The 55,787-nt window shown below is 69.2% G+C and carries 55 protein-coding genes and 2 pseudogenes (1 of these 57 running past the window's edge); 33 read left to right on the top strand and 24 right to left on the bottom strand.

From position 1 onward, the window contains the following. The 3 genes from HPO96_RS30400 to HPO96_RS30390 all read right to left on the bottom strand — a co-directional run. Nucleotides 1-383, bottom strand: the 5' portion of a protein-coding gene (locus HPO96_RS30400; protein ID WP_171677824.1) for a S8 family serine peptidase. It extends 2,941 nt beyond the left edge of the window; only the first 383 of its 3,324 coding nucleotides appear in the window; its start codon is at nucleotides 381-383; its stop codon lies beyond the left edge, outside the window. A gap of 203 nt (nucleotides 384-586) precedes the next feature. Further along, complete coding sequence (locus HPO96_RS30395) at nucleotides 587-3,889, bottom strand: S8 family serine peptidase (protein ID WP_171677823.1); 3,303 nt, start codon at nucleotides 3,887-3,889, stop codon at nucleotides 587-589. A 61-nt stretch (nucleotides 3,890-3,950) separates the two neighbouring features. Next, nucleotides 3,951-4,625, bottom strand: a complete 675-nt coding sequence (locus HPO96_RS30390; RefSeq protein WP_171677822.1) for a transporter substrate-binding domain-containing protein — start codon at nucleotides 4,623-4,625, stop codon at nucleotides 3,951-3,953. A gap of 105 nt (nucleotides 4,626-4,730) precedes the next feature. Between HPO96_RS30390 and HPO96_RS30385 the strand changes: the two genes are divergently transcribed. From HPO96_RS30385 to HPO96_RS30375, 3 genes are read left to right on the top strand one after another with little or no spacing between them, the layout of a single operon-like run. Continuing rightward, nucleotides 4,731-6,005 (top strand): glycoside hydrolase family 18 protein, encoded by a 1,275-nt coding sequence (locus HPO96_RS30385; protein ID WP_171677821.1) that lies wholly within the window; start codon nucleotides 4,731-4,733, stop codon nucleotides 6,003-6,005. After that, nucleotides 6,006-6,656: a phosphotransferase gene (locus HPO96_RS30380; protein ID WP_171677820.1), complete on the top strand. Its 651-nt coding sequence runs from the start codon at nucleotides 6,006-6,008 to the stop codon at nucleotides 6,654-6,656. Continuing rightward, entirely contained in the window at nucleotides 6,653-7,306 is a 654-nt protein-coding gene (locus tag HPO96_RS30375; protein ID WP_171677819.1) for a phosphotransferase, read from the top strand. Before HPO96_RS30380 ends, HPO96_RS30375 begins: the two co-directional genes overlap by 4 nt. Here HPO96_RS30375 and HPO96_RS30370 read toward each other — a convergent pair. Continuing rightward, entirely contained in the window at nucleotides 7,303-8,289 is a 987-nt protein-coding gene (locus HPO96_RS30370; RefSeq protein WP_171677818.1) for a pirin family protein, read from the bottom strand. The two genes, HPO96_RS30375 and HPO96_RS30370, sit on opposite strands and share 4 nt — an antisense overlap. 253 nt (nucleotides 8,290-8,542) lie before the next feature. On the opposite strand from HPO96_RS30370, the gene HPO96_RS30365 reads away from it, so the two are divergent. From HPO96_RS30365 to HPO96_RS30345, 5 genes are all read left to right on the top strand, one after another. Next, nucleotides 8,543-10,156 carry an ABC-F family ATP-binding cassette domain-containing protein gene (locus tag HPO96_RS30365; RefSeq protein WP_171677817.1) on the top strand — a complete coding sequence of 538 codons (1,614 nt, stop codon included), beginning with the start codon at nucleotides 8,543-8,545 and terminating at the stop codon, nucleotides 10,154-10,156. 113 nt (nucleotides 10,157-10,269) lie between these two features. Further along, on the top strand, nucleotides 10,270-11,130 hold the full coding sequence (locus HPO96_RS30360; protein ID WP_171677816.1) for a bifunctional methylenetetrahydrofolate dehydrogenase/methenyltetrahydrofolate cyclohydrolase: 861 nt from the start codon (nucleotides 10,270-10,272) through the stop codon (nucleotides 11,128-11,130). A 7-nt stretch (nucleotides 11,131-11,137) separates the two neighbouring features. Next, complete coding sequence (locus tag HPO96_RS30355; protein ID WP_171677815.1) at nucleotides 11,138-11,410, top strand: DUF3017 domain-containing protein; 273 nt, start codon at nucleotides 11,138-11,140, stop codon at nucleotides 11,408-11,410. Between the two features lie 56 nt (nucleotides 11,411-11,466). After that, entirely contained in the window at nucleotides 11,467-11,697 is a 231-nt protein-coding gene (locus HPO96_RS30350; RefSeq protein WP_171677814.1) for a type II toxin-antitoxin system RelE/ParE family toxin, read from the top strand. 17 nt (nucleotides 11,698-11,714) lie between these two features. Further along, the gene (locus HPO96_RS30345; protein ID WP_238355685.1) at nucleotides 11,715-12,038 is read left to right on the top strand and encodes a helix-turn-helix domain-containing protein; all 324 of its coding nucleotides are present in this window, start codon (nucleotides 11,715-11,717) and stop codon (nucleotides 12,036-12,038) included. A gap of 50 nt (nucleotides 12,039-12,088) precedes the next feature. On the opposite strand, the gene purH is transcribed toward HPO96_RS30345, so the two are convergent. The 3 genes from purH to HPO96_RS30330 are packed head-to-tail and all read right to left on the bottom strand — an operon-like array spanning nucleotide 12,089 to nucleotide 15,547. Then, nucleotides 12,089-13,648 carry a bifunctional phosphoribosylaminoimidazolecarboxamide formyltransferase/IMP cyclohydrolase gene (gene purH / locus HPO96_RS30340; protein WP_171677813.1) on the bottom strand — a complete coding sequence of 520 codons (1,560 nt, stop codon included), beginning with the start codon at nucleotides 13,646-13,648 and terminating at the stop codon, nucleotides 12,089-12,091. Further along, nucleotides 13,645-14,277: a phosphoribosylglycinamide formyltransferase gene (gene purN, locus HPO96_RS30335; RefSeq protein ID WP_171677812.1), complete on the bottom strand. Its 633-nt coding sequence runs from the start codon at nucleotides 14,275-14,277 to the stop codon at nucleotides 13,645-13,647. Before purN ends, purH begins: the two co-directional genes overlap by 4 nt. 10 nt (nucleotides 14,278-14,287) lie before the next feature. Further along, the gene (locus tag HPO96_RS30330; RefSeq protein ID WP_171677811.1) at nucleotides 14,288-15,547 is read right to left on the bottom strand and encodes a cell division protein PerM; all 1,260 of its coding nucleotides are present in this window, start codon (nucleotides 15,545-15,547) and stop codon (nucleotides 14,288-14,290) included. 177 nt (nucleotides 15,548-15,724) lie between these two features. Between HPO96_RS30330 and HPO96_RS30325 the strand changes: the two genes are divergently transcribed. Next, nucleotides 15,725-17,041: a hypothetical protein gene (locus HPO96_RS30325; protein WP_171677810.1), complete on the top strand. Its 1,317-nt coding sequence runs from the start codon at nucleotides 15,725-15,727 to the stop codon at nucleotides 17,039-17,041. Between the two features lie 48 nt (nucleotides 17,042-17,089). Here HPO96_RS30325 and sucD read toward each other — a convergent pair whose 3' ends face one another. Both sucD and sucC read right to left on the bottom strand, forming a co-directional pair. Beyond that, complete coding sequence (gene sucD, locus HPO96_RS30320) at nucleotides 17,090-17,980, bottom strand: succinate--CoA ligase subunit alpha (protein ID WP_171677809.1); 891 nt, start codon at nucleotides 17,978-17,980, stop codon at nucleotides 17,090-17,092. Between the two features lie 14 nt (nucleotides 17,981-17,994). Beyond that, on the bottom strand, nucleotides 17,995-19,170 hold the full coding sequence (gene sucC, locus HPO96_RS30315) for an ADP-forming succinate--CoA ligase subunit beta (RefSeq protein ID WP_171677808.1): 1,176 nt from the start codon (nucleotides 19,168-19,170) through the stop codon (nucleotides 17,995-17,997). A gap of 181 nt (nucleotides 19,171-19,351) precedes the next feature. Here sucC and HPO96_RS30310 point away from each other — a divergent pair. Beyond that, a pseudogene (locus tag HPO96_RS30310) lies at nucleotides 19,352-20,985 on the top strand (glycoside hydrolase family 13 protein). Here the strand turns inward: HPO96_RS30310 and HPO96_RS30305 are convergent. Next, entirely contained in the window at nucleotides 20,982-22,223 is a 1,242-nt protein-coding gene (locus tag HPO96_RS30305; protein ID WP_171677807.1) for a cytochrome P450, read from the bottom strand. The pseudogene HPO96_RS30310 and the gene HPO96_RS30305 sit on opposite strands and share 4 nt — an antisense overlap. A 57-nt stretch (nucleotides 22,224-22,280) precedes the next feature. Between HPO96_RS30305 and HPO96_RS30300 the strand changes: the two genes are divergently transcribed. Next, complete coding sequence (locus HPO96_RS30300) at nucleotides 22,281-22,865, top strand: TetR family transcriptional regulator (protein ID WP_171677806.1); 585 nt, start codon at nucleotides 22,281-22,283, stop codon at nucleotides 22,863-22,865. Then, a complete protein-coding gene (locus HPO96_RS30295; protein ID WP_171677805.1) occupies nucleotides 22,862-24,067 on the top strand; it encodes an MFS transporter in 1,206 nt (401 codons plus the stop codon). Before HPO96_RS30300 ends, HPO96_RS30295 begins: the two co-directional genes overlap by 4 nt. Here the strand turns inward: HPO96_RS30295 and HPO96_RS30290 are convergent. The 4 genes from HPO96_RS30290 to HPO96_RS30275 all read right to left on the bottom strand — a co-directional run bounded on the left by HPO96_RS30290 (nucleotide 24,060) and on the right by HPO96_RS30275 (nucleotide 27,979). After that, complete coding sequence (locus HPO96_RS30290; RefSeq protein ID WP_171677804.1) at nucleotides 24,060-24,917, bottom strand: carbohydrate ABC transporter permease; 858 nt, start codon at nucleotides 24,915-24,917, stop codon at nucleotides 24,060-24,062. The two genes, HPO96_RS30295 and HPO96_RS30290, sit on opposite strands and share 8 nt — an antisense overlap. Then, nucleotides 24,917-25,900, bottom strand: coding sequence for a carbohydrate ABC transporter permease (locus tag HPO96_RS30285; protein ID WP_337796871.1), 984 nt, complete (start codon nucleotides 25,898-25,900; stop codon nucleotides 24,917-24,919). The genes HPO96_RS30290 and HPO96_RS30285 overlap by 1 nt, the downstream gene beginning before the upstream one ends. 97 nt (nucleotides 25,901-25,997) lie before the next feature. Then, nucleotides 25,998-27,317 (bottom strand): ABC transporter substrate-binding protein, encoded by a 1,320-nt coding sequence (locus HPO96_RS30280; protein WP_171677803.1) that lies wholly within the window; start codon nucleotides 27,315-27,317, stop codon nucleotides 25,998-26,000. 242 nt (nucleotides 27,318-27,559) lie between these two features. Then, a complete protein-coding gene (locus HPO96_RS30275) occupies nucleotides 27,560-27,979 on the bottom strand; it encodes a coenzyme B12-dependent isobutyryl CoA mutase small subunit (protein ID WP_171677802.1) in 420 nt (139 codons plus the stop codon). Between the two features lie 134 nt (nucleotides 27,980-28,113). Here HPO96_RS30275 and HPO96_RS30270 point away from each other — a divergent pair, with 134 nt between their 5' ends. The 4 genes from HPO96_RS30270 to HPO96_RS30255 all read left to right on the top strand — a co-directional run bounded on the left by HPO96_RS30270 (nucleotide 28,114) and on the right by HPO96_RS30255 (nucleotide 31,940). Further along, nucleotides 28,114-28,965 carry an esterase/lipase family protein gene (locus tag HPO96_RS30270; RefSeq protein ID WP_171677801.1) on the top strand — a complete coding sequence of 284 codons (852 nt, stop codon included), beginning with the start codon at nucleotides 28,114-28,116 and terminating at the stop codon, nucleotides 28,963-28,965. Between the two features lie 365 nt (nucleotides 28,966-29,330). After that, nucleotides 29,331-30,086: a M23 family metallopeptidase gene (locus tag HPO96_RS30265; protein WP_171677800.1), complete on the top strand. Its 756-nt coding sequence runs from the start codon at nucleotides 29,331-29,333 to the stop codon at nucleotides 30,084-30,086. A 49-nt stretch (nucleotides 30,087-30,135) separates the two neighbouring features. Further along, complete coding sequence (locus tag HPO96_RS30260; RefSeq protein WP_171677799.1) at nucleotides 30,136-30,654, top strand: DUF6886 family protein; 519 nt, start codon at nucleotides 30,136-30,138, stop codon at nucleotides 30,652-30,654. After that, on the top strand, nucleotides 30,618-31,940 hold the full coding sequence (locus tag HPO96_RS30255; protein ID WP_202886624.1) for a lanthionine synthetase LanC family protein: 1,323 nt from the start codon (nucleotides 30,618-30,620) through the stop codon (nucleotides 31,938-31,940). Before HPO96_RS30260 ends, HPO96_RS30255 begins: the two co-directional genes overlap by 37 nt. On the opposite strand, the gene HPO96_RS30250 is transcribed toward HPO96_RS30255, so the two are convergent. Continuing rightward, entirely contained in the window at nucleotides 31,870-32,694 is an 825-nt protein-coding gene (locus HPO96_RS30250) for a PaaX family transcriptional regulator (protein ID WP_171677798.1), read from the bottom strand. The genes HPO96_RS30255 and HPO96_RS30250 overlap by 71 nt on opposite strands. A 29-nt stretch (nucleotides 32,695-32,723) precedes the next feature. Here HPO96_RS30250 and HPO96_RS30245 point away from each other — a divergent pair, with 29 nt between their 5' ends. Next, nucleotides 32,724-33,698: a serine aminopeptidase domain-containing protein gene (locus HPO96_RS30245; protein ID WP_171677797.1), complete on the top strand. Its 975-nt coding sequence runs from the start codon at nucleotides 32,724-32,726 to the stop codon at nucleotides 33,696-33,698. On the opposite strand, the gene HPO96_RS30240 is transcribed toward HPO96_RS30245, so the two are convergent. Continuing rightward, on the bottom strand, nucleotides 33,695-34,258 hold the full coding sequence (locus HPO96_RS30240) for a hypothetical protein (RefSeq protein WP_171677796.1): 564 nt from the start codon (nucleotides 34,256-34,258) through the stop codon (nucleotides 33,695-33,697). The genes HPO96_RS30245 and HPO96_RS30240 overlap by 4 nt on opposite strands. A 96-nt stretch (nucleotides 34,259-34,354) precedes the next feature. After that, complete coding sequence (gene pcrA, locus HPO96_RS30235; RefSeq protein ID WP_171677795.1) at nucleotides 34,355-36,673, bottom strand: DNA helicase PcrA; 2,319 nt, start codon at nucleotides 36,671-36,673, stop codon at nucleotides 34,355-34,357. A gap of 81 nt (nucleotides 36,674-36,754) precedes the next feature. Here pcrA and HPO96_RS30230 point away from each other — a divergent pair, with 81 nt between their 5' ends. Further along, on the top strand, nucleotides 36,755-37,621 hold the full coding sequence (locus HPO96_RS30230; RefSeq protein ID WP_238355684.1) for an alpha/beta hydrolase: 867 nt from the start codon (nucleotides 36,755-36,757) through the stop codon (nucleotides 37,619-37,621). Between the two features lie 3 nt (nucleotides 37,622-37,624). Beyond that, a complete protein-coding gene (locus HPO96_RS30225; protein ID WP_171677793.1) occupies nucleotides 37,625-38,239 on the top strand; it encodes a class I SAM-dependent methyltransferase in 615 nt (204 codons plus the stop codon). On the opposite strand, the gene HPO96_RS30220 is transcribed toward HPO96_RS30225, so the two are convergent. Then, nucleotides 38,220-38,597, bottom strand: coding sequence for a hypothetical protein (locus tag HPO96_RS30220; protein WP_171677792.1), 378 nt, complete (start codon nucleotides 38,595-38,597; stop codon nucleotides 38,220-38,222). The two genes, HPO96_RS30225 and HPO96_RS30220, sit on opposite strands and share 20 nt — an antisense overlap. Nucleotides 38,598-38,696: 99 nt before the next feature. Here HPO96_RS30220 and HPO96_RS30215 point away from each other — a divergent pair, with 99 nt between their 5' ends. Together HPO96_RS30215 and HPO96_RS30210 are read left to right on the top strand one after the other, a co-directional pair. Beyond that, nucleotides 38,697-39,293 carry a ClpP family protease gene (locus HPO96_RS30215; RefSeq protein ID WP_171677791.1) on the top strand — a complete coding sequence of 199 codons (597 nt, stop codon included), beginning with the start codon at nucleotides 38,697-38,699 and terminating at the stop codon, nucleotides 39,291-39,293. After that, nucleotides 39,290-39,898, top strand: a complete 609-nt coding sequence (locus HPO96_RS30210; protein ID WP_171677790.1) for a ClpP family protease — start codon at nucleotides 39,290-39,292, stop codon at nucleotides 39,896-39,898. The genes HPO96_RS30215 and HPO96_RS30210 overlap by 4 nt, the downstream gene beginning before the upstream one ends. Here HPO96_RS30210 and HPO96_RS30205 read toward each other — a convergent pair. Beyond that, on the bottom strand, nucleotides 39,895-40,980 hold the full coding sequence (locus tag HPO96_RS30205; RefSeq protein ID WP_171677789.1) for a serine hydrolase: 1,086 nt from the start codon (nucleotides 40,978-40,980) through the stop codon (nucleotides 39,895-39,897). The genes HPO96_RS30210 and HPO96_RS30205 overlap by 4 nt on opposite strands. 25 nt (nucleotides 40,981-41,005) lie before the next feature. Between HPO96_RS30205 and HPO96_RS30200 the strand changes: the two genes are divergently transcribed. Next, nucleotides 41,006-41,737 carry a PIG-L deacetylase family protein gene (locus tag HPO96_RS30200; protein WP_171677788.1) on the top strand — a complete coding sequence of 244 codons (732 nt, stop codon included), beginning with the start codon at nucleotides 41,006-41,008 and terminating at the stop codon, nucleotides 41,735-41,737. Beyond that, complete coding sequence (locus HPO96_RS30195; protein ID WP_238355683.1) at nucleotides 41,725-42,459, top strand: alpha/beta fold hydrolase; 735 nt, start codon at nucleotides 41,725-41,727, stop codon at nucleotides 42,457-42,459. Before HPO96_RS30200 ends, HPO96_RS30195 begins: the two co-directional genes overlap by 13 nt. Here the strand turns inward: HPO96_RS30195 and HPO96_RS30190 are convergent. Beyond that, entirely contained in the window at nucleotides 42,456-43,778 is a 1,323-nt protein-coding gene (locus HPO96_RS30190; RefSeq protein WP_171677787.1) for a C1 family peptidase, read from the bottom strand. The genes HPO96_RS30195 and HPO96_RS30190 overlap by 4 nt on opposite strands. A gap of 101 nt (nucleotides 43,779-43,879) precedes the next feature. Further along, the gene (gene rpmF / locus HPO96_RS30185; protein ID WP_171677786.1) at nucleotides 43,880-44,041 is read right to left on the bottom strand and encodes a 50S ribosomal protein L32; all 162 of its coding nucleotides are present in this window, start codon (nucleotides 44,039-44,041) and stop codon (nucleotides 43,880-43,882) included. Between the two features lie 49 nt (nucleotides 44,042-44,090). Here rpmF and rpsR point away from each other — a divergent pair, with 49 nt between their 5' ends. Next, on the top strand, nucleotides 44,091-44,333 hold the full coding sequence (rpsR, locus tag HPO96_RS30180; protein WP_171677785.1) for a 30S ribosomal protein S18: 243 nt from the start codon (nucleotides 44,091-44,093) through the stop codon (nucleotides 44,331-44,333). Nucleotide 44,334: 1 nt separating this feature from the next. On the opposite strand, the gene HPO96_RS30175 is transcribed toward rpsR, so the two are convergent. From HPO96_RS30175 to HPO96_RS30165, 3 genes are read right to left on the bottom strand one after another with little or no spacing between them, the layout of a single operon-like run. Then, complete coding sequence (locus tag HPO96_RS30175; RefSeq protein ID WP_171677784.1) at nucleotides 44,335-44,685, bottom strand: hypothetical protein; 351 nt, start codon at nucleotides 44,683-44,685, stop codon at nucleotides 44,335-44,337. Between the two features lie 29 nt (nucleotides 44,686-44,714). Next, nucleotides 44,715-45,356, bottom strand: a complete 642-nt coding sequence (locus tag HPO96_RS30170) for a response regulator (protein WP_171677783.1) — start codon at nucleotides 45,354-45,356, stop codon at nucleotides 44,715-44,717. Continuing rightward, nucleotides 45,353-47,044 (bottom strand): ATP-binding protein, encoded by a 1,692-nt coding sequence (locus HPO96_RS30165; RefSeq protein WP_238355682.1) that lies wholly within the window; start codon nucleotides 47,042-47,044, stop codon nucleotides 45,353-45,355. Before HPO96_RS30165 ends, HPO96_RS30170 begins: the two co-directional genes overlap by 4 nt. Before the next feature lie 183 nt (nucleotides 47,045-47,227). Between HPO96_RS30165 and HPO96_RS30160 the strand changes: the two genes are divergently transcribed. From HPO96_RS30160 to HPO96_RS30120, 9 genes and pseudogenes are all read left to right on the top strand, one after another. Then, complete coding sequence (locus HPO96_RS30160; RefSeq protein ID WP_171677782.1) at nucleotides 47,228-48,502, top strand: PspC domain-containing protein; 1,275 nt, start codon at nucleotides 47,228-47,230, stop codon at nucleotides 48,500-48,502. Beyond that, nucleotides 48,499-48,678 carry a hypothetical protein gene (locus HPO96_RS30155; RefSeq protein ID WP_171677781.1) on the top strand — a complete coding sequence of 60 codons (180 nt, stop codon included), beginning with the start codon at nucleotides 48,499-48,501 and terminating at the stop codon, nucleotides 48,676-48,678. The genes HPO96_RS30160 and HPO96_RS30155 overlap by 4 nt, the downstream gene beginning before the upstream one ends. A 110-nt stretch (nucleotides 48,679-48,788) precedes the next feature. Further along, entirely contained in the window at nucleotides 48,789-48,989 is a 201-nt protein-coding gene (locus HPO96_RS30150) for a cold shock domain-containing protein (protein WP_171677780.1), read from the top strand. A 343-nt stretch (nucleotides 48,990-49,332) separates the two neighbouring features. Then, on the top strand, nucleotides 49,333-50,484 hold the full coding sequence (locus HPO96_RS30145) for an L-histidine N(alpha)-methyltransferase (protein ID WP_171677779.1): 1,152 nt from the start codon (nucleotides 49,333-49,335) through the stop codon (nucleotides 50,482-50,484). Then, nucleotides 50,481-51,062 carry a hypothetical protein gene (locus HPO96_RS30140; protein ID WP_171677778.1) on the top strand — a complete coding sequence of 194 codons (582 nt, stop codon included), beginning with the start codon at nucleotides 50,481-50,483 and terminating at the stop codon, nucleotides 51,060-51,062. Before HPO96_RS30145 ends, HPO96_RS30140 begins: the two co-directional genes overlap by 4 nt. Before the next feature lie 127 nt (nucleotides 51,063-51,189). After that, complete coding sequence (locus HPO96_RS30135; protein WP_171677777.1) at nucleotides 51,190-53,205, top strand: hypothetical protein; 2,016 nt, start codon at nucleotides 51,190-51,192, stop codon at nucleotides 53,203-53,205. A gap of 87 nt (nucleotides 53,206-53,292) precedes the next feature. Then, a complete protein-coding gene (locus HPO96_RS30130; RefSeq protein ID WP_171677776.1) occupies nucleotides 53,293-54,549 on the top strand; it encodes an ABC transporter substrate-binding protein in 1,257 nt (418 codons plus the stop codon). 1 nt (nucleotide 54,550) lies between these two features. After that, a complete protein-coding gene (locus tag HPO96_RS30125) occupies nucleotides 54,551-55,483 on the top strand; it encodes a carbohydrate ABC transporter permease (protein WP_171677775.1) in 933 nt (310 codons plus the stop codon). Then, nucleotides 55,483-55,787 (top strand): annotated as a pseudogene (locus HPO96_RS30120) (hypothetical protein); the annotation flags it as partial. The gene HPO96_RS30125 and the pseudogene HPO96_RS30120, both read left to right, overlap by 1 nt.

Below are 55,787 nucleotides of genomic sequence, written 5' to 3'. Positions count from 1 at the left end.
GACTTGTCGTCGTACTTGGCCTTGATCAGGCCGGTGACGTCGAAGAGCCGCCGGTCCAGCCGGCCGCTCGCGAGCTGCCCGAAGACGTCGGACGGCACGACGTACAGATGGTCCTTGACCTTGTAGGTCTTGAATTTGACGTGTTCGCGCCCCTTACCAGGCTGCACGGTCGCACGGCCGTCGGCGCGCACGATGACGCGGTCGCCGGTGACGAGTGTGACGGTGGCCGGCTGCGCGGTCTTACCGACCTGCGCCTTGCCGGCCCGGGCAGGCCCGGGTTGGGCGGCTGTTGCCTGGGCCAGGCCGGATAGGCCGATCCCCAGGGCGGCGATCGAGGCGACGGCGGCAACGCCGATCCGCCTCGATCGTGGTGTTGATACCACGATGAGTCCCTCCCGTTTCGGTTGTCCTCACGACGAGCCCATCCGCCCTCCCTCACGGAACGGAGCCGATGGGCCACTACCGGTAGATGTCCGGTCTAGCCCATTCAGTTGCACGAACCGGAGGACATGGCAGGAAGCTGCAAAAACAGTGACCGCCCGTTCACCCTTGGTATACCGGGTGAACGGGCGGCCTGGACGACGGATTACCGCAGCGGATACGCCTCGTACGTCGTTTCTTCGGTGACGAACCCGGATTCGTCGACGATTTTCGTCTTCAGTGAAACGGCCGCGGCGCCCTTCGGGGTCACGAAAGTTGCCCGGTAGCCGCCCCGTCCGTCCGCGGTCACCGTTGCCTTCGACCACGTCTTTCCGGCATTGCCCGAAATCTGAGTCGACACACTCCGGATCTTCGGCAGCACCCCGTCCCGCTGCGCCTCCAGCGCGATCGGGAGCACCGTCACCGGCGTCCGCTCAGCCACATTGTCGACCCCGACCTTCGGCCGGTAACGGATCCCGACCGCCGGCAACAGCGCCTTACGATCGGTCGCCGCGGAGGTGAACGTCCACTTCCGATCCGTCCGGGTGCTGAACGACGACCAGGACTTCCGGGTCATCGTGCTCTCCAGCGTGTACGTCGCCCGCTCCGGCGGCAGCCCGTCGATGTACGCGTCGCCGTAGATCGACTCCGCGATCAGCTTGCCGTTGCGGAGCAGCCGGCTGCTGCTGGTGTCCCGATACGTCTCACCTTTGTTGCCGTTGGCATCCATCAGGGTGTGGTCCAAGAGGTTCAGCACGTCACGATCGCGGAAGGCCCAGACCGGCGCGGTCGTGAAGGCAGCGGCGTTCATCGGCTCCCGGTACGTCTTGCCCGCCTGGTACGGGCGATGCCTCGACCACAGTATGGTCGCCGCGAAACTCGGATCGGCGGGGTCGAGCTCCTCGAGTTGCCGCATCCACACGGCGCCTTGCCCGGCGACCAGCAGTCGTGCGGTCCGACCCTGGTCGAACTCCGGTTGCGCCCCGAAGGTCCACCTCATCCCAGGCGCCATTCCGAACGCGCCGACCCGGGTCTTGCGGTCACCGGCCTGGTGGATCGGGACCTCGATCGTGGCGAAGTCCTGTTCTCGCAGCGCCCGGTCGAAACCGGTCGGGAACCCCCCGGGGAAGGTATCGAAATGGTTGTGGACGTACGGCGGATTCCGGAAGTCGCCGGCTGGACCTGGCGGCACCCAGCCCGCCGCGAGGAACCCGGTCATCGCCCCGGGCTGCGCCGACGGCCCGACCTGACCGGTGTAGACGGCGTCGTAGCTGTGATACTGCGACATCACCGTCAGGCTGCTTTCGGCGCCAGGTGTCTCCTTACGTTCATAGCCGACGGTCGCCCGCTGGATCTTGGCCTCGGCGTGCGGGGCGGCAACCGTGACCTTCTTCGCCTTTCGGCTGTCGAAGGTCACCGTGCTGTCCCCGGTCAGGTCCAGTCGTGGCTGGACCATGGTGAAACTACGTCCGAGGGCCTCGGGGTCCTCCGGGTTCGGGATGAACTGCGTCGAGTAGAGCAGATACTCACCCTTCGGCAGCCGGAGCTGAACCGGACCGGGCTCGGGCCAGAACATGTCCGTCGATTCGCCGGTCTTGACGTTGTACGTCATCAAACTCTCGAAAGTGCCTTGTTTGCCGTCCGGGTCGACGACGTCAGTGGTGATCGTGTAGTGCTCAAGCTGCTTGTTCACCCCGAGTGCCGTGGTGATCGCGACGCCGTTGGCGGTGGCGGTCACCTGGCCGGCGTAGGCGCCGGTCGGGCCGTCGCTGTTGGTGTCGATCGTGACCTGCACGACCGCGGTTCCACCGGCGGGCACGGTGACGCTTCGGGTGCTGAGCTCGAGTGATCCGGCCGGTGCGGGCTTGCCGTCCGGCGCGGTCAGGGCGGCGTCGAGCTGCAGCGTGACCGGCTGCTTGCCGCTGTTGCGATAGGACAACGGCTTGGTGATCGGCTTGTCGTCGTCATGTGGGTACTCGACCAGGCCGAAGAACAGGCTGCCGGGCGAAGCGCCCACCTGCTGCTGCACGGCTTTCGCGACGTCGACGCGACCGGCGCCCTGGTCGAATCGGGTCTGCCCGGCGATGCTCTTGGCTGCGCCCATCAGCGCGCCCTTGAGCGCCTCGGCGTCCCAGTCGGGGTGTTGCTGGGCGAGGATGGCGGCAGCACCGGCGACGTGCGGGGTAGCCATCGAGGTGCCGCTGAGCTGCAGGTACCGATCGCCGACGGGGAAGCCGATTTTCGACTCGCTCGCCTTTGCGGCGACGATGCCGGCGCCGGGCGCGGTCACATCAGGTTTGAGACCGCCGTCGCCGAGTCGCGGGCCGCGCCCGGAGAAAGCCGAGAGCTGGTCCTGCCGGTTGACCGAGCCGACGGTGAGGGCGGAGTCTGCGCTGCCCGGCGTGTCGACCGTGCCGGCGTCCGGGCCCCAGTTGCCGGCAGCAATCACGAACAGCGTGCCGGTCTGTTCGGTGAGCCGGTTGACGGCCTCCTCGACCGGGTCGATCCCCGGCGTGTCGCGGCCGCCCAGGCTGAGGTTGACGACCTTCGCCTTCACCTCGGTCGCGGCCCACTCCATCCCGGCGATGATCGACGAGAGGGCGCAGTCGCCGTACTCGTCGCACACCTTGCCGTCGTAGAGCTTGGCCTCCGGCGCGACGCCCTTGTACTTGCCGGCCGAGGCCGCCGCCGTGCCGGCGATGGTCGAGGCGACGTGCGTGCCGTGGCCGTTGCGATCGCCGGCTCCGGTGCCGGTGAAGTCCTGCGCAGCGGCGACCTGCGTCGCCAGGTCGGGATGCTCGGTGTCGATTCCGCTGTCCAGGACGGCGACGGATACGCCCTTGCCGGTGTAGCCGGCTTGCCAGGCGGCGGGGGCGCCGATCTGGGGGACGGACTCGTCCAGCGAGACCTTGCGCTTGCCGTCGAGCCAGACCTTCTGGACGCCGGCGGCGGAGCGGGCCGTCGTCGTATCGGCCAGGAAGGCGGCCGCGTTCTTCTTGTCGACCTTGAGCGCGGCGCCGTTGACGACCGGCAACTGCCGGGTGACGGTTGCGCCCGCGGCGGCCGCGCGCGACTTGGCCTTGCCGTTGTAGGTGACGATGACCGGGATCGACGAGCTCTTCCGGTCGTCGTAACCGGCTTTGATCAGCGCGGCGACGTCGAACAGCTGCGGATCGAGCCGGCCGGCGGCGAGCTGCTTGGTCACGTCGGCCGGCAGCACCTCGACCCGGTCCTTGACGATCCGCGTCGTGAACCGGATCTGCTCGCGGCCGGGGCCGGGGTCGATCGCGACCCGGCCTTCGGTGAGCGTGACGCGGTCGCCGGTGAGCAGCGTGACCTGACCGCTGAGTTTGCCGGCGCGCGTCGGTGTCGGCGCCGGGGCGGCCTGGGCCGCGGCCGGTAGGCCAAAGGTCGCGATCGAGACGGCGGCGACGACGCCGAGCCATCTCGATCGTGGAGCGGATCCCACGATGGGTCCCCTTTCGGTTGTCCTCGACCGTGGAATGTCGCGAACCCCGAAGGAGGTTGCATCACCCTTCGAGCGACCTCGAAACGAACCCGGATTCGACCAGCTCCGCGACGGTCGCGCGCAGGAACGCGATCGTCTCCGGCTGCCGGTTCTGCGGCGTGCCGACGGCCTGCCGGATCTCCATGAACGGCTCCTCGATCAACCGGAACCCCGGCTGGGCCGCGACGAACTCCGTCACCGGCTCCCGGATCCCCGCACCCACCTCGAGCCCCTCGGCGCGGAACACATCGACGCCTTCCTCGCCCCGGACGACGGTCGCGTGCTGGACGGTCCGGCTGAGATGCAGGTCGTACGCCGAACCGGCTTTCACCCCGATCCGGACGCCGGGGGCGTCGACGTCCGCGACCGTGGTCAGCACCGACTCGGCGGGGACGACGTACACGCCCTCGATCACGACGTACGGCTCGGTGAACGCGACCTGGTCGGCCCGGGCCGGGTCGATCGCGAGGAAACACAAGTCGGCCGCGCCGGTGACGATGGCGTCGAAGGATTTGCGGGCGGCATCGAAACAGACGAGCTCGACCGGTACGCCGAGGCGCCGGCCGAGCTCGCGGGCGATGTCGACGGTGACCCCGCCCGGGGCGGCCGGCGTCCCGTGCGCGAGGACCGGGTTCCCCAGGTTGACGGCGGCTCGCAGGACGCCGGTGGGGGCCAGATCCGCGCGGACATTCGTCATGTCGCGACCTTACTCACCAGTGTTTTGAAAGGGACATTGTGTTAATCGTCGGAGCGCGCCTAGGGTGAGCCCAACTTGTCCCTGAACGCCCAATTGGGGAGTCAGATGAAGCGTCGAAAGATCAGCCTGTTGGTCGTCGCGACCGCGGTGCTGGCGGGAGGCACCGCCGTACCGGCTCAGGCGCACGGCAGTAGCAGTCAGCGCGTGGTGGGGTATTACACGCAGTGGAGCGGTTACGACCGGAACTTCCTGGTCAGTGACCTGGTCAAGAACGGATCGGCCGCCCGGCTGACCCATATCAACTACGCGTTCGGTTTCGTCGACGAAGCGGGCACCTGCTACAGCAGCGACCCGAACGCCGACTACCAGCGCGCGTTCACCGCCGAGCAGAGTGTCAGCGGAAAGGCCGACGCGCCCGACCAGGCCCTCAAGGGCAACCTGAACCAGCTCAAGCAGCTGAAGCAGAAGTACCCGAAGCTGCGGGTGAACATCTCGCTCGGCGGCTGGACGGGTTCGAAGTACTTCTCGAACGCCGCCCTGCCGGAGACCCGGGCCGCGCATGTGAAGTCCTGCCTCGACCTGTGGATCAAGGGCAACCTGCCCGGGCTGCCGGCCGGCGCCGCGAAGGGCGTCTTCGACGGTATCGACCTGGACTGGGAGTGGCCCGGCAGCGAGGGCAACCCCGGCAACGTGATCCGGCCCGAGGACAAGCAGAACTTCACCGGCCTGGTGCAGGAGTACCGCAAGCAGCTCGACCGGTTGTCGTGGCCGTTCAAGGGCCGCTACGACCTGACCGCGTTCCTCCCGGCGGCACCGGCTCAGGTCGACCGGGGTTTCGAGGTCAAGAAGGTCTTCAAGGAGCTGACGTTCGCCACCACCCAGGGTTACGACTACCACGGCGCCTGGGATCCGCAGACGAACCAGCAGTCCGCGATCGACGGCCCCGAGGGTGACCCGACGGCCGCCGAGTTCAGCTCGCAGGTGACGATCGACGCCTACCTGACCCGCGGCGCGCCGCGGAACAAGCTGGTGATGGGCGTGCCGTTCTACTCCCGCGGCTGGACCGGCGTCACGAACGCCAACAACGGCCTTTTCCAGAACGCCACCGGCCCCGCGCCGGCGACGTTCGAGGCCGGCTACGAGGACTACCGCATCCTCAAGGCCAAGCTGTCGACCTTCACCGTCCACCGCGACAACAAGGCCGGCTTCGCCTGGCTCTTCGACGGCACGACGTTCTGGACCTGGGACGACCCGACCGAGATGAAGCGCAAGGCCCAGTACATCTCGCAGCGCAACCTCGGCGGCGCGATGATCTGGTCCCTCGACGGTGACACCTCAAATGGGGAGCTCATCTCGGCGTTGCACCGTAACCTTCGCTGAGTGAACCTCCAGCTCCTGACCGACCGGTTCGGCGCCACCAGCGCCGAACCGGTCCACGTCGGCCACTCCGAGGCCACGGTCGTCCGCCTCGATCGGCGCGGTGAACGCCTGTACTACAAGACCGGCAAGGTGCTGAACGCCGAAGCGGAGCGGCTCGCCTGGCTCGGCGCGACCGGCTTCCCGTGCCCGCGCATCCTCGACCGCGGCGACAACTGGCTGCTCACCGCCGAACTGCCCGGGCAGGACGCCTCCCAGCCGTGGGCCGCGGCCGACCGCCCCGCCGTCCTGACCGCGATGGCCACCGGCCTGCGCGAGCTGCACGCCCTCGACGCGTGCCCTTTCGACTCCGCCTTCCCGGGTGCCCGCGACACGGTCACCCACGGAGACTTCTGCGCGCCGAACGTCTTCGTCGACCCCGAGACACTGCGATTCAGCGGCATACTCGATGTCGGCAACCTCGGGATGGGCGATCGGTACGTCGATCTCGCGCTGATGTACAAGAGTCTCTCGAACGGCCTGAATCCGCAGTACGGTCTGACCCCTGCGGCCCGTAGCTTCGTCGAGCAGTACGGCGGTGATCCGGACGATCCGCGGATCGCGGAGTTCATCGCCCTCGACGACTCCGACAGCTTCTGGGATCAAGCCCGATGAACCTGCTCACGCGCTTCGGCGCCTCCGCTGCCGAACCGATTCTGGCCGGATACTCCGGTGCGACTGTTGTTCGGCTCACCCGTGGCCGGGAAACCCTTTATTACAAGGCAGGCGAAGGGCCGCTGGCCGGCGCTGTGGACGACGAGGCGGATCGGCTGGAGTGGTTGTACAGCACCGGGTTTGGTTGTCCGCGGGTGCTGGATCGGGGTGCGGGGTGGGTGTTGATGTCGCAGCTGCGGGGGCGGGATGCCGCTGAGGAGTGGCCGGTCGCCGACCGTCCGCGGGTGTTACTCGCGCTGGCCGAAGGGCTGCGGCAGCTGGATGGTTTGAGCGACTGCCCGTTCGGCTCGCCGTTTCCGGGTGGCGGGACGGCGGTCACTCATGGGGACTACTGCGCGCCGAATGTCTTCATCGATCCGGAGACGCTGCGTTTCGCGGGCATTCTCGATGTCGGGCGACTTGGCGTCGGCGATCGCTATCTCGACCTGGCGCTGATGACGATGAGCCTGCGGGGGATGAACCCGCAGTACGGCGGGACGCCCGCCGCACGCGCGTTCGTCGACGCGTACGGCGGGGACAACGACGACCCGCGGATCCAGGGCTACATCGATCTCGATCAGTCCGGCGCGTTCGACCCGCGGAACGGTTAGTTGCTGCTGCGCAGTTCGGTGGGGGCGCCGTGGACGGCGGGGATGGTGCCGAGTTTGCCGGCCTGGAAGTCTTCGAAGGCCTGGACGACCTCGGCGCGGGTGTTCATCACGAACGGGCCGGCCATCGCGATCGGCTCGCGGATCGGGCGGCCGCCGATGACCAGGACATCCAGGTTCGGCTCGGCCTGGGGCTGTTGCTGGGCGGCCGCCGTCCGGATGGTGTCGCCGGGGCCGAAGACGGCCAGCTGGCCCTTGCGGAACGGACGACGCTCGGTGCCGACCGTGCCTTGACCGGCCAGCACGTAGACGAGCGCGTTGTAGTCGGGCTGCCAGGGCAGCACGAGCTCGGCGCCCGGGCTGACGGTCGCGTGCACCAGCGTGATCGGGCTGTACGTCGACCCCGGGCCGTCGTGTCCGTCGACCGATCCTGCGATGACGCGGATCAGCGCACCGCCGTCGTGTGTGGACAGCAAGGCGGAGTCACCACCGCGGATGTCCTGATAGCGCGGCGCCGCCCACTTCTGCGCCCGCGGCAGGTTGACCCAGAGCTGTACACCGTGGAACAGGCCGCCGCTGACGACCAGGTGCTCCGGCGGCGTCTCGATGTGCAGCAGACCGGAGCCGGCCGTCATCCATTGGGTGTCGCCGTTGGAGATGACACCGCCGCCGCCGTTGGAGTCCTGGTGCTCCATGATGCCGTCGAGCATGTAGGTGACGGTCTCGAAGCCGCGGTGCGGGTGCCAGGGCGTGCCCTTCGGCTCACCCGGCGCGTATTCGACCTCACCCATCTGGTCCATGTGGATGAACGGGTCCAGGTCCTTCAGGTCGACCCCGGCGAACGCCCGGCGGACGGGGAAGCCCTCACCCTCGTACCCGGTCGGCGCCGAGGTCACCGACTTGACCGCGCGCTCGCGGGCGACCGCCGGGTCCGGCTGGTGGATGCGGGGCAACACGGTGATGTCGCTGACGGTCACGGCGGGCATGGCGTTCTCCTCCTGGCTAAGTAGTTCAAGAATAAACTACCCACTTGAACCCCCGCAAGGGGCCGGTAATTCCCGGGACAGCTGCGCGCGGGTCCTGGTACGGTCGTACTTATGGGGCCATACCTCTTCTTCTCGTGACAGCACGGACTCCCGCGGCGCCCGCTCTGGGCCGGCCGCGGTTCTGACGTCCGCTGTCCACTCTTGACACCTCGAACTACGGAAGAACTCTGTCCGGGTTCGATTCGGAGGAAGTATGTCCAGCACCACCATCAACCTGCCCACGCGCGCCCATTTGAGTGCCACCGGGCTCCGGATCGCCCGTGGCGGGCATCCGGTTCTGCACGGGGTCGACCTGACCGTCTCGGCCGGTGACCGGCTCGGGCTGGTCGGCGAGAACGGGCGCGGCAAGACCACACTGCTGCAGATCCTGGCCGGCCGGCTGATCCCCGACGAGGGCGAAGTACGCCGTACGGGCGGGATCGGAATCGCCGACCAGGAGATGCCGATCGACGACGGCCGGACCGTCGGCGACCTGATCGACGTCGAACTGGCCGCGGTCCGGGCCGCGTTGGCGGCGTTCGACGCTGCGACGGAGGCGCTCGCGGCGGAGCGGCCCGGGGCGGACGACGAGTACGCCGCGGCGCTCACGGTGGCCGAGGCCTTGGATGCCTGGGACGCCGACCGCCGCGTCGACATCGCGTTGGCGGCGTTGAGCGCGGTCGACGATCGGAGCCGGGTGCTCTCGACGTTGTCGGTCGGGCAGCGGTACCGGATCCGGCTCGCCTGTCTGCTCGGGGCCGGGCACGATCTACTGCTGCTCGACGAGCCGACCAACCACTTGGATGCTGGTGGGCTGAGCTATCTGACCGCGCAGTTGCGGGCGCATCCGGGCGGCGTCGTACTGGTCAGCCATGACCGGGCGCTGCTGTCGGACGTCGCGACGTCGATCCTCGATCTGGACCCGACCAGCGATGGGCTTCCGCGCACGTACGGCGGTGGGTACGCCGGGTATCAGCAGGGTCGCGCCGCCGAAAGGGACCGCTGGGAGGACGAGTACCGCACGCAGGTCGCGGAGCGGCAGCGGCTGGCCGATGACCTGTCGACCGCACAGAACCGGTTGTCGACCGGCTGGCGCCCGGACAAGGGCACCGGCAAGCACACCCGGGCGACGCGGGCGCCGGCGCTGGTTCGGGCGGTGCATCGTCGCCAAGAGGATCTCGAGGCGCATGTCATCGCCGTCCCCCGGCCGCCGATGCGGTTCCGGGTGCCGGAGCTCGGGTCCCGGCCGGGGGCGACATTGATCCAGGCGACGGACGTCGCGCTCGTCGGGCGGCTCGAGCCGGTCGCGCCGGTGTTGCTGCAGTCGGGCGACCGGCTGCTCGTCACCGGGCCGAACGGCGCGGGGAAGTCGACGCTGCTGAGTGTCTTGAGCGGTCGGATCGCGCCGTCCGCGGGGATGGTTCAGCACGGGCCGAACGTGCGGATCGGGCTGCTCGGGCAGGAGTCGCCGGAGCCGTCGGGGCAGCGTGCGTACGAGGTGTACGACGCCGCCGTGGGCCGGCTGATCAGCACCGGGCAGGTGACGGACGCCGTCGCGCTGAGCGAGCTCGGGCTGGTCGGCTCCCGGGAGGCGTCCCGGCCGGTCGGCGAGCTGTCGATCGGTCAGCAGCGGCGGCTGGACCTCGCGATCCTGCTCGCGTCGCGGCCGCACGTCGTCCTGCTCGACGAGCCGACCAACCACCTCTCGATCGCGCTCGTCGACGAGCTCACCGCGGCCCTGCGGTCCACCCCGGCCGCAGTCGTCGTCGCCACCCACGACCGTCAACTGCTGCGGGACCTGGCTGCCTGGCCCAGCCTGCAACTCTGAGACGCAAACCGCCAGGCCATCACAATCGCCGCCGCCGCCCGCTCTCCCGCGGACGGCGGCGTTCGGCGAGCACTTGTGAAGCTGTGGCGGTCCGCATGGCAGACTCCTGCCTTGTGACCGCGCAGATTCTGGATGGCAAGGCGACGGCGGCGGCGATCAAGGACGAGCTGAAGGTCCGGGTCGCGAAGCTGGCGGAGCAGGGTGCAGTGCCCGGCCTGGGCACGATTCTGGTTGGCGACGACCCGGGCAGCCGGGCGTACGTCGCCGGGAAGCACCGCGACTGCGCGGCGGTCGGGATCGCCTCGATCCAGATCGAGCTGCCGGAGACCGCCACCCAGGAAGAGATCGCGGCCGAGGTCCAGAAGCTCAACGCGGACCCGGCCTGTACCGGGTTCATCGTCCAGCTGCCGCTGCCCAAGCATGTCGACACCAACACCATCCTCGGCCTGATCGACCCGGCCAAGGATGCCGACGGCCTACACCCGGTCAGCCTCGGCAAACTCGTCCTCGGCCAGGACGGCCCGCTGCCCTGCACCCCGAAGGGCTGCGTCGAGCTGCTCCGCCGGTACGACGTCCCGATCGCCGGCGCCCACGTGGTCGTCGTCGGCCGCGGCGTCACCGCGGGCCGCCCGATGGGCCTGCTGTTCACCCGCCGCTCCGAGAACGCGACCGTCACCCAGTGCCACACCGGCACCACCGACCTGACCGCCGTCGTCCGCACCGCCGACATCGTGATCGCCGCCGCCGGCTCGGCCGGCCTGATCACCGCCGACATGGTCAAGCCGGGCGCCGTCCTGCTCGACGTCGGCACCAGCCGCTCGGCCGAAGGCAAGATCGTCGGCGACGTCGCCCCCGAGGCCCGCGAAGCCGCCGCCTGGATCGCCCCGATGCCCGGCGGTATCGGCCCGATGACCCGGGCGATGCTGCTCACCAACGTCGTCGAGGCCGTCGAGGCCTCCACCTCGCGAGCGTGACGTGCTGATGGCAGGCGAGGCCCAGCGCCGCACCACCGAGTGGCCCCTGGCCCTCACGCTCCTGGTCGCCGCCACCGGCCTCGTCGTCCTCACCTTCTACAACTGGCGCAACGGCGTCCTCACCTTCGCCGCCGCCCCCGCCCTCGCCGCCCTCCTCCGCGCCACCCTCCCCGAACGCACCGCCGGCCTCCTCCACGTCCGCGGCCGCACCTTCGACATCCTCTTCCTCCTCGCCACCGCCACCGCCATAGCCACCCTCGCCCTCATCGTCCCCAACTGAAATTGACGCGATCAGTACTTTCGGGTTCTAGAACTTAGAGGTACTATGGTGTGGCGATGACGTACACGGTCGCGTACACCGAGGACTGCTTCAAGTGGCTGCACCAGCTGTCAGTGCCGGAACTCGACAGGGTGCTCTTCGCCTTCGACCCGGCGCGACAGGTTGTCCTGCTGATCGGCGGCGACAAGGCCGGGCGCTGGGAAGCCTGGTACGAAACGAACATCCCGATCGCCGATGAACTGTACGACGCGTGGCTGCTTGAACTGAACAACAGCCAGAACCGATGAACGGGCGGAGACGACGAATGACGAAGAAGTCCTATACGCACGACGAAGTCATGGCCGAGTTCTACAAGGCTCCGGAAGACATGGCTCGACTCGATGCCGCCCGGGACGAGGCGCTGGCGGAGGTCCGCGCCTATCAGCTCGCTGAGGTACGCAAGCAGCACGGCCTCACCCAGACCGATCTCGCCGAGCGGCTCCACGTGACGCAGAAAGCGGTCTCGAAGATCGAGCGCGGGGATCTGACCCGCTCCGAGCTGAGCACGGTTCGCAAGTACGTCGAGGCGCTCGGCGGAAAGCTGGAGATCGTCGCCGACTTCGGTGACCGGCGGCTCGTCCTCGGCTGATCGCAGCACGCGAACGCCCCAGGACCCAGTGGATCCTGGGGCGTTCGGGGTCAGTGGAAGAAGTGGCGGGTGTTGGTGAAGTACATGGTGATGCCGGCTTTGGTGGCGGCTTCGACGGCTTGGTCGTCGCGGATGGAGCCGCCGGGCTGGACGACGGCTTTGACGCCGGCTTCGAGGAGGACTTCGAGGCCGTCGGGGAAGGGGAAGAAGGCGTCGGAGGCGGCGACGGAGCCGGCGGCTCGGTCGCCGGCGCGGGAGACGGCCAGGCGGCAGGAGTCGACGCGGTTGACCTGGCCCATGCCGACGCCGACGGAGGCGCCGTCGGCGGCCAGGAGGATGGCGTTGGACTTGACGGCGCGGCAGGCCTTCCAGGCGAAGGCGAGGTCGGCGAGGACCTCGGGGGTGGCGGCTTCGCCGGCGGCCAGGGTCCAGTTGGCGGGGTCGTCGCCGGCGGCCTGGAAGCGGTCGGAGTGCTGGAGCAGGAGGCCGCCACTGACGGCGCGCATCTCGACCTGCTCGGCGGCCGAGACCGCGGGCGCGACCAGCAGCCGGATGTTCTTCTTGGCCTGCAGGATCTCGGCGGCGCCGTCCTCGAAGGCCGGAGCGACCAGCACCTCGGTGAAGATCTCGGCGACCTGCTTGGCGAGCTCGACGGTGACCGGGCGGTTGGTGGCGATCACACCGCCGTACGCCGAGACCGGGTCGCACTCATGGGCGCGGCGGTGGGCCTCGGCGATATCGGCGCCGACGGCGATCCCACACGGGTTGGCGTGTTTGATGATCGCGACCGCGGGCTCCGCGAAGTCGTATGCCGTCCGCCGCGCGGCGTCCGCGTCGACGTAGTTGTTGTACGACATCTCCTTGCCATGCAGCTGCTCCGCGGCGGCCAGGCCCTCGCGGCCGTTGGTGTACAGCGCGGCCGGCTGGTGCGGGTTCTCGCCGTACCGCAGGACGGCCTTCTTGTCCCAGGCGGCGCCGACCCAGGCCGGGAAGCCCGAGCCCTCGGAGCTGTCGGTGAGCACGCTGCCCATCCAGGACGCGACGGCGACGTCGTACTCGGCCGTGTGCACGAACGCGGCCGCGGCCAGCTGCTTGCGGTCCTCGAGCGAGAAGCCGCCCTCGTCCAGCACGCTGTAGATCAGGTCGTACTGCGCGGGGGACGTGACGATCGCGACGCTCGGGTGGTTCTTCGCGGCCGCGCGGACCATCGACGGCCCGCCGATGTCGATCTGCTCGACGCATTCGTCCGGGGTCGCGCCGGAGGCGACCGTCTCGGTGAACGGGTACAGGTTGCTGACGACCAGGTCGAACGGCTCGACCCGCATCTCCTTCAGCTGCTCGACGTGCTCCGGCTTGCGCAGGTCGGCGAGGATGCCGGCGTGGACCATCGGGTGCAGCGTCTTGACCCGCCCGTCCAGGCACTCCGGGAACCCGGTCAGCTCCTCGACCTTGGTCACCGGGACGCCGGAAGCGGCGATCCGGGCCGCGGTGGAGCCGGTCGACACCAGCTGGACGCCGGCGTCGGACAGCGCCTTCGCAAGCTCCTCCAGACCGGTCTTGTCGTAGACGCTGATCAGCGCCCGGCGGATCGGCCTGCGGTCGGTGCTCACTTCAGTCGAACCTTTCGTCCGGTGATGGTCCAGCCTTCGCGGACGAGCCGGCCGACCCACTCCACCAGCTGGCGGCGTTCGACCTCCTTGATCCGCTCGGTGAGGGTTTCCTCGGTGTCGTCGTCCTCGACCGGGACGACGACCTGCGCGATGATCGGGCCGGTGTCGACCCCGCCATCGACGAAGAACAAGGTGGCGCCGGCGACCTTGACGCCGTACGCGAGCGCGTCCCGCGGCCCGTGGATCCCGGGGAAGGCGGGCAGCAGCGCGTTGTGGGTGTTGATGTACCGGTCGCCGAAGGCGCCGAGGAAGTCGTCCCCGACCAGCTTCAGGAACCCGGCGGACACGACCAGGTCGGGCTGGTACTGCGCGACCGACGCGGTCAGCGCCTTGTCCCACTCGGCCCGCTCGGCGTGGTCCTTGACCTTGTGCACGAACGTCGGCACACCGGCCGCGGCAGCGCGCTCCAGGCCGACAGTCCCATCCCGGTCCGCGCCGACGGCGACCACCTGGGCGCCGTACGCCGGGTCCGCGCTCGCGTCGAGCAGGGCCTGCAGGTTCGACCCTGAGCCCGAGACGAGCACGACGAGCCGTGCAGGCTGAGGGGTGGGCGCAACGGGGTCTGTCACGCCGGGAAGCCTATCGCTCGGCTTCAGGCTCCGGTTCAGCCGGTCGGCGGGCAGCCGCCACCGCAGCGGTGATGGCGGCCCCGATAGCCATCCCAGCGGTCAGTACGCCGGCAGCGGGCAGAGCAGCCGGTACGCCGACCTCAGCCATCCGCCCGGGGCCCGCTGCACCGCCGGACAGAGCCATCAGCACGAAGAAGGCCACCCCGGCCACCAGAGCCGCGATTCCGCCGCGCAGCGCGAACGCATCCCAGCCCAGCGCGTCGGTGTGCTGTTCGGCGCGGCCTCGGCGTACGACGATCAGCCCGGCCACCGCACCGGCCCCGAGCGGGACAAGGGCGGTCAACACCAGGAGGTACGTCGGCGTCGCGCCATCCGCCGGGACTGCGGCCAGCAGCGGCAGCGCGGGCAGGTTGCCGACGTCCACGCCGGTCGGGGCGATCGTCGTACCGACTCCCAGCTGGAAGCCCGGACCGGCGAGGAACGCCACGACGTACAGAATCACGTTCGGGACGAGCATCAGGCAGATCGCGAACAGCACGACCGAGCCGATCACTCCGGCGCCCAGCAGCTCCAGCATGCCGGTCGCGCGGGAGAAGTGGATGGCGAGCAGTACGCCGTACAGGACCGAGGCGACGGCGAGCACTGTGAGTACGGCGGCCGCAGCGGCCGGTACGGCGTCCCGCAGCCCGCTCGGCGTCGCATCGGCCAGGTCGTGCGCCGCACCGGACTCGACCAGTACGCCGAGCGTCCCGGCGACCAGCGCGAGCGAGGCGGCGCCGAAGAACGCTGACAGCGGTGAGGCGTGCAGTGTGCCCTCAGAGGTGAGCAACGCCACGATCAGCGCGCCGAGGCCGTACGCGGCGGCGTACGTGCCGATGAGCGTCATCAGCTCCTGAGTCCGGTCGGCCGCGCTGGTCCGCGCCGCCGACTTGCCACCGCGGTACAGACACCAGGCGAAGAACAGCGTCAGACCGAGAGGCGCGACGGAGATACTCGCGCCGCCCAGCGTCACACCGGACTTGTGGGCGATCAGCCAAACGGACGCACCGGCTCGGACGGCGCCCGACGCACTGCCGAAGGTTGCGGCGAGCCAACCGATGACGGCGACCGCCGTACAGGTCAGGAGGCCAGTGAGCAGACAGGCGCCCGCCGAGAGCACCGCCGACAAGATGACAGGCCTGGTCGGAGCGGCGTCCGGGGCCTGAGCGGGGCCGGGCGTAGGGGCAGAATCGCCGCCTGGAGCGCCCGGGCGGCTGAGCGTGTCGGTCATCTGACTCCCATGGTCGCTCCCCTGCTGGACACCGCTGTGCCGGACACGCCGGATATGGAAGACTTCGGGCCGGTTGCTCACGCTCGGTCCACCTGCGCACGCAGGGGGGTAGCAGATTGTGGGCGATCCGGATCCACCGAGTACTGTCGGTCGGAATCAGTGTCAGGAGGTCGAGCTTTGGCCGGTTCCCACCGCGCAGCCCGTGGAGGCGGTCGCGCCGCTGCCCGTGAGGTCCGGCGGCAGAAGGCGCGTAAGCGGAACCAGACGATCGCTGCCGGCGCCGCTGTGGTGGTGCTGGTCGGCGGCGGCGGTATCGCCGCGCTGAACGCCTTCGGCGGTGACGACTCGGCCGGCGCGAAGGGCGGCGGCGACGACAAGCCGAGCAAGTCCAAGGTCCTGGCCAGTGACACCGCGCTGCTCGACACGGCCGGCGTGAAGACGCTGAGCCCCACCGGCAGCTGGGACATGAAGACGCTGGGCGGCGGCGACGACACCAGTCACGTGTTCGTCTGCCAGTCGCAGAGCGTCGCCGATGCCTCCGTCGCGCGGAACTGGGTGCGCACCTTCCAGAACCGCTCGACCAAGGAGACCGCCGTCCAGTACGTCGAGGTCTCGAACGACGCGACCGCCGCCGGCAAGGCGTACGCGACGATCGTGAGCTGGTTCAGCGGCTGCGTCTCCGAGAAGCGGACCAGGCTGAGCGCCAGTTACCAGACGACCGGGCTGGGCGACCGCGGCTGGATCGGCGTCTTCGCGCAGCCGTCCGGCCCGAAGACGAAGTACAAGGCGATCTCGATCACGCTGGCCGGGCAGGCCACGGTCGTCGTCCAGCACGACAGCATCGGCTCGGCGCCGCCCAAGCCGACCGCCCTGCTGAGCACGACGAGCGCCGCCGTCCAGAAGATCTGCACCGAGTCGGGCGGCTGCGGCAGCGGCACGCCCGCGGTCAAGCCGAGCCTGCTGCCGACCGAGCCGCCCGGGTTCATGGCGCCGGTCGATCTGCCCGTGCTGAGCGCGATCGACGCGCCCTGGGTCGGTACGCCGGCCCGCGCCGCGAGCGTCATCCAATGCGTGACGGACCCGAAGAAGGAGAAGGCGAGCAAGGTCAGCACGCAGACCTATCTCGCGCCGGATGCCAAGGTCCCCACCGAGTTCGGCCTCGACGACACCGTCGCCCGCTTCGCCTCGACGGCCGCCGCTTCGGCGTACGTGAGCAAGTTCCGGAAGACCTTCGACGGCTGCCAGAAGAACGTCTCGACCGCGAAGGTCAGCGTCTCCGGCACGGTTGCCACCGGCCCGGTCAAGGGCAAGGCCTGGGAGGCGTCGTTCGAGACCGGGAACGGCAAGAAGTTCAAGATGCGGATCGGCGTCGCGGCCAACGGCAGCCACGCCGTCTATCTGCTCTACCCCGTCCTGCCGAACCTGGACATCTCCGACTCCGCGTTTCTGGAGACGCTGACCCGCGCGGCCGAGCGCTCCGCCGCCTACAAATAACAGAACCCGCGGCCACTCGGGCCACGGGCTCTGTCGGAGCGGCTGGTGTTACTTGGCCAGGTTCTCCATGATTTCCCGCATCAGGTTGGCGGTCTCGGTCGGCGTCTTGCCGACCTTGACGCCGACGGCCTCGAGGGCCTCCTGCTTGGCGGCCGCCGTGCCGGAGGAGCCGGAGACGATGGCGCCGGCGTGGCCCATGGTCTTGCCCTCGGGCGCGGTGAAACCGGCCACGTAGCCGACGACCGGCTTGGTGACGTGGTCCTTGATGAAGGCCGCGGCCCGCTCCTCGGCGTCGCCGCCGATCTCGCCGATCATCACGATCGCGTCGGTGTCCGGGTCGTCCTGGAACGCCTGCAGCGCGTCGATGTGGGTGGTGCCGATGATCGGGTCGCCGCCGATGCCGATGGCGGTGGAGAAGCCGAAGTCCCGCAGCTCGTACATCATCTGGTAGGTCAGCGTGCCGGACTTCGACACCAGGCCGATCCGGCCCTGGCCGGCGATATCGGCCGGGATGATGCCGGCGTTCGACTCACCCGGGGTGATGATGCCCGGGCAGTTCGGGCCGATGATCCGGGTCTTGCCGGACGCCTGCGCGGCGGCGAAGAACGCGGCCGTGTCGTGGACCGGCACGCCCTCGGTGATCACCACGACCAGCGGCACCTCGGCCGCGACGGCCTCCAGGACGGCGTCCTTGGTGAACTTCGGCGGCACGAAGATGACCGACACGTTCGCGCCGGTCTGCGCCACCGCGTCGGCGACCGTGCCGAACACCGGCACCGCCGTCCCGTCGAAGTCCTGGCTGGTGCCGGCCTTGCGCGGGTTCACGCCGCCGACGATGTTGGTGCCGGAGGCAAGCATCCGGGTGGTGTGCTTGGTGCCTTCCGAGCCGGTCATGCCCTGGACGATGACCTTGCTGTCCTTGGTCAGGAAGATAGACATTGTTCAGCGATCCCTTACTTCGCAGCCAGCTCGGCGGCCCGCTTGGCGGCGCCGTCCATGGTGTCGACCCGCTCCAGCCCGGCGAGCCCGGCCTCGTCGAGGATCCGGCGGCCCTCCTCGGCGTTGTTCCCGTCCAGCCGGACGACCAGCGGCTTGCTCACGGCCTCGCCGCGCGCGGCCAGCAGCTCGAAGGCCTGCACGATGCCGTTCGCGACCGCGTCACAGGCGGTGATCCCGCCGAAGACGTTGACGAACACGCTCTTCACCTGCGGGTCGGAGATGATGATCTCCAGCCCGTTGGCCATCACCTCGGCGGACGCGCCGCCGCCGATGTCGAGGAAGTTGGCCGGCTTCTGGCCGCCGAACTCCTCGCCGGCGTACGCGACGACGTCGAGGGTGCTCATCACGAGACCCGCGCCGTTGCCGATGATGCCGACCGAGCCGTCGAGCTTCACGTAGTTCAGGCCCTTGGCCTTGGCCGCCGCCTCCAGCGGGTCGGCCGCCGAGGTGTCGGCGAAGTCCGCGTGCTCGGGGTGCCGGAAGTCGGCGTTCTCGTCCAGCGAGACCTTGCCGTCGAGAGCCTCGACGCGGCCGTCCTTCAGCTTGACCAGCGGGTTGACCTCGACCAGCGTCGCGTCCTCGCTCAGGAAGACGCCGTACAGCTTGACGATCTCCGGCGCGACGGCGTCGATGATGTCGGCCGGGTAGCCGGCCTGGGTCGCGATCTCCCGGGCCTTGGCCTCGTCGACACCGGTGGCCGGGTCGATCGAGATCTTGGCGACCGCGTCCGGGTTGGTGTGCGCGACCTCCTCGATCTCCATCCCGCCGGCGGCGGAGGCGATGCAGAGGTAGTTGCGGTTGGCGCGGTCGATCAGGAAGGAGAAGTAGTACTCCTCGGCGATCGCGGCGGCCGGAACGATGTTCAGCGTCTTGACGATGTGACCCTTGATGTCCAGACCAAGGATCTCGCGGGCGCGCTCTTCGGCCTCGTCCGGGTTCGCGGCGAGTTTGACGCCGCCGGCCTTGCCGCGGCCGCCGGTCAGCACCTGGGCCTTCACGACCACCGTGCCGCCGCCGAGCTTCTCGGCCGCCGCGCGGGCGTCCTCCGGCGTGGTGACGACTTCACCCACCGTCGTCCCTACACCGTGCTTGGCGAAGACAGTCTTCGCCTGGTACTCCATCAAGTCCACGACTGTGGTCCCTCTCTCGCCTGTTCGAGTTGGGCCGCGGCAGGCTGCGGTGCAGAGGGCACGGTCGCCGGCGCGTTCCGTCGGCCTGAGACTAGCCACCTCGGGCGTCGGCGCGACAGGCGGGGTCGCCGCTGAGACGACTGTCACAGCTGAGCCGCGTCCGCGTGCGAGGCTGGACGTCATGACAGAACAAGCGACCAGACCAGCTGACGACTGGTGGCGTAGCGCCGTCGTCTACCAGGTGTACCGCGCTCGTTCGCCGACTCCGACGGTGACGGCACCGGCGACCTGAACGGCATCCGGGCCCGGCTGCCGTACCTGGCCGACCTCGGCGTGGACGCCCTGTGGATCAGCCCGTGGTATCCGTCCCCGCTGCTCGACGGCGGGTACGACGTGTCCGACTACCGGGACATCAACCCCGACTTCGGCACGCTGGCGGATGCCGACGCCCTGATCGCCGAGGCGCACGCGCTCGGGCTGCGGATCCTGATCGACCTGGTCCCGAACCACTGCTCCTGGGAGCACCCGTGGTTCAAGGCGGCGCTCGCGGCGGGTCAGGGCTCGCCCGAGCGCGAGCTGTTCTGGTTCCGGGACGGCGTCGAGGGCCGCCCGCCGACCAACTGGCCGGCCACCTTCGGCGGCGGCGCGTGGCAACAGATCGACGACGGCCAGTGGTACTTGCACATGTTCGACATCTCCCAACCGGACTGGAACTGGGACCACCCGAAGGTGATCGAGGAGTTCGACTCGATCCTGCGGTTCTGGTTCGACCGCGGGATCGACGGGTTCCGGATCGATGTCGCCGATTCGATGGCCAAGGATGCGACGCTGCCCGACGTACCGCTGAAGGACGGGCAGCCGACCAGCGAGAAGTACGTCGGCAACCCGTTCTACGACCAGCCCGGCGTCCACACCATCCACCAGCGGTGGCGTGCGATCGCCGACGAGTACGCCGAGACGCCACAGGGCCCGCGGGTCTTCGTGGCCGAGGCGTGGCTGTCACCGCCGGAGCGGCTGGCGCAGTACGTGCGGCCCAACGAGCTGCAGTCGGCGTTCAACTTCGACGCCCTGCGCGCTGCGTGGGAGGCGAAGGACCTGCGCGAGGTGGTCGACCGCTCGACGCACAGTCTGTGGGCCGTCGGCGCACCGGCGACCTGGGTGCTCAGCAATCACGACACCATTCGGCACCGCACCCGATACGGCCGTGCGCTCGCGGACGCGCTGGAGGGCGCGGGCGTCGTACCGACCGATCTCGAACTCGGACTGCGGCGCGCCCGGGCCGCTGCGCTGCTGGAGCTCGCGCTTCCGGGCGGTGCGTACATCTACCAGGGCGACGAGCTCGGACTGCCCGAAGTGGAGGACTTGCCGGAGGAGGTGCTCGACGACCCGGTCTGGGAGCGCTCCGGGCACACCAACCGCGGCCGTGACGGCTGCCGCGTCCCCATCCCATGGTCGGGCGCAGAACCGCCGTACGGGTTCGGTCCGGGTGACGGGCAGCCGTGGCTCCCCCAGCCGGCCGACTGGGCGTCGCTGACCGCGCAGTCGCAGCAAGCGAGCCCAGGCAGCCATTTGAACCTCTACAAGGCTGCACTGAAGATCCGGCGCGAGCATCCGGATCTGGGTGACGGCCGGCTGACCTGGGATGACGACTCCCCAGCCGACGTTCTCTCCTTCATTCGGGGTGACTTCCGTTGCGTCACCAACTTCGGCGCCGATCCGGTCGAGCTGCCGCCGCACAGCGCCGTACTGCTGAGCAGCGGCGAGCTGGTCGACGGCAAGCTGCCGACCGACGTCACCGCCTGGCTGGCGAGCTAAACCGCCAGCGGAAGGGTGAGGAAGCCGCGGACCAGGGAGGACGGCCGCGGCTTGGCGGGACCGGTTCGATGCAGGGTGGGAAGGCGGGTTGCCAGGGCCCGGAAGGCCAGGTCGCCTTCCATGCGGGCCAGCGGTGCGCCCAGGCAGTAGTGCGGGCCGGTGGCGAAGGCCAGGTGTTCCTTCGGCGCATCACGGTAGATGTCGAAGGCGTCCGGGTCGGGGAAGACCTCGGGGTCGCGGTTGGCCAGCCCGAACATGATCAGCACGGGCGCATCGGCCGGTAGGTCGACATCGGCGACGGTGATCGGCTCGTGCGTGAAGCGGACGCCGAACTGGAACGGCGTCTCGAAGCGCAGCGTCTCCTCGACGACCCGCGGCGCCAGGTCGGGGTCGGCGCGCAGCATCGCCCACTGCTCGGGATGGTCGAGGAGCAGCTGGACGCCGTTGCCCAACAGGTTGACCGTGGTCTCGAACCCGGCCAGCAGGAGCAGACCGGCCGTCGTCACCAGCTCCTCCGGCGTGATGCGCTCCGCGTCGAGCGCGGTGACCAGCGTGGAGATGACGTCGTCGCCCGGATTCTTCGACCGCTCCTCGATCAGCTCGGCGAAGAGTTTGCGGAGCGCATGGCTGACCGCGCGGATCTCCGGGACGTCGGCCGCGCTGTTCAGATCGACCGCGGCCCCGACCACCTTGCCGTAGTGGGCGAACGCCGCGTCGTCACCGTCCGGGACGCCGAGCAGCTCCCGGATCACCGTGATCGGCAACGGACCGGCGAACCGCTCGATCAGATCGAACTCGCGCGCCGTCTCGAGCTCGTCGATCAGCTCGTCGACGACGACGCCGATCCGCTCCTCGTACGCCGGCATCCGGCCGCGGCTGAAGGCCGGGGTGACCAGGCGCCGGAGGCGGGTGTGGTCGGGCGGGTCCATCTCCAGGAAGGTGTTCGTCCACGGCGGCTGGACGCCGATGTTCATCTCGTACGGCGGGCGGCCGTCGGCGTGCCGGACGCCGATCCGGCGATCGCGGAGCAATGTCTCGCAGACGTCGTACGTGGTGGCGACCCAGGCGCCGGACATCGACTTCCAGAGCGGGCCGCGGTCGCGCATCCGCTGGAGCACCGGATACGGATCGTCACGGCGACTCGGGTGCTGGAAATCGCTGACGGGGTCACCGAGCAGCCGGAGCAGGCGCTGGATTGCGCGTTGGGCGGCGAACTGAGCGGTGAGACCGAGTTCCATGGGTTCCCTCCCGGATCATCTGGCATCAGATCAGAACATCAATGTATAGTTCTGAACATGAGTGTTCAAGCGCGGAGAGTGACCTCGAGTGACCCGGTGACGATCCTGGAGATCGCCGCCGAGGTGCTGACCGCCCAGCCGGGCGCATCCCTGGCCGACGTCGCCGCGGCCGCCGGGGTCGGCCGGACGACGCTGCACAACCGCTTCCCCACCCGTGAGGCGCTCCTGCTCGCCCTCGCGCACGACTCGCTCGACCGCTGTGCCGACGCGACGATGAACGCCGGCGTCCACGGCGTCGACGAGACCACCTCGCGGGCTGAACTGCAGGCGATCCTCACTCGCCTGGTGCACGCCTACATCCCGCTCGGCCCCCGCCTCGACTTCCTCCTCCAGCAACCCCGGGCCGCCGTCGACGAAACTCTCCAGGCCCGCATCCCCGAGCTGGACGCCCCGCTCGAACGCTTCATCGCCCACGCCCAGCAAGCCGACCTGATCGCCCCCGACCTCCCACCCTGGTGGGTAGTAGGCACCCTCTACTCCCTCACCTACTCCGCCTGGGACCACATCGCCTCCGGCAACCTCGCCCCCCGCGAAGCCACCCCCCTAACCCTGAGAACCTTCCTCAAAGGCTGTGGCTTGTGACCCAGCAACTAGCACCGACAACACGGCGTCCGCTCACTGGACTACTCGCGGCTACTTCGCTTTCGGTTACTGGGAATGCGATCGTCGCGGTGGCTGTGCCTTGGCTGATCCTGCAAAGAACGGGGAGTGCTACGGCGGCCGGCGTTGCGGGGGCGGCGGCTATTGCGCCGGTGGTGTTGTCGGCGCTGTTCGGCGGCGCGCTGATCGACCGGCTCGGACGGCGGTTCTGCGCGGTGGGGGCCGACATCCTCAGCGCGCTGGCGGTCGCGCTGCTCGCGTTCCTCGACGAGGCGTTCGGCCTGCCGTTCTGGGGGATCCTCGCCCTCGTCGCCCTCGGCGCGGTCTTCGACGGCCCCGGCACCGCGGCCCGCGAGACCCTGCGCCCCGACGTCGCGAAGGCCACCGATACGCCGTTGCCGCGGGTCAACGCCTGGGGTGAAGCGGCCGAGGCGACCGGCGCACTGGCCGGCCCGGGGATCGCGGGCGTCCTGCTCGTCACGCTGGGCGGTTTCAACGTCCTCTGGGTGACCGTCGGCATGTTCTTGCTCTCGGCAACCATCACCGCGCTGACGATCCCGGCGCACCTGTCCGCGAAACCGGCCAAGGAGCCCTACCTGCGCTCGATCGTCGTCGGCCTGCGCTTCCTGCTCCGCGAGCCCGGCCTGCGCACGGTCGCGATCACCGCCGCCGTCCTGGTCGGCTTCATCGCGCCGTTCGAGTCCGTCGTCCTGAACGCGCACCTGCAGGCCACCGACCAGGCGACGTACTACGGCTTCGTCGTCGCCGCGTTCGCCGCCGGCGGCCTGATCGGCGCGATCCTGTACGGCGCGGCCGGTCACCGCCTCCGCGAGCGCCCGGTCCTGATCGCCACCCTGACGATCACCACCCTGGGCCTCGCCGCGTTCGCGCTGCTCCCGCCGCTCCCCGTCCTGATCGCGCTCGCGTTCGGCACCGGGATCGCCAGCGGCCCGATCAACCCGGTTGTCGCCGTCGTCATGCAGGCGCGCACACCCGAACACCTGCGCGGCCGCGTGATCGGCAGCTACACCTCGGTCGCCCTCGCCGCCGGGCCGCTCGGCCTGCTGCTGATGGGCCCGATCGTCGACGCCGGGACGCCGTCCCTCGGCTTCCTCGTGATCGCGATCGGCTGCGCCCTGGCCACGGCGTTCGCCGCCGCGGCCAGGGCACTGCGGACTACTTGACGCCGCCCGCGGTCAGACCGGCGACGATCCGGCGCTGGAAGATCAGCACCGCGATCACCAGCGGGATCGTGACGACCACACCGGCCGCCATCTGGCTGCCGAACGGTTGGTCGCGACCCGATGTCCCGGTGAAGGCCGCGATCACGACGTTCGCGGTCTGGATGTCCTTGCGGTTCACCATCGAGACCGCGATCAGGAACTCGTTCCAGGCCGCGATGAACGTGATGATCGCCGTGGTGAACACACCGGGCGCGGCCAGCGGCAGGATCACCTTGCGGAACGCCTGCGCCGGCGTACACCCGTCGACCATCGCCGCCTGCTCCAGCTCCCGCGGCATCTGCCGGAAGAACGCGGTCAGGTTCCAGACCGCCAGCGGCAGCGCGAACGACAGGCTGGGCACGATCATCGCCTGGTAGGTGTTGATCCACTCGATATCGCTGAACAGCTTCTTCAGCGGGATCACCAGCGAAATACCGGGGAACATCGAGGTGGTGATGATGATCGCCAGGACGGCGTTCTTGAACCGGAACTCCAGCCGGGCCAAGGTGTACGCCGCGACCATGCCGACGATCAGCGTCAGGATCGTCACCGTGCCGGCCACGATCAGGCTGTTCAGCAGACCCCGGCCGAAGCCGGTGCCGGCCTGGAACACGTCCTTGAAGTTGTCGACCGACCAGACCTTCGGAACGATCGAGTTGTCGAACTGGTCACTCGGCCGGCGCAGCGCCGACACGATCATCCAGTAGAACGGCAGCAGGCAGTACAACACGATCAGCCCGACGCCGAGCAACGGCAACCACCGCCGGTACCACGGCGCCTCGGCGGCCTTCACATCGATCCGACCAGCCATCACGCACCACCCTTCTTGCGGCGACCGGCCTTCTTACCCGTCTGGCGGGCCTCACCGATGACGTCGGCGCCGAGCAGTTTCACGAACGCGTAGGCGACGACCGCGACGTACACGAACAGCAACGTCGCGTACGCCGCCGCCGGCCCGTACCTGGTCTGGTTGGCTTCGAGGAACGCCAGGATCGACAGCGTCTCGACGGATTCCTTGTTCGGCCCGACCAGCACGTACGGCAGGTCGAAGATGCGCAGCGTGTCGAGGATGCGGAACAGCACCGCGACCAGCAGCGCCGGCTTCACCAGCGGCAGCGTGATCCGGGTGAAGGTCTTCCACGGGCTCGCGCCGTCCACCTTCGCTGCCTCGTAGACCTCGTCGGGGATGGTCTGCAGACCCGCCAGCACCAGCAGGCCGATGAACGGCGCCGTCTTCCAGGTGTCGGCGATGATGACCGACAGCACCGACTGCCAGCCCTCGGTGGACCACAGCACCTGGGTGCCGAGGACGGCGTTCGCGACGCCGTCGGCCTGGAAGATCCACTTCCACAGCAGCGCGGACACGACGGTCGGGATCGCCCAGGGGACCAGGATGCTGGCCCGGACGATGGACCGGCCCTTGAACGCCTTGTGCATCACCAGGGCCATCAGCACACCGAGCAGCGTCTCCAGGACGACACAGGTGACGGTGAAGAACGTGGTGTTGTAGAACGCGTTCCAAAACCGCTCGCCGGTCTCGCCGGAGAAGATCGCGGCGAAGTTGTCCAGCCCGACGAACTGGGTGCCTTCGACGACGAACCCGTCGTCGCCGATCCCGCCGCTGGTGTACAGCGACTCGCGTAGCGCCGAGATGATCGGGTAGACGACGACCAGGACCAGCACGATCAGGGTCGGTGACAGCAGTAACGCAGCCAGCCGGCCGGTGCCCTCGTTGAACGACGTACGCCGGACCTTCGAGGGCGGCGGCTCAACAGCCGAGGCGGATTGACTCACCTCTTGCCTCCTTCTCTCTCCGCCCACTGCCAGTGGGCGGTGACGACGCCGGGGCCGGCGCACAGCGTTGCACTGCGCACCGGCCCCGGCATTCGGGTCACTGCGTGATGAGCGTGCTCAGCTTGGTCTGCAGCCCGGCCAGCGCGTCCTTCGGCGGTGTGGTGCCGTTCAGGGCGCCGTACGCCGCCTCCTGGATCGCGGTCGTGACATCGCCGTACTTGACCACCTGCGGCCGCGACTTCGCGGATCCGATCGAGGCCTTCAGCGGGGCCAGGTACGGGAACTGCTTGTTCAGCTCCGGGTCGTCGTACAGCGACGCCCAGGTCGGCGCCTGCGAGGTCTTCTCGACGTTCGCCTTCTGGCGCTCCTCGCTGGACATGAACTTGATGAAGTCGGCCGCGGTCGCCTTGTTCGGGGTGAACGCGGAGATGGCGTAGTTGTGACCGCCCAGCGTCGAGACGCCCGGGCCCTTCAGACCGGGCAGCGGCGCGACGCCGAACTTGCCGGCGATCTTCGACGAGCCGTCGGTCTTGTTGGCCAGCGCGTACACGTACGGCCAGTTGCGGTGGAAGATCAGGTTGCCCTCCTGGAAGGCGCGGCGGCCCGGCTCCTCCTGGTAGGTGATGGCAGCCTTCGGGATCTCACCGGACTTGAAACCGTCGACCAGGAAGTTCAGCCCCTCGAGGGCCTCCGGGGTGTCGACGTTCGGCTTGCCGTCGTCACCGACGACGACGCCGCCGGCGCCGTTGATCGCCTCGGAGAAGTTCACCGTCAGGCCTTCGTACTTCTCGAACTGGCCCGCGTAGCAGCTGGCGGCCTTTGCCTCCGGCAACGCCTTGACCTTGGCGCAGGCGTCCTTCATCTCGGCCCACGTGGTCGGCGCCTTGACCCCGGCCTTGTCCAGCAGGTCCTTGCGGTAGTACAGCAGCCCGCCGTCCGACGTCACCGGGACGGCGTACAGCTTGTCGCGGTACTTACCGGTCTCGACCGTTGACGGGAGCAACTTGCCGAGGTCCGGGAACTGGTCCTCGGGCAGCTCGGTGATCCAGCGGTTCGCGGCGAACTCGGCGGTCCAGACGACGTCCAGGTTCAGCACGCTGAACTCGGTCGACTTGATCTGGGCGTTCGAGATCATCTGGTTGCGCTGCTGGTCCGCGGACTCGGGCAGCTCGGTGATCTCCACCTTCTCGTCCGCGTGCTGCGCGTTCCACGCGTCCACCTGGTTCTTCAGGTTGCCGGAGGTGTCCTTACCAGTGGCGAACTTGATCGGGCCCCGGCCCTCGAGCGCACCCCCGGACGAACCGCCGCTGCCGCCGCTCCCGTCGTCTCCACTGCCACACGCCGCCGCGAACAACACCAGGCTGCTCGCCACGGTCAGAGCGACCGCCTTGCGGGTATGTGATCGTTCAAACCTCATCGTTACCTGCCCTCTCCCGATGGGAATCGCATCGTCCCTGCGCGGGCGGCGTGCAGACCCCCACCGCACTGTCACGCCACCTGCCCGGACAGTAACCGACGAGGGGGGTGACCTGGTCTGAGCAACTCACCCGCCGCCGGCGATCGCCGTTCCGGACGTACCGCATGGCTGTATGCGACCGCGATTCGGAAGCCCGCACAACCGGGTGTTTCTTAACGATTCGGTATTACCGATTAGTAACCTCACGCAGGGGAGGCGGACGCGTCCCCAACGTTGCCGCGGACCCACTCGACGATCTCGGTGGTGGTCGCGCCGGGAGTGAAGATCTTGTGCACGCCGAGCTCGGCCAGCGGCTGCAGGTCGGCGTCCGGGATGATGCCGCCGCCGAAGACCACGATGTCCTCGGCCTCGCGCTCGGCGAGCAGCTCGCGGACGCGCTTGAACAGCGTCATGTGCGCGCCGGACAGGACGGACAGGCCGATCGCGTCGGCGTCCTCGGCGATCGCCGTCTCGACGATCTGCTCGGGAGTCTGGTGCAGGCCGGTGTAGATGACCTCCATCCCGGCGTCCCGCAGGGCCCGGGCGACCACCTTCGCGCCGCGGTCGTGGCCGTCCAGGCCGGGCTTGGCGACGACGACCCGCAACGGGTTGGCAGAAGGCATGCTCGCAGGTTAACCGGTCGCAATCTCACGGATAAGACACGGGAAGGTGTGTTCCCCGCCACGCGAAGTGGGAACCGGTTACCGTGAGAAGAGATCGGACCACCGGGGGGACTGGTTCTGAGGAGGCGCCGCCCATGGGTTCCTGGCAGGAAGAGGTCCGCGGCGCGCTGGACGGCCTCGCGTACGGCGCCCGCTCAGCGATGTCACCCCGGGTGCTGCAGGGCGCGGCGGTCGAGCTCGGCTGGATGACCACCCATCTCGCGATGTATCCGCTCGGCCTGCTCGGCAGCACCGGATCGCGCACCGAGCGGCTCTCGCTGACCGGCCTCACGCCCGCGCAGCGCAGCCTGTTGGTCAACGACGTGGTCGCAGCCGGGACGCCGATCCTGCTCGCACACGGGATCATCGACAACCACACGATCTTCGCGCTGATGCGCCGCCAGCTGGCCCGGCGCGGGTTCAGCAGCATCCACACGTTCTCCTACTCGCCGCTGACCCTCGACGTCCGGCGGACGGCGGAGCGGATGGGCGCCGAGATCGAGGCGATCTGCGAGGCCTCGGGGTCGGACCAGATCCATGTGGTCGGCCACAGCCTCGGCGGGCTGATCGCGCGGTACTACATCCAGCGGCTGGGCGGCCACGAGCGCGTCCACACCTGCGTCTCGCTCGGCACCCCGCACCAGGGCACGGTCGCGGCCCGGCTGCTGCCCTGGCCACTGGTCAAGCAGCTGCGCCCGAACAGCGACCTGATGGCCGAGCTGGACGAGCCGGCCCCGGAGGTCCGGACCAGGTTCATCGCGTTCTACTCCGACGTCGACCAGCTGATCGTGCCGCAGCGGCGGGCCCGGATCCGGCACCCCGACCTGAGCGCGACCAACATCCGGGTGAACGGCGTCGGACACCTGTCCCTGCCGTTCGACGGCGACGTCGTCCACCAGATCACCGGAGCGCTCGCCCACCTGGACGACGAGCAGCAATCCGCCTGACCGGCCACCCCGTCGACACCAGACCAGTTGCCTGACTGGGCAGGATCTTTGTGCTCATCGGGCTGATGCACGTGCAGCGGCGCATGCAAAAGTTTCGTGAAGCTGGCGGGTGAAATGTGCCGGATGGGTTTGTGGCCCCGTGACTGTTCCGTTATGGTGCATGAGTTCTCACCGGGAATAAACCCCCGGCGAGGATGGTCAAAGCCCCTCCCCTGTGACCGAAAGGCCACGTTGTGTCCCAGCACCGTGCCGCGGGTAACCGCGTCACGCCCGGCAACGCTGCGCGCAAGACCGGCGCAGGACGTCACAGTGCAAAGCATCGTGTTGCCCGGCGTAATACCCCCAGCAGTACCCAGATCGTCGGTTTGACCGCAGCCCTGGCTGCGGCAGCAGGAGCTGTCGGCTTCAGCCACAGCGCCCTGACCGCGCCGACCCAGGCGAACACCGCGGTGAACCTCGCCGCGCTCAGCCTGGACAACGGGTCGCTGTCCGGTATCACCACTGCCCGCATCCAGGCCCGCCAGCTCGCCACCCGCGACCACTCGCGCAGCGACCTGACGACGGCCGGGGCCGAGACCACCAAGAAGCAGGCGGCCGCCGCCGCGCTGGCCAAGGCCCGCGCCGCGAAGCTGAACGCGAGCAACAACCAGACCGCCAAGCGCGCCGTCGCGCTGGCCGCGGCCAAGAAGGCCGAGGAGAAGAAGCTCCGCGAGTCGCTGAACCGCTGCGAGATGATGCTGTCCGGCTACCACATCACCGCGACCTTCGGTCAGGGCGGCGATCGCTGGGCCCGCAACCACACCGGCCTCGACTTCGCCGCCCCGGGCGGTACCCGGATCGGCACCGTGATGCGCGGCGTCGTGATCTTCGCCGACTGGGCCGGCTCCTACGGCCGTCAGGTCCAGGTCCGGCACGCCGACGGCACCGTCACCTGGTACAACCACATGAGCCAGTTCGCCGTCTCGGTCGGCGACGTGCTGATGGCCGGTGACAAGGTCGGCGAGGTCGGCTCGACCGGTAACTCGACCGGTAACCACCTGCACTTCGAGGTGCGGCCCGGTAACGGCGACCCGATCAACCCGATGTCCTGGCTGCGCAACCACTGCGGCCTGAACCCCTGATCCCGAATTCGGGCTGATCCCGCGCGGCCGCGGTACTAGGATCTTCGGCATGCGTCCCGCCCCCGGAGAGGTCCTGCACTTCTCCGAAGATCCGACGATCGAGCTCTTCCGGCCGTACGTCGCCAAGACGGCCGGCCGGATCACGCCGTACGTCTGGGCCGTCGGCCACGACCGCGCCCCGGGCTACTGGTTCCCGAGGCAGTGCCCCCGCGCGATGGCGTGGGTCGGCCCCTCGACCACCCCTGACGACCAGGCCCGCATCATCGGCGCCGGCGGCGGCACCCGGGTGCACGCCGTCGAGTACGGCTGGCTGGAGGCGATGCGCTCGGTCGAGTTGTACGCCTATCGGCTGCCCGCCGCGGAGTTCGAGCTCCATGACGCCGCCTTCGTCGCCACCTCCGCGGTCCGCCCGCTCGGGCCGGCCGAGCGGGTCGGCGACCTGTTCGCGCTGCACGACGCGGCGGGCATCCAGCTCCGCGTCCTGAACCGGCTGCACGACTTCTGGGACCAGGTCGTCGCCAGCACCCTCGAATGGAGCGGTATCCGGCTCCGCAACGCCAAGCCATGACGTACGGCGCGCTCGGCGAGGCCGCCTGGTCATGGGTGCTCGGCCAGGTCCGGTGGGACGACACCGGCCCCTGGATCCCGGAGTCCGGCGACGGCCCGAAACCCGAGCAGTTCGTGACCGGGATGCACAGCGGTGTCGGCGGGCTCGCCTACACGCTGGCCGAGATCAAGCTCAGCCGCCCCTGGACGGCGTCCGAGCAGGAGCTCGCGGCCGGGATCGCCGACCGGGTCCGGCGCTCGATCCCGGTCGAGTCGTCGATCACGTTCTTCGACGGGCTGGTCAGCTCGATCGGGATCCTCACCGCGCTCGGCGAGCCCGGCTCGGCGGCGGCGATCGAGCGCGCCTGGGAGCTGATCACCCCGGCCGGTTGGCACGAAACGTTCCTCGAGGACGAGACCGTCTACGCCCCCGGCGCAGTCACCAACGATCTGACGCTGGGGACGGGCGCCGCGCTGCTGGGCGCGCTCTGGGCGCTCCGCCACGGCATCCCGGCCCAGCCGCTGGCCGAGCGGGCTGTCGAGTTGCTGCTGGCCGAGCAGGAGCCCGGGCCGAACTGGCTGTTCGTCCCGCGCCGCTACCTGCGCCAGGCATCGGCGTACCAGATGCCGAACTTCTCTCACGGCCTGGCCGGGATCGCGGCCGTCCTCGCGCTGGCGGGCGCCGAGCTCGACCGCCCCGAGCTGGTCGAGACCGGCCGCCAGGGTGCTGAGCACCTGATCAGCCTCGGCATCAACGACGGCAAGGGCTTCCGCGTCGCCCGGGTGATCCCTTGGGAGGAGCGGCACGGCGACGAGTTCACGTTCAACTGGTGCCACGGCGGCGCTGGGACCAGTCTGCTGTTCTCCGCGCTCCAGTACGCCGGTGCCGACCAGGTGGCCGGTGAGTCGCCCGCGACCTGGCGAGAGCGCTGTCTGGACGCCGTCCGGAACTCCGGCCTCCCCGAGCGGCTGCACCCCGGCTTCTGGGACAACGACGGCCGCTGCTGCGGCACGGCCGGCGTGGCCGACGCCTTCCTGACGGCCTACCAACGGGACGGCGCGCCGCAGGATCTGGCCTTCGCCAAGCAGCTGGCCGACACCCTCGTCGATCACGCGCACCGCGACGGCAGTACGGCGTACTGGCGTTTCATCGAGCACAAGAACGAGGAGCCGCTGCTGCCGCCCGGCGTCGGCTGGATGCAGGGCGCGGCCGGGATCGCGGCGCTGCTGTTCCGGATCAACCGGGTGGCCGAGCAGGGACGGCCTGCGGCCATTGCCACGCACCTGGACAACTGGTGGGCCAGCTGAGCCAGCCGCGGTAGAGCAGCTCCTCCGGGAGTTGTTCGGTGAGCGCCATCCAGGCGTCGTACCAGCGGCGGCGCACCACAGCGGGCGGCCAAGGGCTGGCGCGCAGCTCTGGCGGCAGGAGCGGGTCGGGGCGCAGCGCGTGCTCCAGCGCCTCGGCCAGGTGGAGCTGCCGGACGAGCGGGGGGCCGGTCTGCCGGATGGCGTCATCGATGGCGTCGTACGCCGCAATGGTCGGTGCGGCGGGCCAGAGCAGCTCGGCGATGGCCTGCGGGTCGGTGACGCCACGGACGTCGAGGTCGGTCGCCTCGGCGTGGACGAGATACTCGCTGCTGTCGAGGACGATCGCCAAGTCGTGTGGGCTCACGTACAGGCCGGTCGAGACGAGGGCCGCGCCTGCCTCGACGAGCGTACGGCGAAGACCATCGCGGATCGCCCGCTCGGACTCCGGCGCGCTGACCGCGAGCAGTCGCCAGCGCCCGTCCCAGGGATCGAGGCCTTGATCCTGTGTGAAGGCCAACCGGACGGCGAGCCGGTCCTGATCGAGGCGCTCGCGGCCGACCGCGGTCAGCGCAGCCGTCGCCTGCCGACCTCGACCGCTCTGGACGACCTCCCCGGCCGCGACCATCCGGCGCAACGCCAGCCGGATCGGCTGGTCGGCGATCCCGGCCGCGTTCGCGGTGTCGTAGACCAGCTCCAGCGCGATGTCACCGCGGCTCGGCAGGAAAGCCTCGATGACCGTGCGCGGGGACACCATGGCTTGAATCTATCATCTAGGCTACGAACGTGCGTAAGTTGATCATTCTTGGGATCGTGCTCGCCCTGCTCGGCGCCGGGGTCGTCGTGACGCTGGTCGGGAACGACTACCGGCTCCGGACGCGCGAGCTGACGATCCCGGTGCCGGGTGGCACGCTGGCCGCCGTCCTCGCCACGCCGGAGGGCGAGCCGGCGCGCGGGCTGGTCGTGATGGTGCACGGCGACGGCCCGGTCGAGGCGACGCACGACGGGCTCTACCTGCCCTGGTTCGAGGCCGCTGGGGACGCCGGGTTCGCGACGCTGTCGTGGAGCAAACCGGGGATCGGCGGCTCGACCGGCAATTGGCTCGCCCAGAGCATGGCCGACCGGGCGAGTGAGGTGTCCCAGGTGCTGGAGTGGGCTCGCGGTCAGTCGGAGATCCCGGCTGGGCCGGTCGTGTTGTGGGGCGCCAGCCAGGCGGGCTGGGTGCTGCCCAAGGTGCGGGCGGACGCCGTCGTCGCCGTCAGCCCGGCGATCAACTGGCTGCGCCAGGGGCGGTTCAACCTGCTTGCCGAGCTCGACCATGAGAAGGCTTCCGCGGACGAGCGCGCCCGGGCAATCGCCGTCAGCGATCAGACGCGCGCGCTCCTCCAGCAGAACGCGGACTACGACACCTACCGGGCCAAGACCACCGACCCGGAGCCGATGGCCGCCGATCGGTGGGCCTTCGTCCGGCGCAACTACACCGCGGACGCCACGGCCGACCTCCAGGCGCTCAAGATCCCCGTGCACCTGATGCTCGGCGAGCACGATCGGAACGTCGACATCGCGGAGACGGCGTCGACCTATCAACGGCTGCTCGGCGATCGGCTGACCGTCCGGCGGTTCGCGGCCGCGCATTCGATGGCTCGGCCCGACGTTGCGGACTCCGAGCTGCTCGGCCTCGCGACCGCCGTCCTCTGGCCGCGGGCCGTCTTCGCGCCCGGCGTCCTCGACGACTACCGGGCAACGCTGCGAGCGCTCTAGCGCCGCCAAACCTCAGCTGTGGTGAGGAATGCGGAGGAGCCGGGCTTCTCCGGTGTGCCGTCGACCTGGACGAAACCGGGGACGGACGCGCCGCCGATCGAGACCGTGGCCGAGCGGACCGGCGCGATCACCAGACTCAGCGCATGGTTGCCTTCAGCAAGCGGAAAGTTGTCAGTGGCAAACAGCCGGCGATCCAGCACGCCGCCCATCTCGATCTGGATATCGGCCGCCTTGGCGCTCAACCCGTCGGCCAGGTTCATCGAGACCTGCACCAGATCCCGCTCGACCGCGGGCTCGTGCCACGGCAGGCCCTGCACCTCGAGGAACGACCGGACGAAGTACCGCTCCAGCCAGGAGGCCAGATCGACATCCTCCGAGACCACCCGCACGATCCCGTCGAACCACAACACCACCGCCGTCCCGGCGCCCCGGATCGACCAGTCGACCATCCAGATCGAGGCGTACGCCGTCACCTTCCCCGCCTCGTCGAACAGCCGCAGCCCAGGGTTCGCCCCCGCCAGAATGATCCGGCGGTGACTGTCTGCTACCGGCTTGGGCATGAAGTGGGCGCTTCCGAAGGAGGGGCGAAGATCCTCGATTGTCTCAATCTTCGCCCCAGATGCAACGCAATACGAAACTTTCTTGCCGCAGGTCTTCTAGATCTTTTCGACGGGTGCGTAGCGCAGGAGCAGGCGTTTTACGCCTTCGGAGCCGAAGTCGATATCGGCCTGGGCCTGTTGGCCCTCGCCGCGGACGACGACGACGGTGCCCATGCCGAAGCTGTCGTGGACCACTCGGTCGCCCGGATTCAGGCTGATGACGGGCTTGTCGGACGACGTGCGTCGCGACGGTTCGTAACGGCTGGGGATACCGCTGCCGGTTGACGTGCCGGTGCCGGACCAGCGGGTGATGGCGGACTCGTCGCGGCGCCAGTCGAGCAGCTCGGCCGGGATCTCCTCCAGGAAGCGGGACGGCGGGTTGTGCTGGGGAGCGCCGTACGCCGAGCGGACGGCGGCCCGGGAGATCGCCAGCCGCTGCCGGGCCCGGGTGATGCCGACGTAGGCCAGCCGGCGCTCCTCCTCGAGCTCCTTGAGGTCGGTCAGCGATCGCGAGTGCGGGAAGACGCCGTCCTCCATACCGGTCAGGAAGACGACCGGGAACTCCAGGCCCTTCGCGGTGTGCAGCGTCATCAGCGTGACGACACCGCCGTCGTCATCGGCATCCGGGATCTGATCGGCGTCGGCGACCAGCGCGACCCGCTCCAGGAAGGCCTGCAGATCGGCCGGCTCACCCGCCGCCGTCCGCTCCTCGACGAACTCGCGGGCCACCGAGATGAACTCGTCCAGGTTCTCCAGGCGGGTCTCGTCCTGCGGGTCGGGGGATTTCTGCAGGGTCTCGTAGTACGTCGAGCGGTGCAGCGCGGTGTCGAGGATGTCGTCCGGCGGGGCGCCGGAATCGACCATCGCGGTCAGCTCGTCGAGGATGTCGACGAAGGCCTGCACCGCGTTCACCGAGCGGGACGCCATCGCCGGCGCGTCCTGCGCGCGGCGCATCGCCTGGGCGAACGAGATCCGCTCGCGCTGGGCGAGCGCCTCGATCGCGGCCTCGGCGCGGTCGCCGATCCCGCGTTTCGGCTCGTTCATGATCCGGCGCAGCGAGACGGTGTCCTCGGGGTTCACCAGGATGCGCAGGTAGGCGAGCGCGTCCCGGACCTCCTTGCGCTCGTAGAACCGGACGCCGCCGACCACCTTGTACGGATGGCCCGTCCGGATGAAGACCTCCTCGAACACCCGGGACTGCGCGTTCGTCCGGTAGAAGACCGCGACGTCACTCGGTTTCACCTGGTCGGCGTCGGCGAGCCGGTCGATCTCGTCGGCGACGAACTGGGCCTCGTCGTGCTCGTTGTCGGCGACGTAGACCGCGATCTGCTCGCCCTGGCCCTGATCGGACCACAGGTTCTTCGCCATCCGGCCCTCGTTCCGCGAGATGACGGCGTTCGCGGCGGTCAGGATGGTCTGGGTGGAGCGGTAGTTCTGTTCGAGCAGGATCGTCTCGGCGCCGGTGAAATCCTCCTCGAAGGCGAGGATGTTGCGGATCGTCGCCCCGCGGAACGCGTAGATCGACTGGTCCGAGTCGCCGACCACCATCAGCTCGGCGGGCGGCGCCGTCGGCCCGGCGGCCCCGGGCTCGTCCTCCCCGCAGAGCTCGCGGATCAGCGTGTACTGCGCGTGGTTGGTGTCCTGGTACTCGTCGACCATCACATGCCGGAAGCGGCGCCGGTAGTACTCCCGGACGTCGGGGAAGGCCTGCAGCAGGTTGACCGTGGTCATCAGCAGGTCGTCGAAGTCCAGCGCGTTGGCCTGGGCGAGCCGCTCCTGGTAGATCCGGTAGCACTCGGCGTACGTCTGCTCGAGATGGTTCTCGGTCTTGGACGCCGCGGTCTCGTGGTCGATCAGCTCGTTTTTCTGGGTGCTGATCCAGTTCAGCACGGCGCGCGGGTTGTAGCGCTTGACGTCGAGATCGAGCTCGCGGCAGACCAGCGTCATCAGCCGGCGCGAGTCGGTCGCGTCGTAGATCGAGAACGTCGGGTTGATACCGAACTTCTTGATGTCGCGGCGCAGGATCCGCACACAGGAGCTGTGGAACGTCGAGACCCACATCAGCTTCGCCCGCGGGCCGACCAGGTCGACGACCCGCTCGCGCATCTCGGCGGCCGCCTTGTTGGTGAACGTGATCGCCAGGATCGACCCGGGATGCGCATCCCGCGCGCCGAGCAGATAGGCGATCCGCCGCGTCAGCACCCGGGTCTTCCCCGAGCCGGCGCCGGCCACCACGAGCAGCGGCTTACCCGCGTGCACGACAGCGGCCCGCTGCTGCGGGTTGAGCCCGGCCAGCAGCGCATCCGGATCGGTCCGGTGCTTCTTCGGCTCCTCCAGCGGCACGGGGAGCTCATCAGGCGAGAACAGCGTAGTCATCACCCAACACCTTAGGCGCTCCCCCGGACACTTTCGAAAACCGGTTCGAGTCGGCCCCGCCGAACTGCCAGGATGCCTCCCATGGACACCCGCTACGACGACCTCGTCGACCACGTCGAGGCCCAGTACGGCGAAGGCCGCTACGCCGAGGCGCTGACCGCCCTCGACGCCGCCGACCTCCCCGCGCACGCCGCCGAGCTCGCCCACCTCCGCGCCTGTCTTCTAGGCGCTTCGGGCGACCCGGCCGCCGCCCTCGCCACCCTCCAGTCCGCCGCCGCCGCCGGCGCCTGGTGGCGCCCCGAAATCCTCGAAGACGACGACCTCGAAGCGTTGCAAGCCAACCCCGACTTCCGGCACCTCGTCGCAACTTCCGCGGAACGAGCCACCGACGACCCCACCCCCGCCCGCATCACTCTCCCGGCGGTCCCATCAGTTGGAGTGGTGGTGGCGTTGCATGGGGCTGGGCAGGGTGCGGAGCATGCTCGGCGGGATTGGGCGGGGGTGCTCGAACTTGGGTATGCGCTGGTTTGTGTGGAGTCGTCGCGGCGGATGTCGCCGATGTACCGGACGTGGCCTGATCCCGCGCAGGCGGCGGCTGATATCGCTCGCGCGCTTGCCGGTCTGCCCGCCGAGCTGGCCGGGCTGCCGGTTGTCGCGGCGGGGTTCTCCGCGGGTGGGCGGGTCGCGCTGAACTGGGCGTTCACGGCGGAGCCGAGCCCGGCGAGCGGCGTCCTGGCGTTGGCGCCGGCGTTGCGTGAGTTGCCGGCGAGCGCGGCCAACAAGTTGTCACCGGCAACTATTTGGATCGGGACCGACGACGACCTGCTCGAGGTGGTGGACGCCGCGGCGGACGCGCTGACCGGGTTCGGGTGTGAGATCGAGCGGGTGCCCGGGCTGGGACACGCCTTTCCGGCGGACCTGGCGGACCGGTTGGCTGCGAAGCTGTAGCGCATGGGCCATCCCGTCTTCGCCAGGATCTACGCGCGCGTGCGCCCGCAAATGGATGCCCAGGGGGTGGCCGCGCATCGGGCCCGGCTGCTGGCGGGGCTGTCGGGCGCGGTGGTCGAGATCGGCTGCGGCGACGGCGGCAACTTCGGCCACTACCCGCCGTCCGTGACGAGCGTGCTCGCTGTCGAGCCCGAGCCGTATCTGCGGGCCCGCGCCGAGTCCGCGCCGGCGTCCGTCCCGGTCCAGGTCGTCGACGGCACCGCGGATCGCCTCCCACTCGCGGAGAACTCGATGGACGCCGTCGTCACGTCGCTCGTCCTCTGCTCGGTCCCCGACCAGGCGACCACGCTCGCCGAGGCGCGACGCGTCCTCCGGCCGGACGGCGAGCTCCGGTTCTACGAGCATGTGGCCGGCATGCCCGGCCGGCTCCAGCGCGTCCTCGACGCGACCATCTACCCAGCGCTGTCGGGCGGCTGCCACCTGCACCGCGACACCCTCGGCGCGATCACCGCGGCCGGCTTCACCGTGACCGAGGTCGACCGGTTCGACTTCCCCGCCACCGGATTCAATCCGGCGGCGCCGCACATCCTGGGCCGGGCTACGAAAGCTGGCGGGTGAGCTGGAGTTCGACCGGGGTCGCGGCCCCGAGCCAGAGCATGTCGGCGGTGTGGTCGTTGCAGGAGGTGATGCGGAGGCCGGGGACGCCTTCGATCTGGCCTTCGTAGTCCTTGGCGGCGAGGTGGGCGACGACTTCGGAGAGTTCGGGGCCGTCCATCCACTCGATCCGGGCGAGGTCGGGGCGGGCCTGCCACATGTCGACCCAGGCGGCCGGGTCCGCGCTGAAGAGCGTCGTCCGGAGGATCATCGAGACCGCGCCGAGTAGCGTCGCGGCGGGAGTCGCCGTACGAGCCAGCAGGGTGCGCTCGGAGTCGGACAGGTCATCTGCCACCAGGATCGCGGTGTCGCTCAGGTTCACAGCGCGAGAGCCTGCCACAGCATCTTGTCGGCTGAGAGCAGACTTGCCGTCAGCAGAAAAACTGGGGAACGCGGATGGCGCCCGGCCAGAGTGGAACGTATGGCAGATGACCCCAAAGCACCGCTGTTCAACTCGACCGCGCGGCAGCGGCTGCTCGACCGCCGCGTCGTCGTCCTGGACGGAACCCTCGACGACGACAACGGCACCCTGCTCGCCACCCAGCTCCTGACGCTGGCCGCCGAGGACCCCGAGCGCGACATCGCGTTGTGGATCCACTCGCTCGGCGGATCGGTGCCGTCGATGCTCGCGATCCGCGACGTGATGCGGCTGGTGCCCTGTGACGTGTCGACGCTGGCGATCGGGCTGGCCTGCAGCGCCGGTCAGTTCCTGCTCTCGGCCGGTACGCCGGGGAAGCGGTACGCCCTCCGGCACGCCCGCATCCTGATGCACCAGGGCTCGGCCGGCATCGGCGGCTCGGCGGTCGAGATCGAGATCCAGGCCAACGATCTGCGGCACATCCGGGACACCGTGCTCACGCTGGTCGCCGACGACACCGGGCAGCCGTTCGACGTCGTCCACGAGGACTCGCGCCACGACCACTGGTACACCGCGGAGGAAGCCCGCGACTACGGCTTCATCGATCACATCGTCTCGTCGTTCGACCAGGTGATGCCTCTGGAGGGGACGGCCGCATGAGCAGCTACACGATTCCGAACGTCATCACCCAGCATCCGCGCGGTGAGCGGGTGATGGACGTCTACTCGTTCCTGCTCTCCGAGCGGATCATGTACCTCGGGACGGCGATCGACGCCGGCGTCGCCAACGCGCTGATCGCACAGCTCCTGCATCTGGAAGCCGAGAGCGCCGAGTCGCCGATCAAGCTCTACATCAACTGCGAGGGCGGTGACATGACGGCCGCGCTGGCGATCTACGACACGATGCGGTTCATCTCAGCACCGGTAGAGACGTTCGGCGTCGGGCAGGCCATTGCGGCCGGTGCGGTGTTGCTGGCGGCCGGTGCGCCCGGGCAGCGCGCGGTACTGCCACATGCTCGGGTCGTCCTGCACCAACCGGCCGCACGGGGTCGGGGCACGATTCCGGACCTGATCCTGCAGGCGGACGAGGTGGTCCGGGTACGTGGCCAGGTCGAGTCGATCCTCTCCGAGCACACTGGGCAGAGCATCGAGAAGCTGCGGCACGACACCGACCGCGACCACGTGCTGACGGCAGAGGCGGCCAAGGAGTACGGCATCGTCGACCACGTCGTCCAGCAACGCGTTCCGGTGCCGGTGTTCAGTTAGCCGGCCGCAGCGAGGACTCGGTCCGCGACGGCGGCGTGGTGGGCCCGTTCCGCGGGCCCACGGCCGAGGTGGTCGGTCAGATAGGCGTAGGCGAGCTGTCGGTCCGGGTCGGCCCAGCCGATACAACAGTTGCTGCCGTTGTGCCCGAACGTCCGTGGGCTGCTCAACTGACCGAACGCCGAGTCCGGCCGGGCCAGCTGGAACCCCTGCCCCCACCGGATCGGCAGCTGCGCCCAGCGGTCGACTTCGCCCTCGCTGGTCGGTGTGACGGCGGCTGCGATCGACTCCGGGCGTAGCACGCGGCCCGACGTACCGATGCCGCCACGCAGCAGCATCAGGTAGAGCTCAGCGAGGTCGCGCGCGGTGGTGGAGACGCCACCGGCCGGGATGACGGCTTCGCGCGTACTACGCCGGTTCAAGATCGACTGCACGACCGGACCGGTCACTCCACTGACCTTCAACGGCACCTGCCGCCCCCACAGCTCGGACGGCTGCCCGAGGTAGGTGTTGTGCACACCGAGCGGCCCGAGCACCGCCTCCCGCAGCACGTCGGGCAGCGGGTGCCGGGTGATCCGCTGCACCAACTCGCCCAGGACGAAGCCTGACGCCAACGGGCTGTAGGCAACCGTCCCGATCGCGTACGTCCGCCGCGCCTGCTCGATTCGGCGCAGCGACCGATCCCAATCACTCATCGCCCGGACGTCGGACAAGTACGACCCAACCGTCGTCAGCCCGGACCGATGCCGCAGCACGTCGCGGACGGTGATCCCGTCCTTCCCCTCCCCCGCGAACTGCGGCCAGTACGCCGCCACCTCGTCGTCGAGATGCAGTACGCCGGACTCCACCAACTGATGGACCAGAATCGCGACGTACGGCTTGCTGGCCGAGAACAGCCAGAACAGCGACTCCGGCGCACAGCCGAACGATCTGTCGACCACAACCCGGCCGTCCTTGATCACACACAGCTGCGCCACGCCGCGCCGGGACCGCACCTGCTCGATCGCCGTACCCAATCGAGCGGCGTCCAGACCGACCTCCCGCGGATCACACTCGCCGCCGAACTCCACCACTCCAGAGTGCACGCACGATCAAGCTAAGGTCGATGAAATGAGCGTGCCTGCAGCGAATCCGCGACCTGACCGTGAAATCGAACGTGTGCTTGCCGTGGTCGCCCACCCGGACGACATCGACTTCGCAGCGGCCGGCACGGTCGCGTCGTGGACCAAAGCGGGGATCGAGGTGCACTACTGCGTCGTCACGGACGGTCAGGAGGGCGGCTTCGAGCCGGAGCGAGACCGGGCCGACATCCCAGCCGTACGCCGAGCCGAGCAGACAGCGGCCGCGGAACACGTCGGCGTCACCGATCTGCACTTCCTCGGGTACGCCGATGGCGCTGTCGACCCCACTCGGGAGCTGGTCCGCGACATCGTCCGGGTGATCCGGCAGGTCCGCCCGCAGCGGGTGATCAGCTCCTCCCCGGAGCGGAACTGGGAGCGTCTGCAGGTCTCACACCCCGACCACCTGGCCGCCGGTGAGGCAACGCTCCGCGCCTGCTACCCCGCGGCCGGCAACCCGTACGCCTTCACCGAGCTCACCGAAGCGGCATGGGACGTCAACGAGCTCTGGCTGGTCGAACATCCGGAGGTGAACCACTACGTCGACATCACCGACACCATCGACCAGAAGATCGCCGCGCTGCTCTCCCACACCAGCCAGCACCGCAACCCCGACGACCTGGCTGCCCGGATGCGTCAGCTCGCCCAGCGCCGCGCTGGCCTCGCGGGCTTGCCGAAAACCAGTTACGCCGAGCCCTTCACCGTGATCCGATGGGGCATATGACACTCGCGTACGACGTCCACGGCGACGGCCCGCCGCTCCTCCTGGTCCACGCCGGCGTGGCCGACCGCCGGATGTGGCAGCCACAGGTCGCCGAGCTCCAGCAGACCCACCGCGTGATCGCGGTCGACCTCCGCGGCTACGGCGACAGCCCGATCGCACCGGAGTACTCCGATGCCGACGACGTCCTCAACGTCCTGGACGAGCTCGGCGTCGACGAGGTCACCGCCGTCGGCGCCTCGTTCGGCGGCTACGTCGTCCAGCAGGCAGCCAGCAGCCAGCCGGCTCGCTTCAACCGCCTCGTCCTGCTCTGCGCGCCCACCGACAACGTCGAACCGGACGACGCCCTGCGCGCGCTCTGGGCCGAGGAGAACCGCCTCCTCGAAGCCGGTGACGTCGATGCCGCCACTCAGCTCAACGTCGACCGCTGGCTGGGCCCCGAAGCCGACGAGCAGGCGCGCGAACTCCTGCACACCATGCAGAAACGCGCCTTCGAGCTTCAGCTCCCGGCCTGCGACGTCGACAACCGGGAACACCCGATCACGCCGGAGCAGATCAGCGCACCGACCCGCGTCATCACCGGCGCCCACGACTTCCGGTTCTTCGCCGACAGCGCGGCGTACCTGCTCGACCGCCTCCCGAAGGCGGAACGAATCGACCTCCCCTGGGCGGGCCATTTACCCACCCTGGAGAGGCCGTCCGAAGCCTTGCGGCTGATGCTCTAGTCGGCGAGGGCGCCCATCGGGTCCCAGGCGGGGAGCACGATCGGCGTCTCGTCGAGGCGGGCCTGCAGCTCGGCGGGGAGCGCGGACCGGCGGACGGCGATCTCGAAGACGTGCTCGCCGTACCAGGAGTCGTTCATGGTCCAGAAGCCCGAGTCCGCCTTCTCGTCACCCCAGCTGTTCTCGACCCGCCAGCGGCGCGGCTCGCCGTCGACGAGGTCGACGCCGGTGAAGAGCATCGCATGCGTCATCAGGGTCTCGTGGTGCAGCAGCCGCTCGGCCTTGTTCAGCGTGAACGCGGTGTCGTAGATCGAGCCGTAGTCGTAGAGCTTGGCGTCCCAGTAGCCCAGGTCGGCGTTCATCTGCTTGCCGACGTCACAGCCGAACCAGACCGGCTCGCCGCCGACGATCGCGTCCTGGGTGAGCTTCTTCATCAGCTCGATCTCGACGTTCAGGTAGGTGACCGGCGGGGCGTCGATCACGTTGCCGAGGTAGTCGACGGTGAAGGTCTTGCCGACCGGGCTCGACTCCCGCGGGTCGTGCACGAGACAGACGTACTCGTCGAGCGGCACCTGGACGTACGCCGCCGCGAACTCGGCCGGCGTCGTCCAGCCGTCGCGGTGGAAGCCCTTGTCGCTGTCCTTCCACTGCCACAGGAACTTCTGCGGCGGCGTGCCGAGGTGGATGCTGAGCACGCGGTGGATGGTGGTGAGCAGCTCGCGCTTACGCTCGCGGCGCGCCTCGTCACCCTCGATCGCGCGCAGGTCGCGGGCGCCCTGGCGGAGCAGCTTGCGGAGCGTGTCGTTCATCTGGGCGCTGGCCGAGGAGCTCTCGGTCTCCGGCATCGCGGTCTTCGGCACCAGGCCGTGTTTGCGGACCAGCGCGACGAACATGTTCCACTGGCCGCCGTCGCCGATCGGGTCGGACAGCAGGTGCGCCACCGTCCGGTCGTCGACATCGCGGCCGGCGGTCTCGATGATCGCCTCGAGGAAGAAGTTCGAGCGCTCGAACTTGTCCCAGAAGAACAGGTAGTTCTGGGAGAACTCGAAGTCCTTCACGCCGAGCTTCTCGGCCGCGCCGGCGCGCAGCAGATTCAGCCCGGCGAACAACCAGCAACGCCCGCTCTTCTTCTGGCTGGTGACCTTCCAGTCGTCCAGCAGATCGGAGACCGAATGGTCGATGGAGGTGACGACCTGGCGGTCGAGGGCGAGGTTGGCGACCGGCGTCTGCGTGACGGCGTTCTGCATCACCCGGTACTGCGGGTTCGACGCGAACTCCTTCTCGAAGAGCGCGAGCTGTTCGGGGGTGAGATTCCGCTCCATAACCATCGACGGTATCTCAGCCGCCAACCCCGTAGCGCCGCGCCCGGGGTGGCGAATCGGTGCCCTGTCCACAACCCGCCACCCGGTTCCGGTCCGGCGTCTCAGTCGATGAGACCGCGCTGGTACGCCCGCACCAGCGCCCGCGGCACCCGCAGCTGTTTGCCGTCCACCACAATCGGCACCAGCTCGACCGGCGCGGCCTTCCACTGGGCCCGCCGCTTACGGGTGTTGGACCTGGACATCTTGCGCTTCGGAACGGCCATGGAGCTATGCTAAATGAAAATGACTTTCAACACCAAAGGAGCTCGATCGATGGCACGACGTCCCGCGCCGGGCGCCAAGCGCAAACCCAAGCAGAACCCGCTCGACCGGGACGGCATCACGGTCGTCGACTACAAGGACACCGCGCTGCTGCGGAAGTTCATCTCCGACCGCGGCAAGATCCGCTCCCGGCGGGTGACCGGACTCACCGTCCAGCAGCAGAAGCAGGTCGCGCGGGCGATCAAGAACGCCCGCGAGATGGCGCTCCTGCCCTACACCTCGACCAACCGCTGACTCACCAGAAGACCGCGATGGCGGCGTTGGCCGCGGTCAGGCCGCCGATCGCGAAGAACATTCCCCGGGTCAGCGCCGGCTTCTTGCGGTAGGCGAACACCACCCCGGTGATCACCAGAACGACGAGCAGCTTCACGCCGATCTTGGCGTTGTTCACGGTGAAGTCGTCGTCCTTGATCCCGGACGCGAGCCCGACCAGCAGGACGCCGGTCACCAGCTGCGTCAGCGCGCCGTGCAGCATCGCCGCATTCACCACCGGCGCCTTCGCCTTCAGCTGGGTGAAGAACCCGCCGAACAGCGACGCGAACCCGATCAAGTGCAGAAACGTCAGCAGTTGGTGCACGAAGTCCATGCGGTCAGCCTAGTGCTGGCGCGGGAGCGTCAGACCAGGCGGCGGTCGGTGGCCCAGCGGGTGAGCTCGTGGCGGTTGGAGAGCTGCAGCTTGCGCAGGACCGAGGAGACGTGGGTCTCGACGGTCTTCACCGAGATGAACAGCTCGCGGGCCACCTCCTTGTAGGCGTAGCCGCGGGCGATCAGCCGCAGCACCTCGCGCTCGCGCTGCGACAGCCGGTCCAGGTCCTCGTCGACGGACGAGATGTCGATCGCGCCGGAGAAGGCGTCGAGCACGAAGCCGGCCAGCCGCGGCGAGAACACCGCGTCGCCCTCGGCCACCCGGTTGATCGCGTCGACCAGCTCGGCGCCGCTGATGTTCTTGGTCACGTAGCCGCGCGCGCCGCCGCGGATCACGCCGATCACGTCCTCGGCGGCGTCCGACACCGACAGCGCCAGGAACTTGATCTCCGGGTGCCGCTGGTGCACCTGCTTCATCACCTCGGTGCCACCGCCGCCGGGCAGGTGGACGTCGAGGAGGACGACATCCGGCTCGGCGGCGACGATCGCCTTCACCGCGCTGTCGACGTCCGCTCCCTCGCCGACGATGTCGACCGAGGCGCCGATCTCACTGCGCACCCCGGCCCGGAACATGTCGTGATCGTCGATGACGACAACGCGCCTGCTGCTCATCTGTCCATCTCCAGTCGCACTTCGGTGCCAGTCTCCGGATCGGACCGCACTGTCGCGCGGCCGCCGTGCCGTTCCATTCTGCCCATCACACTGTGCCGCAACCCGAGGCGGTCATCGGGGACGCCGTCCACGTCGAACCCCTTGCCCCGGTCGCGGACGAACATCTCCACGCGGTCGCCGTCCACCTCGACGAACACGTCGATCTTGGCCGCACCGGAGTGCTTGGCCGCGTTCACCATCGACTCCCGCGCCGCGCGGACCATCGCCGACAGCTGCTCGCTCAGCTCGCAGTCGCCGACGGTCACCACCTCGATCGGCACGCCGTGCGAGTCCTCGACCTCGGCCGCGGCGCGTTTGGCGGCGCCGGCGATCGTCTGGTCGGTGCGGTCGTCCTCGTCGTACAGCCAGGACCGCAGCTCACGCTCTTGGGAGCGGGCGAGCGTTGCGACCGCTCTGGGATCGTTGGCTTGCTTCTGGATCAATGCGAGCGTCTGAAGGACGGAGTCGTGCAGGTGGGCGGCCATGTCGGCCCGCTCCTGCGAACGGATCCGCTCCGCGCGTTCGGCGTTCAGATCGCGAGTCAGCCGGTGCACCCACGGACCGGCGATCACACCGAGGCCGACGACCGCTAGTAGTAATGCGATTAGTACGTCGCCTACCTGCGACAGGCGGCCGTTCTGCACCAGGAAGACAGTCACGGCGGTGCCGATCAGCACCAGGCCGACGACGATCCGGACCAGTGACTTCCAGCCGCCCTTGCCGAGTAGTACGCCGAGGACGGGGACTTTGACGCCCTTCGTCCACTCGTTGCGCTGCCCCTCGTCCGCCTGCCGCCAGATCAGCGCCAGACCGGTGCCCGCGAAGACCAGCGGCCAGAACATCGTCCCGGCGATCCCCACGTTGGCGACCTTCAACAGCAACAGCACACCGAACCCGACGACCACCAGAGCGGTCACCTGCCCGTGGCTCTTCTCCCGCTTCTGCGCCCGAGCCTCAGCCACCGGAGGCGGCGGCTCGTCCGACCGCATCCCACTCCGCGTATGCGCAGCCAAACCCGGCGCCGCCGGCACCCCCGGCGTCCCCAACGGCATCAGAAACCACAACGCCGCATAAATCAGTACGCCGAACCCACCAAAAATCGTGGTCGCAATCAGCACCAGCCGCACAACTGTGTCCGAAACCCCCAGGTGGTCCGCCACACCCCCCGCAACCCCAGCAACCACCCGCCCCTCAGTCCGCCGATAAGCCCGCCGAACCGGCGGCAACCCGCCGTGCGCCCCAGCACCACCCGCGCCCGCGGCACCGCCGCCGTAGGCGGCTCCCGGCCCGGCGGCACCGCCGCCGTAGGCCCCCGGCCCGGCTCCAGCTGTTCCCGGCGCACCGGCATAGCCGGCGCCTCCCGGCGCACCCGCCGCCCCGCCCAACCCGGCCGGCCCTCGTCCGACACCAGGCTCACCGGAGCCGGCCTGCGGCCCACCGCGACCACCTAGCCCGCCGGGCAGTCCGCCGTTGCGGGCGGCGTACGCGGCGTACGGCCCTTGGTATTGGCTTGGCCCCGCAGGCCCCCACCCCTTGTAGCGCCAGGGCGACTCGCTCTGCTGCGACTCGTCCGGCGCAGGGGTGGCCTCGGGTGGGGCTCCGGTGTCGGAGGTCCCGCCCGTGGGCGCGGCGGAAGCTGGCTGGCTCATCACCACGATCGTCACATGCCGACCGGGCCGACACCAGCAGGCTTCTCCCCGGCCGGCTCCTCAAGCGGCCGCGGACGACGCTCAGGGTCGGTTCGGGGTGATCCCCGAGGTCGGCCCACCCCGACCGCGGATCCGGGGGTTCCCCGATGTCGCCGGACGCCGGAACGCGGCAGTATCGATGCCATGGAGCAGAACTCGACTGGACCCGCTGGGTTCGACCGCAGCCGCCTGCAGAACATGCAGTGGCTGCGCAGCCGGTCGGACCGGATGCTCGCCGGCGTCTGCGGCGGGATCGGCCGCTCCCTCGGTATCGACCCGGTGCTGATCCGCGTGGTGATGGCCGTGCTGATCCTCAGCGGCCCCGGCGTCATCTTCTACATCGCCGCCTGGGTCCTGATGCCCGACGAGGCGACCGACCGCTCGGCCGCGCAGGGCCTGCTCGGCGACCGGATCCGCCCGGACCACCCGTGGGTAGGCCCGATCGTGGTCGGCGCGGCGGTCTTCACGGCGATCGCGGTGATGTCGTCGTTCAACTTCGGCCGCTTCCTCCCCGGCCCGGTCATCGTGCTCGCCGTGATCTGGCTGGTCGCCCGGAGCCGCAAGGGCCGCAGTCCCAGTCCCAGCGCCCAGTGGGCCCCGGCTCCGCAGCCCGCGACCGGCGGTCCGGCAACTGGTGTGCAGGACACACCACCTCCGACCGGCCCGTCGGCAACCTCGACGGGTCCGTCGTCCTCGGCCCCGCAGCGTCCACAGGACCGCACCGTCGCACCGGTCCAGCCTGTGTGGACCGAGGACGACCCCCTCGGCTTGTACGTCGACGAACCACCAGCCCCGGCTGTCACCAGACCGGCCGAGCCGCCGGTCAAGGGCGTCCGCGGGCTGAAGTCGATCATCGTGCTGCTCACCGGCGCCACGATCGGCATCGGAGCGATCGCGGGGCTGTCGACCCCGAACATGCTGCTGCTGGGTATCGCCGTCCTCGGCCTGGGCATGCTGTTCGGCGGTTTCGCCGGCCGGACGGCGGCCCTGCTGCCGCTCGGTCTGCTGCTGGCCGCCGGAGTGGCCGCGAGCACGCTGTTCCCGAACGTCCCGAAGAACCTCGCGGACGTGAACCTGGTCGCCCCGGCCGGGCAGGTGATCGGCGCGACCGGGACGTCGTACACCTTCGAGGCCGGCACCGTGCACCTCGACCTGACCAAGGCGACGTTCGGGCCGGGTGCGAAGGTCGACGTCCACGGCCGGGCGGGTGACGTGCTGATCAAACTGCCGAAGGACGTCGACGTCGTCGGCCAGCTGGACGCCGATCTCGGCGACGTGAACGGGCTCGGCCAGAGCCGCAGCGGGCACAACGCGACCCTCCGGCTGGACGACCTGGGCGCCGACCGCGCCGCCGGCCCGGCCAAGGTCACCCTGGACCTGGACCTCAAACTCGGCTCGATCAAGGTGGAACGCGGATGAAGAAGCCGAAACCCGATATCTCCGGGATCATCGCCGGCACCGTGCTGTCCGGCGGCGCGACGATCTGGTTCCTGAACGAGCAGGGCGTCCTGCAGACCAAGGACCTCGGCCTCACCGGCGCCCTCCTGCTGCTCGCCGCCGGCGCCGTCGGCCTGGCCGCCGCCCACCGCGGCTGAGCGGTCCGACCAACCGGTAAGTTAGGCTGTTGCGCGCTCATCGGGCTCCCGGTGGGCAAGTTACCCGAGGGGTCCGGGTGCAGCGGGTCCCGTGGTCACAGGAGTATCCGATGGTGCGCGGCACCGTGAAGTGGTTCAACGCCGACAAGGGTTACGGCTTTCTCGCCGTCGACGGCCAGGACGACGTCTTCGTCCACTGGAGCAAGATCGTCACCGACGGCTACAAGACCCTCGAAGACGGCCAGCCCGTCGAATTCGACATCATCGACGGCCCGAAAGGCCGCGAAGCCGAAGCAGTCACCGCCGTCTGAAGGCTGCACACAGCTCGGACCAGCCACGCGGCACCTCGCCCGGCCCTCCACTCACCCACGCTCGACACCGCGCTGCCCGACGGCACCGGTTCCCCTGAGAGGCCGCGAAGCCGAAGCCGTCACCGCCGTCTGACGGCTGCACATAGCTCGGACCAGCCACGCGGCACCTCGCCCGGCCCTCCACTCACCCACGCTCGACACCGCGCTGCCCGACGGCACTGGTTCCCCTGAGAGGCCGCGAAGCCGAAGCAGTCACCGCCGTCTGACGGCGCGGGGTTTCCGGCCTGCGGCGCCGGACGGTAACCGGTAACCTGACCACCTCACCGTGGGAGGGGTTCCAGACGTGACTGAGCCGGTACACGTGATCCGCAGGCTCGAGAAGGCACTGACCGACCACGACTTCACGTGGTCGCTGGTGCTGACCGGTGAGGATCAGACCGACAAGCTCGCGACACTGACCGCCGACCTGCGCGGCCCGGTCTCGACCACCGGCGACGGCAAGCAGATCACCTCCGGCTTCTCCTACTGGGGGATCGGCCCGACGATCGCCTGGGCGAACGCGACCAGCGACCCGTTCTACCTGGTGATGAAGGCCGGCACGGAGTCCTTCCTGCGGCACTGGCGCAAGGTCCGGCCGCATCTCGACAAGGGCGGCTACCACTTCGTCAGCCTCGGCATCGGCACCGGTGTCAAGGACCGGACGATCCTCGAGGACCTGCGCCGCAGCAACCCGAACATGTTCTACGTCCCGGTCGACATGAGCTCGGAGATGCTCCGGCTCGGCACCGTGGAGCCGGTCCGCAGCGCCCGGTTCCCGATCGAGCAGGTGCTACCGGTCCAGCTCGACTTCTCGCTGGCCCACAACATGAAAGAGCTCGGCCAGATGCTCGGCCGGCTGGTCGACGACGAGCCGCTGCTCTACACCCTGACCGGTAACACCCTGGCCAACTTCGAGGACGACGAGGACCTGCTGCGCCTCATCGCCCAGGCGCTCCGCCCGCAGGACCGCCTGCTCCTGGAGGTCGCCAGTACGACGCGCCTCGACCAGGCCAGCGCGGACGCCGCCGCCGACGAGTACCACCAGACGCGCGCTTTCGCGGAGTTCGTGACCAGCGCGCTGCGCTACAACACCGACCTCAAGATCGAGAACGAGCGGGTCAAGTTCGTCGGCGAGATCGAGGACGACGACGCGCTGCTGGTGAAGATCCTCTGGCAGAACGACACCGACGCCGAGATCCGGATGGGCCTGCCCGACCACACCGAGGTCCCGCTGCCGGTCGGCGACACGATCCGCCTCTACACCACCCGCAAGTACTCCACCGCTCGCCTGAAGCGGCTGACGACGGCCTGCAAGCTGACGCCGGTCGAGGCGATCCAGTCCCAGTTCCGCTACCAGCGCCGGCCGAACCCGTTCGGCCTGGAGCTGTTGCTGCTCGCGCCGGAGGGCGCCGAGGAGGCCGACCACACCCTGGCCGACGACATCTGGGCGCGATGAGATCGCGGTGGGCGGCGTCCCGGCGGACGATCGTCACCGTCGTCAGCTACGGGCTTCTCGGCCTGGCCTTCGTGCTCGGCGTGATCTGGTTCTTCTGGCCGGAGAACTCCCGCTGGGAGCCGGCCGTGAACTCCTTGACCCTGGTCGCCGGGCTGGCCGGCATCTTCGTCGAGCGGCTCACCGCTGAAGCAGAGCGACGTACCGAAGTACTGCGAGCCGTCGCGCGCGAGCTGCAGGAGAACACCCGGCTCCTGGACGACGACCGCTTCTCGCCGCAGGCTCCGAACACCCGGCAGGTGTACCCGCGGCTGGTGGTCTCGGCCGTCGACTCGGCGCTCGGCTCCGGCGCGATCGGCCTGCATCGGGACGCCGAGCTGGTCAGCATGCTGCATCGCTGGCGGGACACCGTCCACCTCTTCAACCGCCGCCTCGACCTGACCGAGATCAGCACCTTCTCCGCGTCGGCGTCCGCCGTCGAGCTGGCTGCCTTCCACCGCGCCCTGCACCGGCCGGACAGCTTCTTCGCCGTCACCCGCAAGCAGCTGACGGACCTGATCCCCAAGGTGCCTCAGGTCTAACGGGCACGGCCGTAATCGAGCCGTTCCTGCCAGAAGCGGCAATCCGCGCTGAGCCGTTGACTTCGCCACGGCTTCGGCGCTTACTTTCGGACAGGACCGTAAATACGGCACCCCCGGAGGCAATCGCATGCGATCATTCCGCCCGCTCCTGGCCCTGGTAGTCGCGACCGCTCTGGTCATCGCGCCGACTGCCCCCACCGCTTCCGGCGGCTCGCCACCGCGAGCCGAGGCGGTGTCGCTCGGCGTCCCGCTGTCCGACGTCCTGTTGATCGGCGGCACCGTCGCCCGCGGCCCGAACGGGCAGACCGCGATCTGGAACATCTCGGCCGGCGCCCCGGCGTACCTGAACGCGATCAACCCGGTGAACGGCGCCAGCCTGCTGTCCGTTCCGCTGCCGGGCGCCGAGGGCAGCTACACCGTGGTCGCCACCCCCGACGGCACGATGTACGTCGGCACCTACAACAACGGTCATCTCTATCGGCTCCGCCCCGGCGCGACCTCCGTCGAGGATCTCGGCCGCCCGCTGGCCAGCGAGTCGTTCATCTGGGCGCTCACCACCGACGAGCAGGGCAATGTGTACGGCGGCACCTATCCCGGCGGCCGGATGTTCCGCTTCGACCACACCACCGGCGCGATCCGCGACTACGGGAAGGTGCTCGCCAGCCAGCCGTACGTGAAATCCATCGGCTACGCGAACGGCAAGATCTACACCGGATCGCTCCCGGACGCGCACATCATGGAGATCGACGCCGCGACCGGCGCGAAGACCGAGCTGCCGTCGCCGCCGAACCTCGGCGACCCGCTGCTCAAGTCGGTCTACGACCTCAGCGTCCGGGCCGGCCGGGTCTACATCCGGGTCGGCGGCGCGTTCCCGATGCCGATGTACGTCTGGGACATCGCGTCCCGCACCTGGGTCGACGAGATCCCGCTCGCACACGGCCTGGACATCTCGCCGGTCGGCGCGAACGGCGAGCTCTACTTCATCCAGGCGAGTGAGCTGCGTGAGTACGACCCGGCCACCAAGACCCTGACCGGGACCGGCCTGAGGTTCACCGGCCGGATCCAGAACGCGCGCTCGATCGGGTTCGCCGAGCTCGGCCTGCCCGACTACCCCGGCACCAGCGTGGTCGGCACGCTGTGGCGTGGCGAGGAGTTCCGGTACAACCCCCAGACAGGCAAGTCGGAGATCTTCCTGACCGACGTCCGCCGGGAGCCGATCGAGATCTTGGCGCTATCGGGTGGCGACAAGTTGATCTACACCGGCGGCTACCTGAACGGCGGGGTCACGGCGACCGATCCGAAGACCGGGGTGGGTCAGTTCAACCGCTTCTCGCAGACCGAAGCCATCCTGGAGGCCGCCGACGGCCGGGTCTGGATCGGGACGTATCCCGAGGCCCGGCTCTATTCGTACAACCCCGCCCAGGCCTGGAGCAGCCCGGAGTACGCGCCCGGCCCGCCTGGGTCGCCGGACAATCCGAAACTCGCGGTCAACCTCAAACCCGTGCTGCAGATGCGCGCCCGGGCGCTGGTCGAGGTGAACGGCAAGATCGCGGTCGGCACCGTCCCGGACGGCGATCGGCTGGGCGGGGCACTGGCCATCCACGACCCGCGCACCGGTGAGACGGCGTCGTACCGCAACGTCGTCCAGGACGAGAGCGTGTTCGGGCTGACCGCGCGCCAAGGCATCGTCTACGGCGGCACCTCGATCACCGGCGGCCTCGGGACGACGAAGCCCACCCGCGAGTCCGGCACGGTCTTCGCCTGGGACGTCGCCCGCGGCGTGAAACTGTGGGAATCGGTACCGGTGCCCAAGGCACCGACCGTGTCGTCGGTGACCTTCGGCCCGGACGGCCGGCTGTGGGGCGTGGCCAGTAAAACCGTGTTCGAGTTGGACCCTCGTCATGGGACAGTGCTGAGGTCCTTCGCCCTGGGGACGACGACCGCCACCGGTGACATCGTCGCGACCCGGGACGGGGTGTACGTCAGCATCGACCTGAACAAGATCTACCGGATCGCGCCCGGCCGCTGGCAGACGCCGAAGCTGTACCTGGAGCACCCGCATCGACGGCTCGCCGTCCAGGGTGGCCAGCGGCTGGTCTTCAGCAACGGGCCCGAACTGTTCCGAGTCGATATCGGGCGTTGACAGCAGAAAATCCTTCCTATTACTTTCGGTCCTGACCGTTATTGGGTCACTCAACTTTTCGCCCCTCCCGGGCATTTGGGGGTTGTGATGAAATCCACCGTTCGCCGCGTCGCGGCGCCACTCACAGCACTTGTCCTCACCGCCGCGCTGGCCGCCTGCGGCGACAGCGGCGGCTCCGGCTCCGAGAAGCAGGCCGTCACCCTCTGGATGTATCCGGTGATCGCCGACCAGGCCGCGAGTACGGCGTACTGGGAGAAGGTCGAGAAGGACTTCGAGGCCGCGAACACCGACGTCGACCTCAAACTCGAGATGCAGCCCTGGGACAAACGCGACGAGAAACTCGCCACCGCGTTCGCCGGCCGTAAGGGCCCGGACGTCGTCCTGCAGATCCCCGACCAGTTGCCGCAGTACGTCAAGAACGGCTCGCTGGAGCCGATCGACGACGTCGTCGAGGCCGACAAGGCGAAGTTCCTGCCGAACTCGATCCCGGGCCTGACCGTCGACGGCAAGGTGTACGCCGCGCCGATCTACCAGACCGTCACCACCACCATCTACAACAAGACCGTGCTGACCAAGGCCGGGATCGCCAAACCGCCCGCCACCTGGGACGAGATCAAGGCGGCCGCGCCGAAGATCAAGGCCGCGGGTTTCTCGACCCTCGACTACTCCGCCTCGCCGGAGACCACGCTGAACCTGAACTTCTACCCGCTGCTCTGGCAGGCCGGCGGCAAGGTCTTCGCCGATGACGGCAAGACGGTCGCCTTCAACCAGCCGCCGGGGGTCGAGGCGCTGACCTTCCTGAAGACGCTGTTCGACGAGGGCGCGATCCCGAAGAGCGCGCTGACCAACGCGAACGCGATCGACAACCAGCCGCTCGGCAAGGGCACCGTCGCGATGGCCTTCACCGCGACCCCGGCGAACGCCGCGACCGCGGCCAAGACCTGGGGCGCGGGCAACCTCGAGGTCGGGACGCCGCTGACCGGCGCCAAGCAGGTCGGCTACGGCATCCCCGGCGGCCTTGCGGTGAACGCGGCCTCGGAGAATGTCGGCGCCGCGAAGAAGTTCGTGTCGTTCATGATCCAGCCCGCACAGATGCAGGCGCTGAGCAAGGCGACCGGCTACTTCACCCCGCGCACCGACGCGACGGCCGAGATCGCCGACCCGACCGCGCAGAAGTTCGCGGACTCGCTGCAGTACGCCTTCCCCGGGGAGCCGAACACGGCGGCCCGGCAGGTGATGTCACTGCTCGCGGTGGAGATCCAGGCCGTTCTGACCGGTAAGAAGGCACCGCAGCAGGCCCTCGACGACGCGGCCAAGCAGGCCAACGCCCTCCTGGGCCGATGAGATGACCGAGGTCGGCGTCGGCCGGAGCTCCCGCGCCCGGACGCCACGTCCCGCGCCGCTCAGGGGGCGGCACGGTCCGCGGCGCCGGGCGTGGGTCGGGCTGGTGTTCGTGGCACCGATGCTGTTGCTGTTCCTGGCCTTCCGGTTCCTGCCGGTGGTCGGAGCGCTCTGGCTCTCGCTGACCGACTACCGGCTCAGCGGGCGCTGGAAGTTCATTGCCTTCGACAACTACACCAGGCTGGTCACGGACTCCGTGTTCCACCAGAGCCTGCTGGTCACGCTGACCTACACCCTCATCTTCGTTCCACTGACGGTGCTCATCTCGCTGGGCACCGCCATGTTGCTGCACCAGGTGGTCTGGCGTCGCGGGTTCTTCCGCGGTGTCTTCTTCCTCCCCTACGTGACCAGCATCGTGCTGGCCGCGGTGATCTGGCGCTGGATCTACGACGTCGAGGACGGCCTGCTGAACGCCGTCCTCGGCCTCGCCGGCATCGGCCCGGTCGACTTCCTCGGCGATTCCGGATCGGTGCTCGCGTCGATCGCGGTGACGTCGGCCTGGAAGGGGTTCGGCTACTCGATGCTGATCCTGCTCGCCGGGCTGCAGGCCGTCCCGGCGTCCTACCTGGAGGCCGCGCAGATCGACGGCGCCTCGGCCTGGCAGCGGTTCCGCTACATCACGCTGCCGCAGCTGCGGCCGGTGCTGTTCTTCGTGCTGGTGATCGAAACGATCGGCTCGTTCCAGGTCTTCGACGCGATGTACGTGATGACCGGCGGCGGGCCGGTCCGCTCCAGCTACTCGCTCGTCTACTTCCTCTACGACAGCGGTTTCAAGTACTTCGACTTCGGTTACGCCAGCGCGATCGGGATCGCGCTCTTCCTGATCGTGCTGGTGATCTCGCTGATCCAGCGCCGCCTCGTCGGGAGGGACGACTGATGGTGAACCTGCTCGACCGCCCGAAGGTACGCCGTCCGTCGAGCGCCGGCCCGTCGTCGAAGGGCTCGCGGCCGGTGGCCCGGCTGACGCTGCCGACCTTGCTGCTGCTGACCGCGATCGTGACGATCCTGCCGTTCGCGGCGATGGTGCTGGTCGCCTTCGCGCCGGACAGCGGCCAGACCTTTCCCGGCGCGTTCAACCCGTCGACCTGGACCTTCGAGAACTTCGCGCACGTGTTGTCCAGCTCGAACATCCCGCGCTGGACGCTGAACTCGCTGCTCTACTCGCTGATCTCGGTGGTCGC

The organism is Kribbella sandramycini (assembly GCF_013131805.1).
In the GTDB taxonomy this organism is placed as follows: domain Bacteria; phylum Actinomycetota; class Actinomycetes; order Propionibacteriales; family Kribbellaceae; genus Kribbella; species Kribbella sandramycini.
Note: the sequence above shows the minus strand (reverse complement) of the source record. Positions and strands in the feature narration are given on the sequence as shown.

Coding starts and splice junctions, on each gene's coding strand:
- HPO96_RS30130 (WP_171677776.1), top strand. CDS start 53,293: ATGAAATCCACCGTTCGCCGCGTCGCGGCGCCACTCACAGCACTTGTC.
- HPO96_RS30190 (WP_171677787.1), bottom strand. CDS start 43,778: ATGGAGCGGAATCTCACCCCCGAACAGCTCGCGCTCTTCGAGAAGGAG.
- HPO96_RS30230 (WP_238355684.1), top strand. CDS start 36,755: ATGGACACCCGCTACGACGACCTCGTCGACCACGTCGAGGCCCAGTAC.
- pcrA (WP_171677795.1), bottom strand. CDS start 36,673: ATGACTACGCTGTTCTCGCCTGATGAGCTCCCCGTGCCGCTGGAGGAG.
- HPO96_RS30170 (WP_171677783.1), bottom strand. CDS start 45,356: ATGAGCAGCAGGCGCGTTGTCGTCATCGACGATCACGACATGTTCCGG.
- HPO96_RS30165 (WP_238355682.1), bottom strand. CDS start 47,044: ATGAGCCAGCCAGCTTCCGCCGCGCCCACGGGCGGGACCTCCGACACC.
- HPO96_RS30135 (WP_171677777.1), top strand. CDS start 51,190: ATGCGATCATTCCGCCCGCTCCTGGCCCTGGTAGTCGCGACCGCTCTG.
- HPO96_RS30290 (WP_171677804.1), bottom strand. CDS start 24,917: ATGGCTGGTCGGATCGATGTGAAGGCCGCCGAGGCGCCGTGGTACCGG.
- HPO96_RS30225 (WP_171677793.1), top strand. CDS start 37,625: ATGGGCCATCCCGTCTTCGCCAGGATCTACGCGCGCGTGCGCCCGCAA.
- HPO96_RS30345 (WP_238355685.1), top strand. CDS start 11,715: ATGACGAAGAAGTCCTATACGCACGACGAAGTCATGGCCGAGTTCTAC.
- HPO96_RS30200 (WP_171677788.1), top strand. CDS start 41,006: ATGAGCGTGCCTGCAGCGAATCCGCGACCTGACCGTGAAATCGAACGT.
- HPO96_RS30370 (WP_171677818.1), bottom strand. CDS start 8,289: ATGCCCGCCGTGACCGTCAGCGACATCACCGTGTTGCCCCGCATCCAC.
- HPO96_RS30330 (WP_171677811.1), bottom strand. CDS start 15,547: ATGACCGACACGCTCAGCCGCCCGGGCGCTCCAGGCGGCGATTCTGCC.
- HPO96_RS30195 (WP_238355683.1), top strand. CDS start 41,725: ATGGGGCATATGACACTCGCGTACGACGTCCACGGCGACGGCCCGCCG.
- HPO96_RS30215 (WP_171677791.1), top strand. CDS start 38,697: ATGGCAGATGACCCCAAAGCACCGCTGTTCAACTCGACCGCGCGGCAG.
- rpmF (WP_171677786.1), bottom strand. CDS start 44,041: ATGGCCGTTCCGAAGCGCAAGATGTCCAGGTCCAACACCCGTAAGCGG.
- HPO96_RS30160 (WP_171677782.1), top strand. CDS start 47,228: ATGGAGCAGAACTCGACTGGACCCGCTGGGTTCGACCGCAGCCGCCTG.
- HPO96_RS30140 (WP_171677778.1), top strand. CDS start 50,481: ATGAGATCGCGGTGGGCGGCGTCCCGGCGGACGATCGTCACCGTCGTC.
- HPO96_RS30305 (WP_171677807.1), bottom strand. CDS start 22,223: ATGGAACTCGGTCTCACCGCTCAGTTCGCCGCCCAACGCGCAATCCAG.
- HPO96_RS30150 (WP_171677780.1), top strand. CDS start 48,789: ATGGTGCGCGGCACCGTGAAGTGGTTCAACGCCGACAAGGGTTACGGC.
- HPO96_RS30355 (WP_171677815.1), top strand. CDS start 11,138: ATGGCAGGCGAGGCCCAGCGCCGCACCACCGAGTGGCCCCTGGCCCTC.
- HPO96_RS30125 (WP_171677775.1), top strand. CDS start 54,551: ATGACCGAGGTCGGCGTCGGCCGGAGCTCCCGCGCCCGGACGCCACGT.
- HPO96_RS30260 (WP_171677799.1), top strand. CDS start 30,136: ATGCGTCCCGCCCCCGGAGAGGTCCTGCACTTCTCCGAAGATCCGACG.
- rpsR (WP_171677785.1), top strand. CDS start 44,091: ATGGCACGACGTCCCGCGCCGGGCGCCAAGCGCAAACCCAAGCAGAAC.
- HPO96_RS30350 (WP_171677814.1), top strand. CDS start 11,467: ATGACGTACACGGTCGCGTACACCGAGGACTGCTTCAAGTGGCTGCAC.
- HPO96_RS30375 (WP_171677819.1), top strand. CDS start 6,653: ATGAACCTGCTCACGCGCTTCGGCGCCTCCGCTGCCGAACCGATTCTG.
- HPO96_RS30210 (WP_171677790.1), top strand. CDS start 39,290: ATGAGCAGCTACACGATTCCGAACGTCATCACCCAGCATCCGCGCGGT.
- HPO96_RS30275 (WP_171677802.1), bottom strand. CDS start 27,979: ATGCCTTCTGCCAACCCGTTGCGGGTCGTCGTCGCCAAGCCCGGCCTG.
- HPO96_RS30240 (WP_171677796.1), bottom strand. CDS start 34,258: ATGCCCAAGCCGGTAGCAGACAGTCACCGCCGGATCATTCTGGCGGGG.
- HPO96_RS30300 (WP_171677806.1), top strand. CDS start 22,281: ATGAGTGTTCAAGCGCGGAGAGTGACCTCGAGTGACCCGGTGACGATC.
- HPO96_RS30280 (WP_171677803.1), bottom strand. CDS start 27,317: ATGAGGTTTGAACGATCACATACCCGCAAGGCGGTCGCTCTGACCGTG.
- HPO96_RS30175 (WP_171677784.1), bottom strand. CDS start 44,685: ATGGACTTCGTGCACCAACTGCTGACGTTTCTGCACTTGATCGGGTTC.
- HPO96_RS30385 (WP_171677821.1), top strand. CDS start 4,731: ATGAAGCGTCGAAAGATCAGCCTGTTGGTCGTCGCGACCGCGGTGCTG.
- HPO96_RS30255 (WP_202886624.1), top strand. CDS start 30,618: ATGGAGCGGTATCCGGCTCCGCAACGCCAAGCCATGACGTACGGCGCG.
- HPO96_RS30250 (WP_171677798.1), bottom strand. CDS start 32,694: ATGGTGTCCCCGCGCACGGTCATCGAGGCTTTCCTGCCGAGCCGCGGT.
- sucD (WP_171677809.1), bottom strand. CDS start 17,980: ATGTCTATCTTCCTGACCAAGGACAGCAAGGTCATCGTCCAGGGCATG.
- HPO96_RS30270 (WP_171677801.1), top strand. CDS start 28,114: ATGGGTTCCTGGCAGGAAGAGGTCCGCGGCGCGCTGGACGGCCTCGCG.
- HPO96_RS30365 (WP_171677817.1), top strand. CDS start 8,543: ATGTCCAGCACCACCATCAACCTGCCCACGCGCGCCCATTTGAGTGCC.
- HPO96_RS30155 (WP_171677781.1), top strand. CDS start 48,499: ATGAAGAAGCCGAAACCCGATATCTCCGGGATCATCGCCGGCACCGTG.
- HPO96_RS30390 (WP_171677822.1), bottom strand. CDS start 4,625: ATGACGAATGTCCGCGCGGATCTGGCCCCCACCGGCGTCCTGCGAGCC.